The sequence below is a fragment of the Actinoplanes sp. NPDC020271 genome (genome assembly GCF_044388125.1).
Taxonomy (GTDB): Bacteria; Actinomycetota; Actinomycetes; order Mycobacteriales; family Micromonosporaceae; genus Actinoplanes.
Genome location: NZ_JBIRWQ010000025.1, coordinates 57672 through 115342, shown reverse-complemented (window position 1 = coordinate 115342; position 57671 = coordinate 57672). Strand labels below are relative to the sequence as shown.

Below are 57671 nucleotides of genomic sequence, written 5' to 3'. Positions count from 1 at the left end.
AGCAGGGGCCGGATTCGGGGTTGCATCTGATTGTGGCCGGCTGGCCTCCGCCGCCGTTGACCGCGGAGACGACGCAGGCGCCGCTGCCGCGCACCACCGCCGTCTCGGTGCGTAATCCGTTCGCGATCGTCGGTGATCCGCCTGGTGGTTCGTTCGGGTCGACGCCGGAGACGCCGTGGTTGAATGCGCCGGTTTTTCTGGATGAGGAGCCACCGCCGCATCTGGTCGACGCCGTCTGTGCGGAGTTGGTCGCGCACACGGCGGCCGCGTCCCGGGTGACGCTGGCCGATCTGTTGCCGGAGCCGACGGAGGAGTTGTGGTCGGCGGACGCGTCCGGCGGGGTGGAGACGGTGGTCGGCCATCACGGTGACGTGCCCCTGGTGTTGCGTTTCAACGACTTGACCCCGCATTGGATGGTCGGTGGTCGTTCCGGTGGCGGCAAGACCGCTTTCCTGATCAACGTGCTCTACGGGCTCGGCGCGCGGTATTCGCCGGACGAGTTGGCGCTCTACCTCCTCGATTTCAAGGAGGGCGTGTCGTTCGCCGAGTTCGTGCCGACTCAGCGGGACCGCACGTGGCTGCCGCACGCCCGGGCGGTCGGTGTCGAATCCGACCGGGAGTACGGGTTGGCTGTCCTCCGCGAGCTGGACGCCGAGATGGGCCGCCGCTCGATGGCGTACAAGCGGGCCGGGGTGTCCCGCTTCGCCGATCTGCGCGCGGTCGCCGCCGAGGAGGGCAGGGGCCGGCCGCTGCCCCGGGTCCTGTGTGTCATCGACGAGTTCCAGGTGCTGCTGGCCGGCAATGATCCGACCGCGGCCGAGGCGGTGGGGCTTCTCGAGTCGCTGGCGCGCAAGGGCCGGTCGTACGGGATTCATCTGGTCCTCGCCAGTCAGACGGTGCTCGGCGTTGAGGCCCTGTATGCGAAGCGCGATTCGATTTTCGGCCAGTTCCCGGTGCGGATCGCGCTGCCGGGCGGCGGTGACGTGCTGGAGCCGACGAACGACTCGGCGGCCGGGCTTCCCCTGGGCAGCGCGGTGGTGAACACGGCCGGTGGTCTGGGTGGGCCGCGCGGGGCGACGCGGGGCCACGAACGGGTGGTTCGCTTCCCGGATCCGCACGCCGACCAGAGCCTGCTGAGTGACCTGCGGCACAAGCTGTGGGGCGCTCGTGATCCGGAGTCGATCCCGCCGCGCATCTTCGCGGGCTACGCGCACCAGCATCTGGCCGACGACCCCACCTATCGGGCGGCGCTGGCGGGCCGGGCGAGCCGTCCGACCGCGCTGCTCGGGCGCATGATCGACGTGAGTCTGTCGACGGCCGCGTTCCCGCTGGACTCCTCGCCCGGGCGGCACCTGGCGATCCTGGGTTCGCAGCCGACCGGCGCCGAGGTGCTGGACGCGGTGGCCCGCAGTGTGGCGGCCTGTCACGCGCCCCGGACCACCCGGTTCGTGATCGCGTCGCTGGTCGCCGAGGGTGACGTCCTCGCCGCCGAGCTGGCCGAGGAGATCGCGCACCGGCAGGAGGTTCTTGTCGTCGACGCGGCCGGCCTCTCCGCCGAGCTCGCCTCCGACCAGCCGGGTTACCGGGTGGTGTTCGGGATGGACGCGGCCCCGGCGGGCACGCTGACCGGCCTGCGGCAGCTGCTGCGCGAGGGGCCGAGTCGTGGTGCGCATCTGCTCTCCTGGTGGCGCGGTGTGCGCCGGTTCAGCGAGGAGACCGGCGGCAGCATGGGCCGGGAGGACGTGGCCGGCCTGCTCTTCCTGAACGTTCCGCAGTCGGATGTGACGCTGATGCTGGGCCGGGCGGTGGATTGGCAGCCGAGGCCGAACCGGGCTCTGCTCCACGACCGGCACACCGACCGCACGGTCACCGTGGTCCCGTTCGTGCAGCCGGAGGGCGACAACCCGTGACGGACCAGGAGCAGGCAGCGCAGAGCGGCGTCGTGCCGGCCCAGGCGGGCCCGCCGTCCGACGGCCCGTGGGCGGCCTATCTGGCGGCGGCTCGCGAGCTCGACGCGGTGCGCCGCGCGGCCAGCACGGTCGCGGGCGAGCAGGCCGCCACGGTCACCGCCGCGCGGCAGGAGCTGACCGCGGTCCGCGCGAGACTGGCCCCGCAGCGTGCGCGTCTGGTGCGCGATTTCGGCGTACCGGAAAGCGATCTTGTGCCTCTGGAGGGTGAACGGGCGACCGCTGTCGCCGCGGTGACCGGTGGCCCGCCGGCCGTGCTGTCGGCGCTTCAGCAGGCCAGGGTCACGGCCGACGCCGCGGATCACGCGTTCATCGGCCCGCTCCCGGCCGGTTCCGCGCGCCCGTGGGCTCGGAATCTGCTGGTCTACGGCCCGTTCGCGGCGGCGGTCCTGCTCGTCCAGATCATCCTCTACCTGGTGGCGCCGAGCGGCTCACTGCCCACGTACACGCTGCTCTGCGGCCTCAGCATGCCGCTGCTGGCGTTCGGGCTGGGGTGGGCCACCATCGGCTTCGTCTGGGGCGCCGACGGCGAGCAGGGCGGGCCGGCCGTCGATCGCACGCCCGTGCTCGGCATCGTCACGTGCCTGATCCCGGTGCTGCTCACCTGCATGGGCGTCGGCCTGCAGAACCTGCTCAGCTGAGTCACGAGAGGACCAGAGCATTGGCCAGCATCGAAGAAGTCAAGGTCAACATCGCCGCCTCGGTCGCCGGAGCGGACCGCGCCATCGCCGGCATCCAGATGGTCGCCGACCAGCTCGATCAGTCGCTGGCCCTGCTCCGCCTCACCTCGATCGGCTCGTTCCACCCGTCGACTGCCGCCGCGATAGCGCACCTGGAGCAGGCCCGCACCCGCCTCGACGAGGCAACCCAGTTGACCCGAGCCGCCATGGACTCGGCGAACCAGTTCAGCGGCATGATCTGAAACCCCGAAGATCAACTTCACGATCTTCATTTCCCAGCTCCGCTGTGGTCTAGATCGTCGCTCCCGCGGGGACCCTTCCGGGCCTCGCAGGGCCGCGGACGGCCCTGAACGCGAGGCCCGCAAGGGCGATGTCCGTGGGTGGTCCCGCTCAGTGCAACAAACCCGTCCACAGCCCCGCCCCGGCCGGAGGGTCCCGCCCGTCGAAGCCCGCGAGGTGGGCGGTTGGCCGCCGTCGCGGCCGCGCTCCCGGCTCCGGCTGCAACAGAGGGCCTGCCCGGATGTCGCGGGACTGACACGGACATTGCAGGGCTGGCATAGGCGGCGCGGGGCTGCGCGGGCGTCGCGGGGCTGCGCGGGCGTCGCGGGGCTGCGCGGGCGTCGCGGCGCTGCGCGGGCGCCGCACGGCTGCACAGGCGTCGCAGGTCGCGCGGGCGCCGCACGGCTGCACAGGCGTCGCAGGTCGCGCGGGCGCCGCACGGCTGCACAGGCGTCGCACGGCTGCACAGGCGCCGCACGGCTGCACAGGCGCCGCACGGCTGCACAGCACGGGCGTCGCAGGGCTCGTCTGCGCTATCGGCTGGCGGCTGAGGGCTGGACGAAGGCGAGGGCGGCTTGTGGCGGCGGGCGAACAGAACGGCATGAGCACCGGGCGACGGGGTCGGCCGGTGCTCATGGTGGGTGGTTCGGGAGGGTCAGCGGGCGTTTATCAACGCCATCGCCTCGGCCCGCACCTTGCCGTCGGTCTGGAAGGCGCCCCGGACCGCGGAGGTCACCGTCCGAGCGCCGACCTTGCGGATGCCGCGCATCTCCATGCACAGGTGCTCGCACTCGAGGACCACGATCACCCCGCGCGCGCCCAGCTTGGTCATCAGCAGGTCCGCGATCTGCGAGGTGAGCCGTTCCTGCACTTGGGGCCGGCGGCCGAAGACCTCGACGAGCCGGGCCAGTTTCGACAGGCCGGTGATGCGCCCGTCAGTGCCCGGAATGTAACCGATGTGTGCGACGCCCTTGAACGGCAGCAGGTGGTGCTCGCACATGCTCTGCACCTCGATGTCGCGGACGAGCACGAGTTCCTCGTGGTCGGCCTCGAAGGTGGTGGTGAGCACGCTCGCGGGGTCGACCCGCAGGCCGGCGAAGAGTTCCGCGTAGGCACGAGCGACGCGGGCCGGGGTCCGCTCCAAGCCGTCCCGGTCCGGGTCCTCACCGATCGCGATGAGGATCTCCCGGACCGCTTTCTCGATCCGCCCGAGGTCGACGGCCTGCTCCACCGGTGTTCCGGTGACTTTGCCGTCGACCAGCCGGGCGGCGAGATAGTCGAGTTCGTCTGACACGTTGATCAGTTACTGCCTTCGATGGTGCCGTTCGCGTTCGGCCCGACAGCGAGCTGCCCGTCCGACTCGGCCTGCGCCTTCAGCTTCTCCCGCTCGGCGGGGGTGAGCACGGGCGGGGCCTCCGACGGGAGACGCTTGCCGAAGCCGTTGAACGGCGACATGGGCGGACGCTTCTGCACCCGGGCGCAGATCCGGTCCATGTCCTCGCGGGTGATCGTCTCTTTCTCGATCAGCTCGAGGACCATGTCGTCGAGAACGTCCCGGTACTCCACCAGGATCTCCCACGCCTCGTCGTGCGCGAGCTCGATGAGTGCCCGCACCTCGCCGTCGATGTCGGCGGCGACCGCGTCCGAGTAGTCCCGCTCGTGGCCCATGTTGCGGCCCAGGAACGGCTCGTCGCCACTCGTGCCGTACTTCACGGCGCCGAGCTTGGAGCTCATGCCGTACTGCGTGACCATGGCGCGGGCCAGACCGGTCGCCTTCTCGATGTCGTTGCCGGCACCCGTGGTGGGCTCGTGGAAGACGAGCTCCTCGGCGGCCCGGCCACCCAGTGCGTACGCCAAGGTGTCGATCATCTCGGCGCGGGTCTGGGTGTACTTGTCCTCGGTCGGCAGGACCAGCGTGTGACCGAGCGAGCGGCCACGCGGCAGGATCGTCACCTTGTGCACCGGCGCGGAGTGCGGCAACGCGTAGGCGACCAGTGCGTGACCACCCTCGTGGTACGCCGTGATCTTCTTCTCGTTGTCGCTCATCGCCCGGGTGCGGCGCTCGGGGCCGGCGATGACCCGGTCGATCGCCTCTTCGAGGAAGTAGTTCGAGATCGCCCGCTTCTCGTTACGCGCGGTGAGCAGCGCGGCCTCGTTGATCACGTTGGCCAGGTCGGCACCGGAGAAGCCGGGCGTGCGGCGGGCCACCGAGTCGAGGTCGACGTCCGGCGTGAACGGCTTGCCCTTGGCGTGCACCCGGAGGATCGCCTTGCGGCCCTCCATGTCCGGGTTGTCCACCGGGATCTGCCGGTCGAAACGGCCGGGACGCAGCAGCGCCGGGTCGAGGATGTCGGGCCGGTTGGTCGCCGCGATCAGGATCACGCCGCCCTTGGTGTCGAAGCCGTCCATCTCGACGAGCAGCTGGTTGAGCGTCTGCTCGCGCTCGTCGTGACCGCCACCCATGCCGGCGCCACGGTGCCGGCCGACGGCGTCGATCTCGTCGACGAAGACGATCGCCGGCGCGTTCGACTTGGCCTGCTCGAAGAGGTCGCGGACGCGGCTGGCGCCGACACCGACGAACATCTCCACGAAGTCCGAGCCGGAGATCGAGTAGAACGGCACCCCGGCCTCGCCGGCGACCGCGCGGGCCAGCAGCGTCTTACCGGTACCCGGCTGACCGAAGAGCAGCACGCCCTTCGGGATCTTGGCGCCGAGCGCCTGGTACTTCGCCGGGTTCTGCAGGAAGTCCTTGATCTCCTGGAGTTCCTCGACCGCCTCGTCGGCGCCCGCCACGTCGGCGAACGTCGTCTTCGGCGTGTCCTTGGTGATCATCTTCGCTTTGGACTTGCCGAAGTTGAGCACCCGCGAGCCGCCACCCTGCATCTGCGACATGAACAGCAGCAGGAGGACCACCAGAATGGCGATCGGCAGCAGGTTGATCAGCAGACTGAGGAGGATGTTGTCGCCGGAGACAGTGGTGTTGATCGTCCCGGTGATCCGGCCTGCGGACTTGGCCTGCCGAACGTCGTCCCAGATGTCGCCGGTTACCTCGTACGGATATTGGGTTTCGATCTTGTTCGTGCTCTTGCCGTTGAACTGCTCGGGATCCTTGAGGTCGATCTGGAGCGTCTGCTCCTTGTCCTTCTGAACGACCTTCTCGATACCGGGCTGGTTCAGACGCTCAAGAGCGACCGAAGTGTCGACCCGCTGGTAGCTGGGACCACTGGTGAAGATCGAGCTCAGCGCGACTACGCCGATGATCACCAGAATGATCCAGACCACCGGGCGGCGGAAGAAACGCGTACGTTCCATACTGTTGTCGGGCGCCAAGCGCCCGGACCCTCCTGATCGGCGTCCTGGTCACCTCAACGTCACCGCCCACCGGCGGCCGCCGGGATCAATTCCCCGCGTGGGTGGCGGCGAATCACTCCCAGCCCCTCCGGCGCTCGTGACACCACGCCATCGGTCACTCGACCGTACACCGTAGGCACGCATTGCGAACCCGTGAGGCGGTAGGGCGAACTCCACGTAACCCCCCGCAATCCAGCGCGTTTCAGCAATAAAACCGGCCATATCCACCTTTACTGAGAACACGCTGAGAAAGCGGTTCAGCTACGGGCGTAGACCTCGGGCCGCAGAACACCCACGTACGGCAACTCGCGGTAGCGCTCCGCGAAGTCCAATCCGTAACCGACCACGAACTCGTTGGGGATGTCAAAGCCCACGTACTTCACCGGAACCTGCACCTTGACCGCGTCGGGCTTGCGGAACAGCGCGACCACCTCGACGCTGGCCGGCTGCCGCGACTCCAAGTACTTCATCAGCCAGGACAGGGTCAGCCCGGAGTCCACGATGTCCTCGACGACCAGCACGTGCCGGCCGGCGATGTCCCGGTCCAGGTCCTTCAGGATGCGCACCACGCCGGACGAGGTCGTCCCCTGCCCGTAGGAGGAGACCGCCATGAACTCCATCTCGGTGGACGGGCCCTGACGGCCCAGCGAGCGGGCGAAGTCGGCCATGAACATGACCGCGCCCTTGAGCACGCACACGAGAAGGATGCCGTCGGCGGCGTCGGCATGGTCCGCGGAGACCTGTTTCGCCAGCTCGTCGATCTTCTCGCGGATCTGCTCCTCCGAGATGATCACGTGGTCGATGTCGGCGTCGTACCAAGCACCATCAGCCATGTGCCTAGCCTGCCGCATGGAGGTTACCGTCCGCGAAACGGGGCCGAATTACGTTGCGCAGCGCTCACTTGACAACGGTCGGAACCACCCGAACGAGGTCACTCTGCCGCCGCGCGACGGCGATTCCCCCGGGCAGGCATGCCTCGCCCTGCCCGCGCCAGTCGGTGACCAGGGCGTCCAGGGACATCACATGCCCGTACGCCAGCGCGCCGCCGGGTGCGCCCAGCTCCCGGGCCCACCGGTGCAGCACCCGCCCGCGGATCGCCGAGGAGAGCCCGGCCAGCGCCGGAACCGACAGGCCGCCGGCGGAACGGGCCTGCTCCAAGGCCTGCCCGGCCAGCTCGTCGAGTGCCTCGTTGTCGGCCGCGAGCAGCGCCGCCGTCCGCGCGAGGTTGCCGATCACGGCCACGCCCAGCTCGGTGACGAGGGTGGGCAGGGCGGTGGCACGGACGCGCGACCGTGCGTACGCCGGATCGGTGTTGTGTGGATCCTCCCAGGGAGCCAGGCCGAGGGCGGCACACGCCTTCCGGGTGTCGGCCCGGGCGACCTCCAGCAGGGGGCGGCGGAACACCCCGCGGCGCGGTGGCATCCCGGCCAGGCCACGTGGGCCGGCACCCCGGGCCAGCGCCAGCAGCACCGTCTCGGCTTGGTCGTCGCGGGTGTGACCGAGCAGGACGGCGTCCGCCCCGAGCTCGGCGGCGGCCACCTCCAGAGCCTCGTAACGGGCAGTCCGGGCGGCCGCCTCCGGGCCACCGGGCAAACCGGCGACGGTGACGGTTGACACACGTACGGGATCGAAGTTGGCATCTCGGGCCCAGGCGGCGACCGAGCGTGCCCGCCGGTCCGACCCCTCCTGGAGGCCGTGGTCCACGGTGACCAGACCGACCCGGCCGGCCACGAACCGCGCTGCCGCGGCGAGCGACAGCGAATCGGCCCCGCCCGAGCAGGCCACCAGCACGAGCGCACCGGACGGCAGATCCGCCAGACCTCGGCGGACCGCCGTGCGGACCGCGGCGACCGGCGCCGGGATCCGGGCCACGGTCAGTCGATGGCCGGGCGCGCGTCGTGCACCCGCGCCACCCAGGCATCCGGATCGCCGAGCTCCTCCAGCCAGGGCAGGGTCAGCGGGGACTCGAAGATCTTGTTGAAGCCGTCCATCCCGACGCGCTCGACGACGCCGTGCACGAACTTGTGCCCCTCCGCGTACTGCCGCATCTTGACCTCGATGCCGAGCAGGCGGCGCACCGTTTTCTCCAGCGGGTTGCCGCCCTCACGGCGGCGGTTGAACTTGGTGCGGATCGACTCGACGGACGGGATCACCTCGGGGCCGACGCCGTCCATCACGAACTCGGCGTGCCCCTCCAGCAGCGTCATCAGCGCGGTCAGCCGGTCCAGCACGGCTTTCTGCCCGGGAGTCTGCACGATGTCGAGCACCGAGGCGCGGCTCTCCGGGTCGCGCAGGGCGTCCGAGACCGTCGCCACCCCGCGGCGCAGCCGTTCCAGCATGTGCTCGCCGCCCTGGGAGGCGTCGACGAACGCCTGCACCTGACCCAGGAAGTAACCCCGCATCCAGGGGACGGCGGTGAACTGGGTGCGGTGGGTGACCTCGTGCAGGCAGACCCAGAGCCGGAAGTCGCGCGGATCAGCGCCGATCTTGCGCTCGACCTCGACGATGTTCGGCGCGTTCAGCAGCAACTGGCCGGGGTCGCCGGAGAACACCTCGTATTGCCCGAGGACGCGGCCGGAGAGGTAGGCCAGGATCGTCCCGGCCTGCACCCCGGTCACCCGGGAACCGATCGCCTCGGCGAACGCGCTGGGCTGCTTGTCCCCGGAGAGCTTGGTGACCAGCGGGTTGATCACCTGTTGCAGGCCGGCGATGTTCACCTTCGCCCAGTCCCGCCGGTCGACGACCCGGACCGGGGGGACCTCGGTCTGCGAGGTCAGCCCCGTGTACTCCGCCACGTGGCCGGCCGCCTGGTCGGTCAGCTCCCGCAGCTCGGACACCACCTGAGCGGCCTCGTCGTAGGAAACCGCCGGGCCTGATTTGGACAGCGCGCCCGCAGTCGCGGCGGCCAGATCCCAGTCAACGAACTGCGCCATGCAGCCGACAGTACCCGCGCGGCTCCATAGCGCACTCCGGAGAAACCCCTAGGAGCAGCCGCAGGCCACCAGCTTGGCGGCGACCTTGTCCAGCGCGGCCTTCGCGCTGCCGGCGTCCGAGGTGGCGCTCGCCATGATCGCGAACGCGAGAACTCTCCCGTCCCGGGTGATCAGCACGCCGGCCAGCGTGTTCACGCCGCTCAAGGTGCCGGTCTTGGCCCGCACGATGCCCTGCGCGGCCTGGTTCGGGCTGGGGGTGGCGAACCTGGTCCGCAGGGTGCCGGACCAGCCGGCCACCGGCAGGCCGTTGAACATCGCGGAGAGTTCCGGCTTGCTGCCGCCGGCGGCCAGGGCCAGGGTCTGCACCAGCAGGGTAGGGCTGATGCCGTCGAACTTCGAGAGGCCGCTGCCGTCGTAGAGGTCGGCCTCGTCGCCGGGCAGGCCCAGCTCGGTCAGCTTCTTGATCATCGCCTCGGAGGCGCCGTCGAAGCTCGGCTCGGCGCCGGACGCCAGCGCCACCTGCCGGGCCATCGTCTCGGCGATGGTGTTGTCGCTCTGCTGCAGCATCCAGTCGAGGATCTGCACCAGCGGCGGCGACTCGACCTTGCCCAGTTCCTGACCGGGGGTGACACTCCCGGCGGCCGCGGAGGCGGTGCTCCCGGCCGGCGCCGGACCCTTGACCACCTTCGCCGCGGCAGCGCCGAGCTGCTTGGCGAACGTCTTGCCGGCGGCGAGCGCCGGGTCGCTGAACCGCGGGTCGCCACCGCTCTCGTTGTGCACCGGCTTGATCCGGCCGGCGTTGGTCATCAGCGCCTGGATCCGGGCGACCTGCCCGGCCGGCGAGACGTCGTCGGAGGACCAGCCCTTGGCCGTCTCCGGCCCCTTGAACAGCGTGGCGTCGACCGTCACCTTGGTGATCGGGGTGGCGCCCATCGCCGCTTTCACCTGCTTGGCCAGCAGGTCGAGCCGGGCCGCGCCGGGGAACAGCCCCTTCGCGTCGACCGACAGGGTCGGGTCGCCGCCGCCGATGATCACCACCTCGCCCGGATTCTCCCCGGCCACCACGCGGGTCGCCAGGCGGTAGGCCGGACCGCGGGCGGCCAGTGCGGTCACCGCGGTGAGGATCTTGGTGGTCGAGGCCGGGGTGGTCGGAATGTCGGCATTCTGCGAGTAGAGGACCTGCGCGGCGGCCACGTCCAGCACCGAGACGTGCACGGTCGAACCCAGCGCGGACGACTTGACCAGCGGATCCAGTGCCTTCTTGACCGCCTCCGCGGTCGGCGCCTTCCCCTGCGAGTTCGCCGCGGCGAGCACCGGGGTCGGCGTCGGCTCGGGCGTGGTCGCCATCGGGGTGGGTGTGGCCGAGTCGCCGAACCAGCCGGCGATCGGGCCCGGTTTCTCCACCAGGCCGACGACGGCCACGGCGACCAGGACGACCACGGCGAGGACGATCGCGGCAGCCTTCGGGTTGGAGAAGAACCCCGGTGCGGGCTCGGCCGGGCCGCTGCCGGGCGCGCTCTCGGCGCCGGCGGCGGCTTTCGGCGTGGCCGGTGGCCGGGCTCCGCCGACCGGCTGCGGCACCGCCGGGCGCGCGGTGTTCAAAGGCACAGAGGCTTTCCCGTACGCGGGTGAGCCGCCCGCGACCGGCGCCGGCACCGGCTGGGGTGGCGTCGGGGCGCTGGGCGGGTACTCACCGGGCGGCGGGATCGGCACCGTCGTCCGGGAGTCCGGCGACGGGAAGGCCGACGACTGAGGCGGAGATCCGGGCACACCGGGCCAACCGGACTGCCTCATACCGTTATCCGGGTGATTCGTCCCGCTGGACACGCCGTCGTACTCCGGACCGTTCTGTGAATCTTGCCTCGTCACACGCCCCTCCTCGCCCGTGGCGTCAGACTTAGGGGAGACTAGCGACATCCGGCACACCGTTGCGCGCGGATCCTGCGGGCCTGCTTCCATTCCCCCGCTTCCCCGCCCGGCGGCCCGGTCTCATCAAGCGGGCAATCACAAGGGGAGCGGATATGGATTTCGACGTTCTGGTTGAGATCCCCAAGGGGCAGCGCAACAAATACGAGGTGGACCACAAGACCGGCCGCATCCGGCTGGACCGGACCCTCTTCACGGCGACACAGTATCCCGCCGACTACGGCTACATCGAGGGCACCCTGGGCCAGGACGGCGACCCGCTGGACGCGCTCGTGCTGATCCAGGAGCCGACCTTCCCCGGTTGCCTGGTCCGTTCCCGCGCCATCGGGATGTACCGGATGACCGACGAGAAGGGCCGCGACGACAAGGTCCTCTGCGTGCCCTTCGAGGACCCGCGCCAGGAGCACCTGCGCGACATCCACCACCTGGGCGAGTTCGACCGGATGGAGATCCAGCACTTCTTCACGGTCTACAAGGACCTGGAGCCCGGCAAGTCCGTCGAGGGCGCGACCTGGGTCGGCCGGGTCGAGGCCGAGGCGGAGATCCGCGCCTCGTTCAAGCGCGCGCAGGACGCCGAGGCCGAGGAAGGCGAGCACCACTGACGGTTCACCTCCCCTGATACCGCTGACGACCGCACCTGCGGGGCCCGGGCCCCGCAGGTGCGGTCGTATGGCTATCCGGTTCCGAGGCCGCTGACCGCGCCGTAGAGGCCGGCCACCGCACACGCGACCGGGATCACCGACACCGTGGCCAGCACGTCCAGCGCGTCCGCGGCCCGGCTCACCGACGGTGACGGCGGGCGCCGGGACCAGGTCACTCCGCCGGCCACGATCGCCAGGGCGAGCAGCACGCAGCCGGCGGTCACCACCGGCCGGGCGCTCGCCGGCACCTCGGCGAGCAGAGCGGCCCCGAGCGCGACGGCGGCGGCCAGGCCACCCGCGATCAGCGGCAGCCGGTGCCGCCGGGCCCGGAACAGCCTGGCCCGCAGCAGCAACGCGACCGCGGCCGCGGCCAGCAGGAGCCGGGCGGCCAGGGTTCCCGCGGCGGCCAGGGCCACGGCCGCGGCGGCCACCAGCACCGCGTGACCGAGCAGCAGACCGGCCAGGAACTCGTCGGCCCGCCCGGCCGCGGCGAAGACCACCTCCCGCTCCGGCCGCCGGCGCAACACCTCCAGGGCGGTGCCGGCCGGTTCGTCCGGCGGCTCCTCCGGCAGGACGGCCGGGGGCACCGGGGTGCGGCCCAGGCGCAGGGCGAGCGCCGGGAGCAGCGGGATCCCGCAGACCAGGGCGGCCGGCAGAACCGCGGTGCCGGCGGCCGGACCCGCCGCCAGGACGGCGGACGCGGTCAGGGCACCGAGCACGCCGACGGTCGCGCCGGCCGTGAAGACCCGTACGCCGGCCGCGACCCCGGCCCCGCCGAGCACCGCCACCACCAGCACCGCGACCGAGCCCGCCAGCAGCCCGGGACCGCTGATCCAAGCACCGCCGGACGAGGTGACCAGGGCGGTCGCGCCGACGAAGGCGTAGGGCATCGCGAAGGAGCCGAGAAGCACGCCGGCGCTCGCCACGCCGTACGCCCGGGAAGTGGTCGTCGCGGCGAGGGTGAGCAGCGCGGCCAGGCCCAGGCCGGGCCAGCCCGAGGTGTCGCCGCGCAACGCCGGCAGGCCCAGGGCCAGGACGGCACCGGCCGCGGCCAGGGCCACCGTCCGGGTGGCGGCCGGAGTCCAGGTGCCGCCGCGGCGGCGGGCGCCCTCGGCGACGGCTTCGACGACGTCGTCGTACTCCCACTCCGGCCAGTCGTCGCGGGCCGGAGTCAGGTGCAGGACCTCACCGTCACGCACACCCTGTGGATAAAGTCCGCTGTCGATCTCCAGGGCGAGCCCGTCGGCCCGGCGCAGCACCCAGCCGCCGTGCCGTTCACCGGTGTCGGCGAGGTCCTCACCGGCGTGCCGGAGAACCTCCGGCAGCAGCTCGGCCAGGGGAACGTGCTCGGGCAGGGCCACGTCCACCCGGCGCCGCGGAGCGCTGATCGTCACACGAGCCAGACCGGTGTTCACCAGGCCCCTCTCGGTTGTCCACAGGGGAGGATCTCGATGGTGCGGGATCGACCGCACTTTATCTAGCATGGGCGCGTCGTGATGCCCCGTGATCGCCGGGGCACGTTCCGCGACGGAGAGGCGGTGGACCGGTGGGCACCGTGGCGTTCAAGCGGGCCGAGCGGCGACCGGCGCCCGAGATCCCGTTCGGCGAGCTGCCGGTCGAGGCTCCGCCGGAGACGCCGGCCCCGTTCGCCGGGCGCTGGCAGCAGGCACTGATGGTGCTGCCGATGCTCGGCGGGACGATCGCGATGGCGATGATGACCGGCCAGGGGCGGGCGGGGGCGTATTCGTACGTGATCGGTGGTCTTTTCGGGATTTCCTCGCTGGCCATGCTGGCCACCTCGTTCGGCTCGGTGACCGGCCCGCGCCGCGCCGAGACGGCCGCCGCCCGCCGGGACTATCTGCGTCACCTCGCCGTCCTCCGGCGACGGGTCCGGGACACCGTGCGGCGGCAGCGGGCCGGGCTGCTCTATCGCCATCCCGACCCGTCCCGCCTGTGGTCCACCGTGTCCAGCCACCGGCTCTGGGAACGCCGGCCCGACGACCCCGACTTCGGGGTGGTGCGGGTCGGGCTCGGGCCGCAGTCGCTGGCCACGCCGTTGCAGCCACCGGCCACCCGGCCCCTGCACGAGCTGGAGCCGATGACCGCGGGCGCACTGCGCCGCTTCCTGGACGCCTGGTCGGTGGTGCCCGACCTGCCGGTGGCGATGTCGCTGCGCGGGTTCGCCCGGGTCCACGTGCGCGGTGGCGAGCCGGCCCGCGCGCTGATCCGGGCCGTGATCACTCAGCTGTCGGTCTTCCACCCGCCGGACGATCTGCTGGTCGCGGTCTGTGCCGGGCCGCAGCGGCACGCCGAGTGGGAGTGGGTGAAATGGCTGCCGCACGCCCTGCACCCCGAGCGTGGTGACGCGCTCGGCCCGTTGCGGCTGGTGGCCGGCTCCGGCCCCGAGCTGGACCGGCTGCTCGGTGACGTGATCGGCGACCGGCCCCGATTCCGGGCCGGTGCGCCGGGCCGGCCCGGGCCGCACGTGGTGATCGTCCGGGACGGGCCCGGCCCGCTCGCCGCCGACGACGGGCTGGAGGCGGTGACCGTGCTGGACCTGGAGACACCGCCGCCCCGCCTGCTCGACCGGGCCACCCTGGCGTTGGAGGTGGACCGGTCCGGGGCGCTGCGCACCGCGACGATGGACGTCGAGACCGAGGCCGGCCGGGCCGACGGACTTCCGGTGACGGTGGCCGAGGCGGTCGCCCGGCGGCTCGCCCCGCTGCGCCTGGCCCGGGCCGGTGACCCGGACGGGACGCCGGCCCCGGCCGAGACCGGGTTCACCGACCTGCTCGGCCTCGGCGACCCGGAAAGCTTCCGACCGGCGCGGGGCTGGCGGCCGCGGAGCGGCCGGGAACGGCTGCGGGTGCCGATCGGGGTGACCCCCGAGGGCCTGCCGGTCGAGCTGGACCTGAAGGAGTCGGCGCAGGACGGGATGGGCCCGCACGGGCTGCTGATCGGCGCCACCGGGTCGGGCAAGTCCGAGCTGCTGCGCACGCTCGTGCTGGCGCTGGCGGCCACCCACTCGTCCGAGTCGCTGAACTTCGTGCTGATCGACTTCAAGGGCGGCGCGACCTTCGCCTCGATGGACCGGCTGCCGCACACCGCGGCGCTGATCACCAACCTCAGCGACGAGCTGCCGCTGGTCGACCGGATGGCCGAAGCGATCGACGGCGAGCTGATCCGGCGTCAGGAACTGCTGCGCCGAGCGGGGAACTTCGCCGGACTGCCGGAATACGAGCGGGCGCGGGCGGCGGGCGCGACCCTGCCCCCGCTGCCGTCCCTGTTCGTGATCGTCGACGAGTTCGCCGAACTGCTGCTCCACAAGCCCGACTTCATCGAGATGTTCCTGCAGATCGGGCGGGTCGGGCGGTCACTGGGCGTGCATCTGCTGCTGGCCAGCCAGCGGCTGGAGGAAGGGCGGCTGCGAGGGCTCGACACCCACCTGTCGTACCGGATCGGGTTGAAGACCTTCAACGGCATGGAATCGCGCGTCGTCCTGGGCGTGCCGGACGCGGCCGACCTGCCGAGCGCGCCGGGACACGCCTACCTGAAGTTCGGGAACGGGCCGCTGACCCGGTTCCGCGGGTCGTTCGTGTCGGGGCGGGTGCGCCGGGCCCGCGTCCCGGGCCGGGCGACCGAGATGCGGGTGATGGCGTTCACGACGCGGGCGGTCGCGACGCCGGCCGCCCTGCCGATGACCGCCGAGCCCGCCGAGGACGGGCCGACCCTGCTCAGCGTGCTGGTCGACCGGATGGCCGGGCAGGGGCCGCCGGCCCACCAGGTGTGGCTGCCGCCGCTGGACTCCTCGGCCGCGCTCGACGATCTGCTCGGGGCGCCGGTCATCGACGCGGAACGTGGGCTGGCCTGCGCGAACCCGGCACTGCAGGGCGCCTTGCAGGTGCCGGTCGCGCTGGTCGACAAGCCCCGCGAGCAGTTGCGGGACGTGCTGTGGCTGCAACTCGGCGGGGCGGCCGGGCACGTGGCAGTGGTCGGCGGGACGCTCAGCGGCAAGTCGACGGCGTTGCGCACGCTGATCTGTGGCTTGGCGCTGACCCACACGCCGGCCGAGGCACAGGTGTACTGCCTGGACTTCGGGGGCGGGTCGCTCGGCTCGCTGCGCGGGCTGCCGCACGTGGGCGGGGTCTTCGGGCGGCTGGAAGCGGAGGGCGTACGTCGGACCGCCGGGGAGATGGTCACCCTGCTGGCCGAGCGCGAGCGGACGTTCGCCGAGCTCGGCATCGGATCCATGGCCGAGTTCCGGCGATCCCGGGCCGGTGCGGACGTCTTCCTCGTGGTGGACGGCTGGGCCACCGTCCGGGCCGACTTCGAGGAGCTCGAACAGGTGCTGACCGACCTGGCGACGCGCGGGTTGTCGTACGGGATCCACCTGGTGGCCGCCGCTTCCCGGTGGATGGACTTCCGGCCGGCTGTGCGGGACCTCTTCGGATCGCGGGTGGAGCTGCGGCTCGGCGACACCTCCGACTCGCACGTCGGGCGGCGGGCCGCCACCACGGTGCCGGACCGGCAACCCGGTCGCGGTGTGATCGAACACCCGGCGGTCCAGGGTCAGTGGCTGCACTTGCTCACGGCGCGGCCCGAGGTGAGCTCGCTGGGCGACACCGCCGCGCTGGTCAAGGCGGTGGCGGCGAGCTGGTCCGGGGTGGGTGCGCCGCGGGTGCGGTTGTTGCCGGGGACGGTGGCGTACCCGGAGATCGCGGACGCCGGCGAGGGCCTGCGCATCCCGATCGGGCTGGCCGAGGCCGACCTGAAACCGGTGACCGTCGACTTCGCGACCGATCCGCACCTACTGCTCCTCGGGGACGCCGAGTGCGGCAAGTCGTCCTTCCTCCGCGCCCTGGCAACGTCGGTGACCAGCCGATTCGAGCCCGAGCAGGCGCGGGTCATCCTGGTCGACTACCGGCGCAGCCTGATCGACCTCCCGGAGACCGAACACCGCATCGGGTACGGGATGCAGGCCCAGCCCACCCTGGACCTGATGCACTCGGTGGCGGGATACATGGAGAAGCGCCTGCCCGGTCCCGAGGTCACCGCCAAGCAGCTCCGGGAACGGTCCTGGTGGACCGGGCCGGAACTGTTCGTGCTGGTCGACGACTACGACCTGGTGGCCGCCGGGCCGGTCAACCCGCTGGCGCCGCTGCTGGAGTACCTTCCGCAGGCCCGGGACATCGGGCTGCACCTGGTGCTGACCCGGCGGGCCGGCGGGGCCGGGCGGGCCCTCTACGAGCCGGTGATCCAGCGGCTGCGGGAACTGTCCGTCCCGGGTCTGGTGATGTCCGGTGCTCCCGAGGAAGGTGCGTTGATCGGTACCGTACGGCCGGAACGAATGCCCCCGGGGCGTGGCCGACTGGTCACCCGCCGTGAGGGGATTCGCCTGATTCAGCTGGCCCTTCTCGAATCCGGACCGGGGACAGACTCCCAGTGCGATTAGGGACCGCAGACCGCAGCGACACGCAACCGTTTCGGAGTAATCTCCCCCCATCGACTGACCATCATGAGAATGGCGACGCCGACCCGTGACCACAGTGAGCGCAACCTTCCGGCCGCCGCGGCCGCGGTGTCGTGCATCCCGCGACGGTGTCCGTTGGTGACCGGACGGCGACTCAGGGTCGCAGCCTTGGCCGGGTTCCTCGCCTTCGCGCCGGTTGCCGCGCCCGCTTTCGCGACCTCGTCCGCTCACCTGGGCGTCAACGGGCTGCCGCTGGCCGAGCCGGGCGCGGCCGACGACGTGGTCGAGGGCAGCACGTTCAGCCGGCCGCTGACCGACCCCGGTGCCGCGATCGACACGGTCCGGGCCGACGAGTGGCAGTTGCAGACCCTCGACCTGACCGACGCGTGGACCTATGCGGACGGCACCGGCATCACGGTCGCCGTCATCGACTCCGGGGTCGACGCGCACCACGCCGACCTGGAAGGCCAGGTCCTGCCCGGGCTCGACCTGGTCAACACCAAGACCGGCGACGACGGCGACACCGACCCGGTCGGCCACGGCACCACGGTCTCCGCGATCATCGCCGGCCGCAACGACGACAGCACCGGCGTGGTCGGCATCGCCCCGAAAGCCAAGATCCTGCCGGTCCGCGTGCTGGACGAGGACAACCGCTACGACGACGCGCTGATCGTGGCCAAGGGCCTGCGCTGGGCCGTCGACCACGGCGCCCGGGTCGTCAACCTGTCCCTCGGCGGCAGCGCGAACAGTCCCGCGCTCGCCGCCGCCCTCGACTACGCGTTCGCCAAGGACGTGGTGGTCGTCGCCTGCACCGGCAACGTGAGCGCGACCGCGTCGACCAACCGCGGCGTCTGGTATCCGGCGCGCGAACCCGGCGTGATCGCGGTCGCCGGCATGGAGCGCAACGGGACCGATCTCTGGTCCGGCTCGATCACCGGCAAGGAAACCGTGGTCACCGCCCCGGCCACCGACCTGGTCGGCGCGAAACCCGGTGGCTACTGGCGGGTGCAGGGCACCAGCTTCGCCGCTCCGATGGTCGCCGGGACCGCGGCGCTGATCCGCTCCCGCTGGCCCGACATGTCAGCCAGCGATGTGATCAACCGAATCATCCGGACCGCCAAGGACCGGGGCGCTCCCGGCCGCGACGACGTCTTCGGCTTCGGACTGGTCGACCCGACCGGGGCGCTGACCGCCGTCGTGCCGGAAGCCGGGAGCAACCCGCTGGACAACACCCCGCCGGTCGGGGTGGCCCGGTTCGGCAGCGCGCCGGCGCCGGGCGAGGCCCAGTCGGCGCCGAGCAGCGACACCGGCCGCCAGCCGGCGGCGGTGCTGCCCGGGGCGAACAGTGGGGGCTGGGCGGCACCGGCAGCCGCTGAGACGGGCGGGTCGCATCGGGGGCGCTTCCTTGCGATCGCGCTGTTCGTGATCTCGGCGTTGGCGGCTGCGGTGACCATTCGCCGGTTCGCGAGTACCGCCGGTTGACGCACACGGCTGGCCCCCGGAACACCCCCGCCCCAAGACCAGCCGCAACGGCAGCGCCCAGCGAACGTCGCGGCACCGGCCGGCTCCAGAGGAACTGCGCGACGCCCGAAACCACCCCCTCGCGCGGCCAGCCCGCACCCGGCAGCGCGCGGCCTGGCCGGCTCCCAGAGGTCCTACCCGGCCTTTGAGGCACCCCTCAGGACCGGCCGGAGCCCGGCGGCGCGTAAGCAGGTCCGGCGTTCAGCGGACGTTGCGGCTCTGCTCGGCCGGCGCTCGCGGCTGGCGAGGCGCGCTGAGAACAGGCGCGCTGAGAACAGGCGCGCTGGGAACAGGCGCGCTGAGAACAGGCGCTGAGAACAGGTGCGCTGGGAACAGGCGCGCTGGGAACAGGTGCGCTGGGAACAGGCGCGCTGGGAACAGGCGCGCTGGGAACAGGCGCGCTGGGAACAGGCGCGCTGGGAACAGTGCCTGCCGCGCGGTGAACCGATGCTGACACCGTTCGGGGCGGACGCGGCATCGCGCAGGGCGGTTCACGACGTACCGGCGAAGGGGTTGATCTTGAGAGTGGCCCGGGTCAGGCGCACTCGCCGGTCTTGACGGCCTGCGTGCTCGCGCGGCCCAGCTTCGCGATGGGTGCCGCCTCGGCCGCGGTCAGGGCGAACCCCACGTTCTTGTCGTCGGCCGCCGCCGCGAAGATCACGCCGAGGACTTCGCCGTCGGGTGCGATCAGCGGGCCGCCGGAGTTGCCGCTGCGGACCAGCGACTTGATCGTGTAGATCTCCCGGGTCACGTCGCCCGACTCGTAGATGTCCGGCCCGGTGATGTCACCGACGTCACGGACCCGGGCGGACTGCGCGTTGTACGGCCCGTCCTGCGGGTAGCCGAGGACGATCGCGCTGGCCCCGGACGCCGCTTTCTTCGTGACGAACGGCATGACCGGCGCTTTGAGGCCGGGCACCCGGATCACCGCGAGGTCGCGTTTCGGGTCGTAGACCACGACCGTGCCCTCGATCTGCCCCTTCGTGGTCTCGACGACCACGTCACGGGTGCCGGCCACCACGTGCGCGTTGGTCATGACGCGCTCGTCGGCGTAGACGAAACCGGTGCCCTCGATCCGCCGGGAGCAGCTGGGCGCGGCGCCGAGCACCTTGAGGACGGACTGCTTCGAGGTCTGCACGATCTTCGAGTTGCGCAGGGCCGGGTCCGGCTCGGCGACCTCTTTCGCCTGGGTGCGGGCCAGCCCGCCGAAGACGTCGGGGAAGCCGTTGGTGTCGAGGGTCTCGCGGAGCGCCGAGGAGAGGGCCTGCGCCTGCTCCGGCATCAGCCCATTGATGCCGCCGAGGATCGCGCTGCTCCGGACCGCCTTGTTGATGCCGGGGAACGGGGTGGAGCCCATCGGCACGGCGACCAGCCAGGCCGCCAGCAGGACCGCGACGACCGACACGACCGCGCCACCGGCGTCGTCGAGATGCTGCAGGGGCCGGTTGAAGATGGCCTTGCGCAGGCTGGTGCCGAGCCAGCCGGCCAGGGTCTGACCGAGAACGGCCAGGGCGAGAATCACGGCCAGGGCGACGATCATGCGGACCGTGCCGTCGGCGAACTGCTTGGCCAGCAGTGGGCCGAGCTGAAGACCGATCAGGACCCCGCTGAAGAATCCGCCGAGGGACAACGCCCCGATCACGAATCCCTGGCGGTATCCGCTGATCGCGAACAGCAGCATCAGCACGATCAGGATGACATCGACCACGGGCACTCACTCAACATAGAAGTCAGACGCACGTCACGGCACCACCTCGTCGGGGGCACCGCCGCGCGCCGCCGGCACCGGGGCCTCGGCGTCGGGCAGGTCGACGACGCGTCCCGGCTCCCAGGGCCGCGCCCAGCCTGCCATGTCCAGCAGAACCGAGATCACCCCCGCCGTGAAACCCCAGACGAGCAGTCCGCGGACCTGGAAGGCCGGTCCGATCCAGCCGCTCGGGTGTCGCACCCGGATACGGTTCGCAGGGTCGGCGAGTTCACTGATCGGCAATCGGGCCACGTGCGCGACCTCGGTGAGCTGCCGCGGCCGGACCGGGTGCGGGTGCCGCCACCAGGCCAGAACCGGGTTGACGGTGAACCGGCTGACCGGGATCCACAGTTCCGGCAGCAGGGCGAGGGCCTCGGCGCTGGACGGGTCGAGCCCGACCTCCTCGTCGGCCTCGCGCAGCGCGGTGGCGATCGCGTCGGCGTCCTCCGGGTCGGTGGCTCCGCCGGGGAACGCGGGCTGACCGGCGTGGTTCCGCATCGTCGCGGCGCGTTGCAGGATCAGCAGGTCGGGCCCGTCGGCGCTCTCCCCGAGCAGCACGAGCACCGCGCTGGACCGTCCGTTCGTGCCGGCCGGTTTGCGCAGGACGCTGAAATCCTCGCTGCGGCACTCGGCGACGCGGCTGAGCAGTGGCTCGAACCAGGACGGCAGGTCATCGGGCCGTTCCAGCACCACGCCCCGGCTCATGCCACCCGCCTCAACGACAAAGATCCGATTTCCTGCGTACGCGACCAGGCCGCCACCCGCGAGCTCACAACGTCACCGACAGCCCGGCGTGCTCCCGCAGGAGCTGGGTCAGATCGGTGGCGTCCATCGCGTACCGGTGCAGGTAGGACTTCCCGGACGCGTCGACGAAGATCGTGGTGGGCAGGTTGACCACTTTGAGTTCGGTGATCGCCGTGCGGTCGGGGTCGTAGAGCGTCGGCAGGGTGACGCCGTGATCGGATCCGAACGAGGCGGCCGCCGCGCGGCTGTCGCCGGTGTCGAGACCGAGGACGGTCAGTTTCCCGGCGGTGCGGTCGGCGAGTTTCTGGATGAGCGGCAGCTCCTCGCGGCACGGGCCGCAGGACGACGCCCAGACGTTGATCACGGCAGGGCCGCGCAGGGTGCGCAGGTTCACCGGATCGCCCCCAGCGAAGCAGGCGACCGAAATGGCCGGCAGATCGGTCAGGCCGGCGACGGCGGCGGTTCCGGAAGCAGCAGCGGCGGAGGCAGCCGTCCCGGAGGCAGCGACCCCGCCGGGAGCACCGGAGGCTGTGGCCGCGGAGGCACCGGTCCCAGGGGCCGCCGCTGCAGAAGCATCGGCCCCGACGCCGGCGCCCGCGCCCACCGCACCGGACGCGGCGGCGCAGGCCAGGAACGGCGACGGCGTTTCCGGCTCCCCCGACTGAACAGCCGCGGTGCACCCCGCCAGCAGCAGCACGCCCGCGGCGAGCGGCACGAGAGCCCTCACGGCTCCTCCGGCGCGAGGACGGCCGACGCCGGCACCAGCTCCGGATCGACCCCGGCCGCCACGGCCAGCTCACGAGCGCGGGGCCCCTTGAGCAGTTTCGCCGCGGGCGCCGCCTCGGTCGGCCCGGTCCCGAACGACGGGCAGGACGCCGCCAGCGTGCAGGCCCCGCAGGCCGGCTTACGCGCGTGGCACACCCGCCGCCCGTGGAAGATCACCCGGTGCGACAGCATCGTCCAGTCGCGTTTCTCGATCAGGTCGGCGACCAGGAACTCGATCTTGACGGGGTCGTCCTCCGACACCCAGCCGAACCGGTTGGTCAGGCGACGGAAGTGGGTGTCGACGGTGATCCCGGGGACGTCGAACGCGTTGCCCAGGATCACGTTCGCCGTCTTGCGCCCGATGCCCGGCAGCTTGACGAGCGCGTCGAGTTTCCGGGGCAGCTCACCACCGTACGAAGCAATGAGGGTTTGACCTAGATTGATCAGCGAATTGGTCTTGGCGCGGAAGAACCCGGTGGGCCGGAGGATCGCCTCCATCTCGGCGCGGTCGGCGGACGCGTAATCCTCGGCCGACCGGTATTTCCGGAAGAGGACCGGCGTCACCTGGTTGACCCGGACGTCGGTGGTCTGTGCGGAGAGGATCGTCGCCACGGCCAGCTCCAGCGGCGTGGTGAAGTCGAGCTCGCAGTGCGCGTCCGGATGCGTGTCGGCGAGCACGCGGGCCATCTTCCTGGCCCGGCGCTTGCGCCCGATCGGCGTCTCGCCGGCGAAGCGCTTCATCGACCGCTCCAGCACGGCCGGCCCGGGGTCGGCGGGCGAGGTGCGGGGACGGGTCACCGGTAAAGAGTACGTCGGCGCGTGCAAACCTCACGCGGACGGCTTGATCGTCCCGTCGTCGGAGATCGCCGCCCCGGTCGTCGGGAAGTCCGCCTTCGTCAGCGTGGTGACCAGCTCCCGCCCGTGCTCCTCGGAGGTGTCGCGGGTGGGCAGGCCGGAGCTGTTGAGACAGGTGGCGACGAACTTGCCGCCCGCGTACGTCCCGTCGGCCTTCAGCGTCACGCGCAGGATCCCGGCGTACTTGAGGATGCCGTCCTTGGACAGGGTGTGCCCGCCGCCGGCGAAGTTCCCGAGGCTGTACGCGATCAGCTTGCCCTTGTAGAACTCCATGCCCCGCAGCACGTGCGGCCCGTGCCCGATGACCAGGTCGGCGCCCGCGTCGATCACGGTGTGACTGAACTTGATCGGATCGCCACGGTTCTCTCCGAGGTAGTTCTCGGTGCCCGGCTTGACGTGGTTGCGCTCCGAACCCTCGGCGCCCATGTGGGCCTGGACCACGACCAGGTCGGCTTCCTGCTTGGCCTGTCTGACGAGGTCACGGGCGTGGGTCAGGTCGTTCAGGTTGTTGGAGCCCGCGTACGGCGCGAACCCGATCACCGCGACCTTGACGCCCTTGACCTCGACCGTGGTGATCAGGTCCTCGGCGCCGGTGTACTTGAGCCCGGCCCCCTTGAGCGCCGTGATGGTGTTGCGGTTGCCGGCCGCGCCGAAGTCCTTGGCGTGGTTGTTCGCCAGGTTCATCAGCTGGAAGCCGCCGTCGGAGAGGTGCCCGGCATAGGAGGGCGGGGAGCGGAACGCGAAGCAGCCCGAGCGGGCCGGTCGGCCGCACTTGGAGGCACCGGTGTCCTCGGTCAGCGGCTGTTCCAGGTTGCCCATCACCAGATCGGACGCGAGGTCCTTGCGCACGCCGTCGAAGAATCCGTCACCGTTCTTCGGGGGCAGCCCGCTCGGCGCACTGGCCATCATGATGTCGCCGGTCGCCGAAAATGTCAGGGATTCGACTGTTGCCGACTCCTCGCGGGCCGATGCGGTCTTTCCCGGAACGGCTGCGGCGGCGGTTGCGGCACTGGCCGCGGCCGGCGTGGAATGCCAGCTCGCGTCGGCCTCGTCACCCTCGCTGACCAGCATGATTCCACCCACGGCCGCACCCGCGACAACGACGCCGACGAGCGTGATATATAGGGCATAACGCCCAGAAGCGCTTTTGCGGTCGGACCCAGGGTGCGAATTCATCGACCGGGAGGATACCGTCGGCTCGCAAGCGGGAGTGACCGACGAAAGTGCCGTCCCGATATGCCGGAACCGTCGAATTGTCACCGCCGGTTACGGCAAATCTGGTTACCGTCCAGTATCTGGATCAAGGGGTGGGCGCCCGTTTCCCGCCCGCGTGCGCCTAGACTGATCGAGCGCAGACGTTGCGCGTTTCGGAGGTGCGGCGATGGATGAGGTACTGGCGCGCAGCGGAATCTTCCAGGGCGTTGACCCGGAAGCCGCAGAGGCGCTCGCCAAGGAGATGGACACGATCGAAGTCCGCAAGGGCGACGTGGTCTTCAACGAGGGCGAGGCCGGCGACAGCCTGTATATCGTTCTGTCCGGGAAGATCAAGCTCGGTCGCCGGGCGGCGGACGGGCGGCAGAACCTCGTCTCCATCATGGGGCCGTCGGACATGCTCGGTGAGCTCTCGCTCTTCGACCCGGGGCCGCGCACCGCGACGGCCACCGCGGTGACCGACAGCCGGCTCGCCCGGCTGAAGAAGTCGTCGCTGCGCCCGTGGCTGAACAACCGGCCGGAGATCGCCGAGCAGTTGCTGCGCGTACTGGCCCGTCGCCTGCGGCGCACCAACGACGCGCTCGCCGACCTGATCTTCACGGACGTGCCCGGCCGGGTGGCGAAGAACCTGCTGCAGATGGCCGGCCGGTTCGGCACCCGGGACGGTGGTGTGCTGCGCGTCACGCATGACCTGACGCAGGAGGAGCTGGCCCAGCTGGTCGGCGCGTCCCGCGAGACGGTGAACAAGGCGCTCGCCGACTTCGCCTCCCGCGCGTGGCTGCGGCTGGACGGTAAGAGCGTCATCATTCTCGATCCCGAGCGTCTCGCTCGGCGCGCTCGGGTCTGACCCTTCGTCACAAGGGGCTGTCCACACGGGCAGCCCCTTAAACGTGCTTGATCCACTCTTCCTGGTGACCGGGCCCAGAACCCGTGATCCGTGTCGCGCCCGCACAGCCGCTCGTTACGGAGGTGGCCGAGAGGCACCGGCGTGACAGGGAAGGGCGCGGCATTGAACGCAGGTAGGCGCGTAGCGCGCATCGGGGTGTCGACGTGACCGTCCTCGACACCACGCTGGACCCGCGCGACCCCGCATACCTGGAGGGTCGCGGCAGCACCCTGCAGTGGCTCGCCGCGCTGGAGGCCGCCCTCGACGAGGCGCGCGCCGGCGGCGGCGAGAAGTGGGTGACCCGGCACCACGCGCGCGGCAAACTGCTCCCCCGGGAGCGGATCGAGATGCTGCTCGACCAGGACAGCCCGTTCCTCGAGCTGTCCCCGGTGGCGGCCCGCGGCTCGGAGTTCCCGGTCGGCGCGAGCGTCGTCACCGGCATCGGCGCCGTGGAGGGCGTCGAGTGCGTGGTGATCGCGAACGATCCGACCGTGGCCGGGGGCGCGGTCAACCCGTACACCGCGGAGAAGATCCGCCGGGCCGCCCGGATCGCCTCGGAGAACCGGCTACCGCTGGTCAACCTGGTCGAGTCGTCGGGTGAGGCGGCCCCGGCCGGGAGCATCGCGCGGGAGTTGAGCCGGCTCACCGCGGACCGGGTGCCGACCGTGTGCGTGGTTTTCGGGACCACGAGCGGGGACGCGGCGTACCTACCGGCGCTCTCCGACTACACGATCGTGGTGCGCGGTCACGCGAAGGTGCTGACCATCCACCCGCAACGCAGCGGCGTCGAGGTGCGGGCCACCCCGGTGGTGCCGGCCGGTCCGCCCGGGCCCGCCGACCAGCTGGCCGAGGACGAGCGGGACGGGCTGCGGCTGGCCCGTCAGTGCGTACGCCGATTCAACTGGCGCAAACAAGGTCCCTCGCCCCGGACGACGTGCCCGCGCGCCCCCCGCTACGACACCGAGGCGCTGCTGAGCCTGGCCGCGGCCGGCCCCACCGGGTTCGACGCGCGCGAGGTGCTGGCCCGCATCCTGGACGACTCCGACTTCGACGAGTTCAAGCCCGGTCAGGGCAGCGTGCTCGTGGCCGGCTGGGGTGAGCTGCACGGATACCCGATCGGGGTGCTGGCCAGCCCCGGCGTCTGGCTCTCCCCGGCGGAGTCCCGCAAAGCCGTGCACTTCCTGCAGCTGGCCAATGCGACGGCCACCCCGGTCCTGTTCCTGCGCCACCCCGGAGAGATCAAGAAGAGCGACGAGACCGACGTACGCCACGACGCCCCCCTGGTCCACGCGGTCGCCAAGTCGACCGTGCCGCACCTGGTCCTCACCATCGGACCGGAGCACCCCGGCCCGCCGGACCGCGCCGACCGCCCCCGCTTCCAGTTCAGCTGGCCGCGTCCCTCGGCGGAGCCCGCCGCGGCCGACGACGGCGTCATCGACCCCCGCGACACCCGTACGGTCCTCGGCCTCTGCCTCTCCGCAGTGCACAGCGCCGCCGTGGCGGGTGCCGAACACGTCGGCGTGTTCCGACCTTGAAAGGTAGACCAGTGATCCGACGACTCTTGGTGGCCGACCGTGGTGAGATCGCCCGCCGGGTGTTCGCCACCTGCCGTCTGGTCGGCATCGAGACGGTCGCCGTCTACTCGGACGTCGACACCGACGCCCCGCACGTCAACGAGGCCGACTACGCCGTCCACCTGGAGGGCAGCACCCGGGCCACGACGTACCTGGAACAGCACGCGCTGATCGCGGCGGCCAAACGGGCCGGGGCGAACGCCGTGCACCCCGGCAACGGGTCGCTGGCCGAGGACCCGGAGTTCGCCGCCGCGGTCACCGACGCCGGGATGATCTGGGTCGGCCCGCCGGCCGCGACCCTGCGCACCCTGCACCGCAAGTCCGAGACGAAGAAGCTGGTCGCCGAGGCGAAGGTGCCGGTGCTGCCGACCTTCACCGACCCGGCCACCGTGCCCGGGTTCCCGGTGCTGATCAAACCGGACGCCGGCATCGGGGGCGCCGGCATGCGAGTCGTCCGGGACGCGTCGACGCTGGCCGAGGCGGTCGGCGTGGCCCGGCGTGAGGTCGACGGTGACGTGTTCTGCGAGCCGTACGTCCCCAACGTCCGGCACATCGAGGTCCCGATCCTGGCCGACGCGATGGGCGCGGTCGTGCCGTTCGGCGAGCGCGAATGCTCGGTGCAGCGGCGCTACCAGAAGATCGTCGAGGAGACGCCGTCACCGGCGGTCGACGCGGCACTGCGCGAGGACCTGTGCCGGGCGGCGATCGTCGCGGTCCGGGCGCTCGGCTTCGTCGGGGCCGGGGCGGTCGAGTTCCTGCTCGACGCGGACGGGGACTTCTGGTTCCTGGAACTCACCCCGACCCTGCAGACCGATCACGCGGTCACCGAGTGCACCTCCGGCTACGACCTGGTCCGGCTCCAACTACTGATCGCCGAGGGTGGGAGCCTGCCGATGCCCGGGCCGCCGCCGATCCGCGGGCACGCCATCGAGGTGCGGATCTGCGCGGAAGACCCGGCCTACGCGTGGCTGCCGTCGGCCGGCACCCTGCACCGGTTCGCGGTGCCCGACGTGGCCGGCGCGTTCCGCCCGCTGCCGCAGCCCGGCCTGCGCCTGGACTCCGGGGTCGCCGACGGCTCGGTCACCGGGCCGCACCACGACCCGATGCTGGCCAAGCTGGTCGCCTGGGCGCCGTCCCGGCAGGAGGCGGCGCGGATGCTGGCGTCCGCGCTGGCCCGCGCCCAGCTCCACGGCGTGGTGACCAACCGTGACCTGCTGGTCCGCACGCTGCGGCACCACTCGTTCCGGTCCGGCGACATCGACACCGGCTTCCTCGACCGGCACCCCGAGGTGTTCGCGCCGCTGCTCTCCTCGGTCGACGCGGTCCGGCTCTCCTGCCTGGCCTCCGCGCTGGCCGGGGCGGCCGACCGCCGGGCCGGAGCCCCGGTGCTCGGCACGCTGCCGTCCGGCTGGCGCAACGTCCCGTCCGGCTCGCAGACCGCGGTCTACGACGGCCCGACCGGCCCGGTCGAGGTCGGCTACCGGATGAACCGGCACGGCGAGCTCGCCGGCTGGTGGGTCCGCCCGGTCGACCCCGAGGAACTGGACCTGGCCGGTCTCGGTCAGGCGCCGGTCGACGAGCACCCGCCGATCACGGTGGTCTCGGCCAGCCGCGAGCGAGTCGTCCTCAACGTCCAGGGCATCCGCCTGGCCGTCCTGGTGCACCGCGTCGGTGACGTCTCGTACGTGGACAGCCCCGAAGGTTCGGTCACTTTGCGTGAGATCCCGCGCTTTCCGCTGCCCGCTCCCGAGGCGGCCGAGAGTTCGCTGATCGCGCCGCTGCCGGGTGCGGTCCGGCGCGTCCTGGTGGTCCCGGGCCAGCGGGTTCGTGCCGGTGAGCTGCTGCTCACACTGGAGGCGATGAAGCTCGAACACCCGGTGCACGCGCCGTCAGCCGGCGTCGTGGCGTCCCTGCCGGTCCATCCTGGCGCCGAGGTCGACACCGGGGAGTTACTCGCCGTACTCGACCCCGAGTAACTTCACATTCTTCATTGCCTATGTCCGCCGGGGTACAGACCGTCGCTCCCGCGGGGACCCTTCCGGGCCTCGCAGGGCCGCGGGCGGCCCAGAACGCGAGACCCGAAAGGGCGATGTCCGTGGTCGGTCCCAGTCAGAGCAAGACCCCCGCCCACGTGCGCCCGCTGCCCGAGACGTCTCGCGCGTCGAAGACTGCGGCCGCGCCGCTTCCGCCGGCTGGGCTGGGGGCGCGAGCCTCGTGCCCGACCGGCCAGTTGCGCGGCTCACGGTTCCGGGGGCGTGCTGCGGCCGGGACCCGCCGCGGAGGTCGCGGACTACCGGCGGCGGAACTGCGCGGCCTGCTCAAGCGCGTGGGCAGGTCTGCTGCCCTGACCGTGCCCACCCACGGAGGCCGCCCTGGAGGGCGGAGCGCTCTGGGCGCCCCGCGCCCTGCTCGGCCCGGAAGGGTCCCCGCGGGAGCGGCGGAGAAGGACCACAGCGGACCCAGGACCTGAAGATCTTGAAGTTGATCTTCAGATCACCAGCTGAACCACTTCGCGAAGAACCCCTTGCGGTCGGTGCTGACCGTCGGCGTCTCGTCCAGGGTCGGCGTCGTCGGCGGGATCGGCCGTGGCCGCGGCGCCGCATACGTCGAGGTGGAGCGGTAGACGTTGGGCGGCGGCGCGGTCGGGTCCAGGTGCAGGCTGTTCAGTTCCTGCAGCAGGTCCTGCGCGGAGGGCCGCCCACGCGGATCGTTGTGCATGCCGCGGCGCAGGATCTCGATGAACGCGCGCGGCACCCCGGGCAGTTCCGGGATGGGCCGCAGGAACAGGTCCATCAGGGTGATCAGACTCGGACTGCGGTCGGACTCCCAGCGCGGCGGACGGCCACTCATCACGGCGTAGAGCGTCGCGCACAGCGAGTAGACGTCGGCGGCGCCGGACGGCTGCTCATGGCGGAACATCTCGGGCGGCGCGTAGGCCGGCGTCAGCACTTCGAGGGTGACCGACGAGTCGCGCATCTCACCGAGCACGGCGAGACCGAAGTCGGCCAGCACCGCCTGGTTGAACTGCGAGTAGAGGATGTTGGCCGGCTTCACGTCGCGGTGCAGCACCCCGTTGGCGTGGGTGTGCACGAGCGCGTCGGCGATCTTCACGCCGACGTCGCGCGCCTCGGCCGCGGTGAGCGGCTTGACCCGCATGCGGTCCAGGTACGACCCGTCGCAGAGCTCCATGATCAGGTACGGATGCTGGTCGACCGTCACGCCCACGTCGAACAGATCGACGACGTGCGGGTGCGAGGACATCCGCCCCGCGGCCCGGGCCTCGCGCAGGAACCGGGCCTGGTCCCGCGCGTTGTCGAGGGTCCGGTTCTCCATCTTGATCGCGACTTCGCGGCCGACGGAATCCTGGGTGGCCCGGTAAACGGTCGCGTATCCCCCACGGGCCATGACCGACAAGCCGGACATGCCCGGGACATATGGCACGGGCAGGGCGCCAGGCGGTGTCTCCGTCACGGCTTAGAAAATACGCCAGCGGACGCGGAGATCATCCAGGCACGTCAGACGCGTAGGCGACAGTTTCCGCCGGAGCGGCCTCGACCTCGGTCACTGCGAGCGTGTCGCGCAGTTCCTCGGCCGCGGCACGCTCGCTGGCCTGCTCGGTGGAACAGGCCAGACGGACCGCGTCCTCGGCGGCGGCACGCGCCTCCACGTACCGATCGGCGGCGGCCAGCACCCGGGCCCGGACCATCGAGGCCACCACCCCGCTGCGGACATCCTCGGCCGGCACCTCGCGGGCCCGGTCGATCCAGGTCTGCGCCTCGCCGACGCGACCCTCGGCAAGCAGGGCGGACGCGTACGACGCGAGCGCGTGCCGCCGCGAGAACAGCAGCGACGGCGCCGACGTGTCACTCGCGATCGGCGCCAGCAACCCGATCGCGGTCGCCGCATCCCCGGCCCGGGTCCGCGCCTCGGCGAGCAGCACCCGCGGCCCGACCTGGGCCGGCGCCAGCGCGTTGTGCGGCTCGACGGCGGTCATCACCCGGCGCGCGGCTGCCTCGGCCGTGGCCAGGTCGCCGAGCTGCATGGCGACGAACCCGTGCAGCGTGCCGGCCATGCCGATCAGCAGCGGATGACCGGTCCGGTCGGCGAACCAGAGCGCGTCACCGAGCAGGTCGGCCGCGTGGTCGAACTCGCCCAGCCCGCGTGCGATCACCCCGCGCACCACCATCGCCAGCCCGCAGCCCCAGTCGTCGGAGACCTCCTGGAACTCCCGGTACGCCCGGCGGGCCTGACTGTCGGCGGCGCCCAGGTCACCCAGCTCGGCGGCGGCGTAGGCCTCGACGACCCGCAGCGTGCCGACCGCCCAGCCCTCGCCGACCCGGTCACCGAAGGGCAGGAAGATCCGGGCCAGCCGGCGCGCCTCCTGCAGCCGCCCGGCCAGCAGCCGGGCGAACGCCGTCGTCCCGCGCAGCCAGGACCGGCCGACCGGGTCGCCGAGCTCGGCGAAGAGCCGCGCGGCCCGGCCCAGCACCGCGTCGGTGCCGGCGAAGTCGCCCCGGGTGGTGGTCACCCAGGCCAGGTTCTGCAGGGCCCAGGCCTGGCCGTGCCGGTCACCGGCGGCCAGCGTCACCTGGTAGGCCGCGGCGAACCGGCTGCTCGCCTGGCTCAGCCGCCCGTTGAGGAAGTCGGCCATGCCGAGCCGGCGCATCGCGTTGGCGCGTTCCGGCAGCAGTTGCGCCTCGGTCGCCACCTCCAGCGCCTCCTGCCAGGCGGCGACCGCGCGGCCACCCTCGCCCAGCGCCTCGTGCGCGCGACCGACCACGATCAGCGCCTCGGCGCGGGAGACCGGGTCGTCGGCGGCGCTCTTGGTGATCTTCTCCCCGGAGGCCAGCGCTTCCTCGGCCCGGCCCAGGCGCAGCAGCGCGCGGGCCAGCACCAGCTGATCCGGCAGCGGCAGGTCGCCGTGGGCCAGGACGGTCGCGCGCTCCGCGTACTCGATGGCGGCGGCCGGCTCGATGTTGGCCAGCGCCCGGCGGGCCATCCGCCCGAGAGCGGCCACGCCCAGGGCGACGACCTCGCGGGCCGAGGCGTCCGGCCGCAGGCGCACGGCGTCGGCCAGCTCGATCGCGGCCTCGGCGTGGGTGGCCACGAACGCGTCGCGCTCGTTGTCGGTCAGGTTCAGCCGGGACGCGCCGTCGGCGTGCCGCCCGACGGTCTCCGGCGCGGCCCAGGTCGCCAGGTAGGCGTGCCGCTCGGCCAGGTCGGCCTTACCGATTCCCGCGTACGCCGCCTCGCGCATCAGTGGCGTCGTGAACTGGAACCCACCCCGGCTGCGGTGGATCATGCGCCGTTGCAGCAGCTCGTCGACCGCCGGTTCGAGCTCCTCACCGGGCGCGCGTCGTTCCTGCAACGCCTCGAGGACCCCGGTCGGCACGGTCGTCCCGGCCACCGACGCGTCCCGCAGCACCGACCGCGGCTCGGGTGCCAGCGCGTCGATGCGCGCCGCGAGCACCGCCGCCAGGTCCCGCGAGAGCAGCTGACTGCCGAGCGAGCCGGCCGCGAGCTGCCACTTGCCGGCCGCGTTCGCCCCGATGGCCGGGGTCAGCGCGCCGCGCTCCATCAGCAACGTGACCATCTCGGCCAGGTAGAACGGGTTGCCCTGGGCGGTGGCGAGCATCCGGTCGGTGTCCGGCTGCGGCAGTTTCCCACCGCTGAGGTACGACGTGAGCAGCCGCGACGCGTCCGCCCCGCGCAGCGGCGGCAGGTTGTGCACCTCGGCGTCGGCGACCCGGGTCAGCGCGCCGGTGCGGACCAGTTCCGGCCGCCCGAGCAGCAGCACCACGACCGGGCCTTCGAGCAGCGACAGCGTGCTGCCGAGCGCGTCGACGGTGGTGGCGGTGGCGTCGTGCAGGTCGTCCACGATCACCATCAGCGGGGTGGTCGTGGCCATCGCGTTCAACAGGTCGGCAACCGCGACCGAGATGGCCTCGGCGTCGACCCGTTTGGCGCTGCGGGGCCAGTCCGCCGGGGCGGCCGGGCCGCTCGGGTTGACCGGGGCCTCGCCGTACCCGAGCAGGACCAGCAGCCGGTCGATGTCGAGGGTCACGCCGAGCCGCTGGGCGACCTTGCGCAGCCGCTCCTCGACGACCGTGCGGCCGACCGTGGTCACCACGTCCTTGGGCAGACCGGCGGCTTTGCGGACCAGGTCGGCCAGGGGCGCGTAGCGCCGGCGCTCGCCGAACGCGCGGCACCGCACGCGCAGCACGCGGGCGCCGTGCCCGGCATAGGGCCCGGTGCCCACCTCGTAACCCGCGGCGAGCCGTTTCACCTCGCCGGCGAAGCGGGACTTGCCGATGCCGGCCTCGGCCGTCATCACCAGCACCCGGGGCGTGCCCGAGTCGATCGCCTCGGCCAGCCGCCCGGACACCCGGCCCAGCTCCGTCTCCCGGCCCACGAACGGCGCCTCGTCGCCCAGACCCGACCGGGTGCCGGGCGCGTCGTGCAGGCCGAGCAACTCGTACGTCGGGACCGGCTCGCGCTTGCCCTTGAGCCGCAGCGGACGCAACTGCCGCCAAGAGGCGACGTGCCGGGTGCCGTTGCTGGTGCGCTCACCGGCGTAGACCGTGCCGACCGCGGCGGCGTCGGCCAGCCGGGCGGCCGTGTTCACGGTGTCGCCGATGACGGTGTATTCGATGCCGGCCTGCATGCCGGCGACCACCTCGCCGGTGTTCAGCCCGACGCGCAGGCCCAGCGGGGCACCACCACCACGCTCGTCGTCGAGCACCCGGCGGACCGCGCGCTGCATGCTCAGCGCGGCGCGGACCGCCCGCTCGGCGTCGTCCTCGTGGGCGACCGGGGCGCCGAAGACCGCCATGATCCCGTCGCCGGTCAGCTTGTCGACGTGCCCGCCGAACGTCTTCACCGCGCCGGCCAGCGCGGCGAGGACCCGGTCGGTGACCGCGCCGACCCGCTCCGGGTCGAGGTCCTCGGACCAGGAGGTGAAGTCGGAGAGGTCGCCGAAGAGCACGGTGACGATCCGCCGCTCGGCGGCGGGCAGGGTCGCGGCGGTGGGTAACGCGGAACCGCAGTGGTGGCAGAAGCGCGCACCGGGGACGGCGACGGTCCCACACACAGGGCAGGTCACAGCCGGTCCAAACCGTCGGCCCCCGCCGCTGATTCCCGTAACAGGTGATCGATCTGCGCGGCCGCCGACCATTGCGCCGCGAACCGCACCCGCGGGTCGATGTCCGGGTAGACCACGTCGACCACCGCCTCCGGTGTCCGCGCGCCGGCCGCCATAGCGGCTCTGACCTGCGCGAGCCGTTCCCTCCGGTGGGTCAGGTACTCCTCGGCGAGGGCGGCGGTGTCGCTGCGGGCCGGCCCGTGACCGGGCAACATCACAACTTGCCCGTACGTCTTCAGCAGCGCGAGACTCGCCAGATAGTCACTCAAGTTCCCGTCGGGCGCGGCCACCACCGTCGTGCCGCGGCCCAGGATCGTGTCGCCGGTGAACATCACGCGCTCGCCCTCACACTCGACGAGGAAGCACACCGAATCACCGGTGTGTCCGGGAGTGTTCAGGACATGTATTTCGAGTCCGTTTTCCCCCGGGATCGTGCTCGGGTCGAACGGCGCACCGAGAATGGGGACACCGCCGAGCAACTCGGCGAGCCGCGCGGCCCCCTCCACGTGATCATGGTGACCATGCGTGATCAGGATGGACCGGAACGGGCCGTGCTCGGCGATCCGGCGCAGATGCCCCTCGTCCAGCGGGCCGGGGTCGATCACGAAGGCGTGCTCCGCCCCGGGCGCCCGCAGGATCCACGTGTTCGTGCCGTCCAGGGTCATCGGGCCCGGGTTGGGAGCGCGCAACAGCGACACCCAACCCGGCAGCCGGTCGGCAGGATCACGATCCGAAGCCGACGCGGGCTCAGCACCCCCCATGCCGAGAATCGTACGTCGCGATTCCGGCGTGAGCCGAGACACGATGTCCGTTCCGGTCACCTTGGGTCAGCAAACCCGGCCGAACCTGCACAAGATCACGCCACTTCGGCGATGACCTCTACTTCCACCGGCGCACCCAGCGGCAACTCGGCCACGCCGACCGCGCTGCGGGCGTGCCGGCCCTGCTCACCGAGCACCTCGCCGAACAGGTTCGAGGCACCGTTGACCACGGCCGGTTGACCGGTGAAGCCCGGCGCCGACGCGACGAAGCCGCTCACCTTGACGATCTTCACGATCCGGCCCAGGCCGACCAGCGACTCGATCGCGGCCAGGGCGTTCAGCGCGCAGATCTTGGCCAGCTCGGTGGCCTCCTCGACGCTCACCTCGGCGCCGACCTTGCCGGTCGCCGGCAGTTTGCCGTCGACCATCGGCAGCTGGCCGGAGACGTAGACGTAGTTGCCGGACTGGACAGCCGGCACGTAGGACGCCAGCGGCGGAACCACGGTCGGCAGCGTCAGACCCAGCTCGGCCAGCTTCGCGTAGGCGTCGGCGGCGCCCTCACCGGCGATCGGCGTGGTCACTGCTTCGCCCGCTTCATGTAGGCGATCAGGTTGTCCGGGTTCGGCCCCGGCACGACCTGGACCAGCTCCCAGCCGTCCTCGCCCCAGTTGTCGAGGATCTGCTTGGTCGCGTGGACCAGCAGGGGCACGGTCACGTACTCCCACTTCTGCATGGCTGAAGACACTCCTTCGTCGGGTACCGGCACAGCTTAGGACCCGAGGTGTTCGCGGGTTGGCTAGGCTGAGCGGGAAAACGCACGGAGAGCACGTGATCGACCGCGGAGGGTGACGTGACGCAGCCCGGCCATCCGGAACCGCCGGCGCCCGAGCCCGAGCCTCCGGCACCACTTCCCGACCCGCTCCCGTCGCCCGAGCCACCCCACCTGGGCCGTCACGCGCTCCCCGAGCCGACCATGGAGCACCCGGTCGTCCCGGGGTGGCATCAACCGCCGCCGCAGGGCCCGTGGCACGCCCGGCACGAGAAGCCGGGCGAGTGGCAGTACCCGCCACCCGAGCACCTGGCCTGGGAACACTCCCCGCCGGCCGAAGTGCAGCCACCCGAGCCGGAACCCATCTGGGTCGGTCCCGCCGGCGGCCCGTCCGTGCCCGGCCGGGGACCGGTCTCCCGGCGCTCGTCGCTCTTCGTCTCGGCCGCACTGGTGGCCACGATGGCGCTCTGCGGGGGCGGGGCCGTCTCGGCGTACCTGCTGTTCCGGGACGCCGACAACCCCGGCTCGCCGGACCCGGCGACCGCGGTGAACCGTTTTCTCACCGCCGTCTACACCCAGCAGGACGCCGGCGCCGCGCAGGACCTGGTCTGCCGCAAGGCCCGGGACGCGACCAAGCTCAGCGACCGCGTGCAGCAGATCCGCGACTACGCCGACGGCTACGAAGGCGCGACGTTCCGCTGGGACGACCCCGCCGTGACCGCCGGCAACAGCGGTGAGGCGCAGGTGGGCGTACGCGTCGTCATGTCGACCGAGGACGAGAAGACCGCCGCCCAGGACCTGGAGTTCACGGTCGTGCGCAAAAGCGGATGGCTGGTCTGCGAAGTCTCCGGCTGAGCCGGATTTCCCGAACGTCGTAACGTGGACGACATGGGCGAGCATCACGGTAACTGGCCGGAACGACTGCACATCGTGACCGGCAAGGGTGGCACCGGGAAGACCAGCGTCGCCGCCGCACTGGCTCTCGGCCTGGCCGCCGGTGGCCGGCGCACGCTGCTGGCCGAGGTGGAGGGCCGGCAGGGCATCGCCCAGCTCTTCGGGCTGGAGCCGTTGCCCTACTCCGAGCGCCGGATCACCACGACCACCGGTGGCGGCGAGGTGCGCGCACTCCCGGTCGACCCCGAGGAGGCTCTCCTCGAGTACCTGGACATGTTCTACAAGCTGGGCGCGGCCGGGCGGATGCTGCGCAAGGTCGGCGCCATCGACTTCGCCACCACGATCGCCCCGGGCCTGCGTGACGTTCTTCTCACCGGCAAGGTGAAGGAGGCGACCACCCGCTCGCAGGACGGCCGCCGGGTCTACGACGCGGTGGTGCTCGACGCCCCGCCCACCGGCCGGATCGGCCGTTTCCTGAACGTGACCGCGGAAACCGCCCGGCTCGCCAAGATGGGCCCGATCAAGACCCAGAGCGACGGGGTCTCCTCGCTGCTGCGCTCGCCGATCACCGCGGTGCACGTGGTCACGCTGCTGGAGGAGATGCCGGTGCAGGAGACGCTGGACGCGGTCGAGGAACTCACCGCCCTGGGCATCCGGGTCGGCCGGATCATCGTGAACGGCGCCCGGCCGCCACTGCTGGCCGGCGGCAAGGTGACCAAGGCGGAGATCAAGCGGGGGCTGGTCGCCGCGGGTCTGCCGGCCGCCCCGGCCACGGTCGGGCGGCTGGCCACCGAGGCGCAGGCCCATCTGACCCGGCGCGAGCTGGAGGAGTCGCTGCGCCTGGAGCTGGCCGAGCGGGGCCGCCCGATGGTCGAGCTGCCCCAACTGCCCGACGGGGTGGATCGCGCGGGTCTCGATGTCCTCGCCGATCGTCTTCTCTCGGTGTGACCTCGGTTTTCCGCCGCGGGTCAGCTCAGTGCGTTTGATCACGTCGCGTCCGATCAAGACGCCTTACTCTGGGGTGTGTGGTTGATGTGACCGCTCCACGGCTCGACGTCGACGCTCTGCTCGCGGATCCGGGCATCCGGATCGTGGTGTGCTGCGGTTCCGGCGGGGTCGGCAAGACCACCACGGCCGCCGCCCTCGGGCTGCGCGCCGCCGAGGTGCACGGCCGGCGCACGGTGGTGCTGACCATCGATCCGGCCCGCCGGCTGGCCCAGTCGATGGGCCTGACCGAGCTCGACAACACTCCGCGCCAGGTCAAGGGCATCGACGTGTCCGCATCCGGTGGCGAGCTGCACGCCATGATGCTGGACATGAAGCGCACCTTCGACGAGGTGGTGGAGCAGCACACCAAGCCGGAGCGCGCCGCCGAGATCTTCGCGAACCCCTTCTACCAGGCCATGAGCTCGACCTTCGCCGGCACCCAGGAGTACATGGCGATGGAGAAGCTGGGCCAGCTGCGGGCCGGCGACGAGTGGGATCTGATCATCGTGGACACCCCGCCGTCGCGCTCGGCCCTCGACTTCCTGGACGCGCCGGCCCGGCTCTCCCGGTTCCTCGACGGGCGGATGCTGCGGATGCTGCTCGCCCCGGCCCGTGGCGGGCGCAGCATGTTCAGCCTGGTGACCGCGTCGTTCGGGCTGTTCTCGCGGGCGGTGCAGAAGATTCTCGGCGCCCAGCTGCTGACCGACCTGTCGGGCTTCGTCGCCGCGCTGGACTCGATGTTCGGCGGCTTCCGGCAGCGCGCCGACCAGACGTACCGGATCCTGCAGGACCCGCAGACCGCGTTCCTGCTGGTCGCGGCGCCGGAACGGGATGCCATCCGGGAGGCCGCGTACTTCGCGGAGCGGCTGGTGGCGGAACGGATGCCGCTCACCGGCCTGGTGCTGAACCGGATGCATCAGACCGAGGAGGCCGGTCTGCCGGCCTCCGAGAGCGAGGCGGCGGCGGTGCGGCTGGACGAGGCCGGGGATCAGCCGGTCGCCGCGGACGTGCTGCGCATCCACGCCGGGCTGCTGCGGCAGGCCGAGCGGGAGAGCCGGGTCGCGGCCGGGTTCACCGAGGCGTTCCCGCAGGTCCCGACGACCGCGATCGCGGCGCAGCCCGCCGACGTCCACGACGTCGACGGGCTGCGAACGATCGGCACTCTGCTCGCCTGAAAAGCCGGGCTCGCCTGAAAAGCCGGGCTTGCCGGAAGAGCCGGAAGGCTCACCTGGAAAGCCGGAAAGCGGATCAGCGGGTGGAGACCAGCACCTTGTCGGCGCCTTTCTCCTTGAGAGCGGCCTCGAACATCTTCCGCCAGCTCGCCACGTGCGGGTGGCGGCGCAGCAGGGCGCGTCGCTCCCGTTCTGTCATGCCTCCCCAGACGCCGAACTCGATCCGGTTGTCCAGGGCGTCGGCGAGGCATTCGTAGCGCACCGGGCAGCTGCGGCAGATCCTCTTCGCCACGTTCTGCTCGGCGCCCTGCACGAACAGCGCGTCAGGGTCGCCACTCTGACATGCCGCCATGCTGGGCCAGTCGCTGATCATCCCCATTGGTAAACGTCCCCCCTTGCATTTCACCCCCGAACGTCCAGCGCGGCTGCCCATGTCCCCCAAGGCCACGCAGACGTCATGCGAGATGTCTCGCCGGACCATCATGCTCTGTAGTTGGGTGATTACGCAACGTTGTCCCTCAAATACGTATAGCCCGGTAGTTCCGGGCAAAGCGACCCGAGCGCAAGGACCGAACGGGGGTATCTTTGGTGCAGATCGGAGAAAGCGACCCGCCGACCCGGGTGACAGGTCACACTCAAAACGGGCGAAGGCGACCTGCTCGACGGGCGGTCGCGTGCACTCTTCGCGTATCCTGCCTCGGGTGACCTCCTGGATGCGCAGACGCGATCACAACATCTTCACGAACGCGACATCGTTGCTGGTGTGTGGCCTGCTGGCCGGTGTGGTGGTGGCCGCGGCCGCCTTCCCCGCCGCCGCGATGTCCGGTCTCGCCGCCAAGGCCGGCGGAACGTCGTTCGCGAGCCTGCCCAGTGAGCTCAAGGACTTCAGTTCCCCGCAGATCACCCGTGTCTACGCCTCGGACGGCAAAACGCTGCTGTCGCAGTTCTACGACGAGTTCCGCAGTGATGTCCCGCTCAAGGACATCTCGAAGAACATGCAGAACGCGATCATCGCCGCCGAGGACCGGAAGTTCTACGAGCACAACGGCGTCGACCTCAAGGGTGTCGCCCGCGCGTTCGTGAGCAACAACCAGGGTGGCTCCCAGCAGGGCGCCTCGACGCTCACGATGCAGTACGTGCGAATGTCGCTGGCCTATTCGGCGACCAACCCGCAGGAGGTGATCGACGCGACGAAGGACACCCCGAAGCGCAAGATCACCGAGATGAAGTACGCGCTGCAGATCGAGAAGCAGCTCACCAAGGAGCAGATCCTCGAGCGCTATCTCAACATCGCGCCGTTCGGTAACCAGGCCTACGGCATCTACGCCGCCAGCCAGGTCTACTTCAACAAGAAGCCGAAGGACCTGGACGCCGCCGAGGCGGCCATGCTCGCCGGCATGGTGAAGGCCCCGACCAGCTTCAACCCGACCATCAAGACGGGTCACGAGCAGATCCAGGCGCGGCGCGACAACTACATCCTGCCGGGCATGGTGGCGATGGGCGCGATCACGCAGGCCGACGCCGACAAGGCGAAGACCGAGAAGATCCCGACCAAGGTCAAGTCGGTCGGCAACGGCTGTGTCTCGGTCGCCAAGAACAGCTGGGGCTTCTTCTGCGACTACTTCTACCGCTGGTGGATGAGCCAGGAGGCGTTCGGCGCCACGACGTATGACCGCGAGCGCCGGCTGAAGAGCGGTGGCTACAAGGTCGTCACCACGATCGACCTGAAGGGCCAGGCGTCGGCCCGCGCCGAGATCTCCGAGCGGCAGCCCGACAGCAGCAAGAACGCTCTGCTGCTGGCCGGCGTCGAGCCGGGCACCGGCAAGGTCCGGATCCTCGCGACGAACCGGAAGTACGCGCTGGACGACCCGGATCACCCGACCAACGAGATCTCGCCGGACCCGAAGAAGAAGGCGAAGAAGATCCGCGGCTCGTTCCCCAAGACGACGAACCCGCTGATCACCGGTGGTGGCGACATCTCGGGTTACCAGGCCGGCTCGGTGTTCAAGATGTTCACCATGGTCGCCGCGCTGGAGAAGGGCATCCCGCTCAGCTACCCGATCAACGCGCCGGCGGTGTTCCACTCGAAGTACAAGACGTCCCCGAGCGACTCGTCGGCCTGCCCGAACTCCAGTGACTGGTGCCCGCGCAACGCGAGCGCCAAGGAGGCCGGCGTCTTCAACATGTGGACCGGTTTCGGCAAGTCGGTGAACACGTTCTTCGTGCCGCTGGAGCAGAAGGTCGGCGCGGACAACGTGGTCGCGGTGGCCAAGCGGTTCGGCATTCAGTTCCGCAGCGAAACGGACATCCTTCAGGCCAAGAATGCAGCCGGCTGGGGCGCGTTCACCCTGGGCGTCATGGACTCCACCCCGCTGGAGATGGCGAACGCGTACGCGACGCTGGCCGGTGACGGCAAGTACTGCGAGGCCACCCCGGTCGAGCAGATCACCACGAACGACGGCGAGAAGATCGACGTCGGCAAGCCGCACTGCATCCAAGCCACCACCAAGGACGTGGCCCGTGCGGCCATCGACGCGGCCCGCTGCCCGGTCGGCGACTCGGCCCAGCTCGGCAGCTGCGGCGGCGGCGGCACCGCTCCCGACACCCACGGGATCGTCGACCACCCGGTGTTCGGCAAGACCGGTACCACCGACAACAGCAAGACCGCTTCGCTGATCATCGGCACCACGTCGCTGGTCGTCGCCGGTTACATGGCCGTGCCGGACTGGCAGAACCACACCGACCAGATGTCGCACCCGATCATCAACAAGACGGTGCAGTACACGCTGCGGGACTACATGAAGGGCAAGCCGAGCGTCCAGTTCAAGACGCCCGGCAACGACAAGATCACCACCGGCGATCTGCGCAGCATCCCGGATGTGACCTGCGACTCGATCGGCTCGGCCAAGGACAAGATCAGCGGCGCCGGCTTCGACCCGGTGGTCGGCGAAACCGTCGACTCCGACTGCCCGGCCGGCACCGCCGCGGGCACCTCCGAGGAACGCACCATAAAGGGTGGCGCGGTGACGATCGAGGTCAGCAACGGCAAGCAGAACCAGCCGCAGAACCCGCAGGTTCCCCAGCCGGGTAATACCAAGCCCGGTCGGCGATAGGCACCAGGGCATCCGAGAAGGGGCGGGAGACCACGGTCTCCCGCCCCTTCTCGCGTACGCGCAAATCGTCTTTGCGAATCAGCCCAGCTGACGCCGCACCTCGGCGGCGACCCGGCCGCCTTCCGCGCGTCCCGCCACGGCGGCCTGCGCCGCCTTCATCGCCGGGCCCATCTGGGCCTTGCCGGAGAAGCCGCCGGCCGTCAAAGCCCCCGCCACGATCTCCGCGATCTCCGCGTCGGAAAGCTGTTTCGGCAGGTAGCGGTCGAGGATCTCGCCCTCGGCGGTCTCCTTCGCGGCCTGCTCGGCCCGGCCCGCCCCGGCGAACGCCGACGCCGCGTCACGCCGCTTCTTCGCCTCCTTGGTCAGCACCGACAGCACCTCGTCGTCGGAGAAGTCCCGCTCCTCGTCGCCGGTCGTCTCGGCGGTGCGCACCGCGGCCAGGGCCAGGCGCAGCGTGGAGGTGGTCAGGTCGTCCCGGGACTTCATCGCGGCGTGCAGGTCATCGTTCAGGCGGTCTTTCAGCGTTCCCATGGACGGAGAAACTACCCTTGCCGTCATGCGTAAGCGCTCCCTTATTTCCGCCGCCGCCGCGCTGGCCGCCGTGGGCGGCGCCACCTTCGCCTATGCCTCACTCGTCGAACGGAACATGTTCACGCTCCGCCGCTTCGACGTCCCGGTGCTCGACCCGGACGCGGAACCGCTGCGCATCCTGCACCTCTCCGATCTGCACATGATGCCTGACCAGCGGCGCAAGCAGGAGTGGGTGGCCGGGCTGATCGGCACCGACCCGGACCTGGTGATCGTCACCGGCGACAACATGGCCTCGCCGTACGCGGTGCCGGGCGTGCTGCGCGCCCTGGAACCCTTGCTCGACGTGCCGGGCGCGTTCGTGTTCGGCAGCAACGACTACACCGGCCCGGTCCTCAAGAACCCCTTGCAGTACCTGCTCTCCGACCGGGAGTACGTGCACGGCGTCGACCTGCCCTACGACGACCTGCGAGCCGCGTTCACCGACGCCGGCTGGGCGGACCTGAACAACGCGCGCACGGTCCTGAAGGCCGGGGGCCGCTCGCTCGAGCTGGTCGGCGTCGACGACCCGCACGTCGAGCGCGACGACTACCCGTCGGTGGCCGGGCCGATCAGCGCCGGCGTCGACCTGCATCTCGGGGTCACCCACACGCCGGCCTCCCGCGTGCTCGACCCGATGGCGGCCGACGGCTTCGAACTGCTGCTCGCCGGGCACACCCACGGCGGGCAGGTGTGCGTGCCCGGCTACGGCGCGCTGACCACCAACTGCGACCTGCCGACCCGGATGGCGAAGGGGCTGCACCGGTGGCCCGGCTCGGACTCCTGGCTGCACGTCTCGGCCGGACTGGGCACCCACCCGACCGCGCCGATCCGGTTCGCCTGCCGGCCGGAAGCTTCCGTCCTCACCCTCATCCCGCGCTGACCTGCGGGAACACACCAGGGGGGTCCCGGATTTCGAGCCTGCGGGAAGGTCCGCTAGTATTCTTCTCGCAGCAACGGGGTGTGGCGCAGTTTGGTAGCGCGCTACGTTCGGGACGTAGAGGCCGTGGGTTCAAATCCCGCCACCCCGACCAGCTTGCCGAGAGGCCCGGTTTCCGGAAACGGAAATCGGGCCTCTCGCTTTGTGTCGGCAACGGATGGCCCGCCGGTTCTCAGATGGGCCTTGCGGACCGCTGAGCGGCCCCAGGAGGCGCTTACCGGCCTGGGACGCGTCTCTGTTCGCAACAGCGCCGTCAGGGTCTCAAGATCGCCGTGACGGCCCGGCCGCCGCCGTTCCGGCCCCTCGCTGACCGGCCGCTGACGTTCCGGCCGCCGCACTCATCGGCGAGCGATCGATCACACGGCGAACTGGGGCCGGACCGGGACGCCGGCCACCGACGGCCCGACCGGACGCGGCGCCATCTGTTGCGGCACGCAGTACGGGCCGAGCATGGTCTCCACGACGGGCGCGATCGTCTGCCGCTCCCCGAGCTGCATCAATCGGGTCGCGCGGGCCAGCGATCCGGTCTCGCCGTCACGGAAGCCCTCCCGGTAGCCGCGCTCGTAACGCTCGCCCCGACCGAAGGCCCGGCCGAGCGCGAAGCACGACGATCCGGCGAAGGCGAGCAGGAAGAGGATGGCGAAGGGCGTCACAGCGATGTTCCTTCCGGGCACAAGCCGCTAATTAGGCGAAAACTACCCCAAACAGACATAGAATGCCGTATTGCGGAGATCAAGTACGCCAACGGGTGACGACCGGGGTGGTCGTGTGTCGCCACACCCTCGCCTGACAAGCTGGGACCTTGTGACTGACTCCAACGACCTCGCCCGGCAGGTGCGCTCCGTGAGCCGTCTGACCGGCGAATTCACGCTGCGTTCCGGCCGCATCGCCAACGAATACTTCGACAAGTACCAGTTCGAGGCCGACCCCGTGCTCCTCGACAAACTCGCCGAGCAACTCGCCGTCCTGATCCCGGAAGGCACCGAAGTGCTGGCCGGCCTGGAAATGGGCGGCATCGCGGTCGTCACCGCACTGGCCCGGCACGCCGGGCTGCCCACCGCCTTCGTCCGCAAGGAGGCGAAGAAGTACGGCACCGCCCGCCTCGCCGAGGGAGCCGAGGTCGCCGGCCGTCGCGTGCTGGTCGTCGAGGACGTCGTGACCTCCGGCGGCCAGGTCGTCATCTCCACCGGCGAGCTGCGCAAACTCGGCGCGCACGTGGACCACGCCATCTGCGTCATCGACCGCGGCGAGGGCGGCACCCAGGCCCTCGCCGACGCCGGCATCACCCTGCGCGCGCTGCTCACGCGCGCCGACCTGGACGCCGCCGCCTCCTGAAAAGCGTCAGAACAAGGTCAAATTCTTCATTGCCCATCTCCGCCGGGGTACAGATCGTCGCTCCCGCGGGGACCCTTCCGGGCTGAGCAGGGCGCAGGGCGCCCAGAACGCTCAGCCCGAAAGGGCGGCCTCCGTGGGTGGTCCCGCCCAGGGCAACAAACCTGCCCACGGGCCACCCCGGGCCGCCCGGTCCCACGCGCCGGAGCCCGCGAGGTGGGCGGTTGACAGCTCAGGCAGCGCCCTCCCGGCCCCGGCTGGTTCTCACCGTGGCCCGGGCCCAGCCGCGACCCGCGCTCGCCGGCTGGTACTCACCGTGGCCCGGGCCCAGCCGCGACCCGCGCTCGCCGGCTGGTACTCACCGTGGCCCGGGCCCAGCCGCGACCCGCGCTCGCCGGCTGGTACTCACCGTGGCCCGGGCCCAGCCGCAGCCCGCGCTCGCCGGCTGGGCGTCACCGTTGTCATCCGGGCCGGATCACCACCGTGAGAGCCAGCCGGGACGCGGCGTCAGGGACTGCGGCGGTTGGCTTACTTACTGAACTCGGCGGCCAGGAGTTCGGCGGTCTGGACGGTGTTGAGGGCAGCGCCCTTGCGCATGTTGTCGCCCGTCACGAAGAAGTCCAGGGCTCGCGGGTCGTCCATCGCGCGGCGGATCCGGCCGACCCAGGACGGGTCGGTGCCGACCGCGTCGATCGGCATCGGGAACTCGCCGGCATCCGGGTCGTCGACCAGGATCACGCCCGGGGCGTTGCGCAGCACCTGGCGGGCGCCGTCCGCGGTGACCTCGGCGGCGAAGACCGCGTGCACGGCGACCGAGTGGCCGGTCACCACCGGCACCCGGACACACGTCGCGGAGACCTTGAGCGCGGCCACGCCGAGGATCTTCCGGCTCTCGTTGCGGAGTTTCAGCTCCTCCGTGGACCAGCCGAGCGCCGCCGCCTGGCCGGCCCAGGGCACCACGTTCAGCGCCAGCGGGGCCGGGAACGGGCCGAGATCGTCGCCGACCGCCTGCCGCACGTTGCCCGGGCGCGACCCGAGCAGCCGATCCCCCGCGACTTTGGTGAGCTGGTCGTGGAGGGTGTCGACGCCGAGCTGGCCGGCCCCGGAGGCCGATTGGTACGACGCGAGGACGAGCTCACGCAACCCGTACTCGAAATGCAGCGGAGCGACCGCCATGATCATCGCGGCGACCGTGCTGTTGGCACTGGAGACGATGCCGCGCGGCCGGTGACCGAGCACGTCCCGGTTGACCTCGGGCACGACCAGCGGCACGTCCGGTTCCATGCGGAACACGGCGGAGTTGTCGACCACGACGGCACCCCGGGACACCGCGATCGGGGCCCAGTGCGCCGCCACGTCGTCGGGCACGTCGAACATCGCCACGTCCACGCCGTCGAACGACTCGGCGGTCAGCGACCCGACCGGAAGGGACTCTCCCCGGCACATCAGTGACTTGCCCGCCGAGCGGGTGGAGGCGATCAGCCGGATCTCGCCCCAGACGTCGCGCCGGGACGAGAGCAGGTCGAGCATGACGGTCCCGACGGAACCGGTGGCTCCGACGACGGCGAGCGTGGGCCGCGCCATCGTCCGGCTTACCGGCCGGTACCGCCGTAGACGACGGCCTCCTCCGAGCCGCCCAGCTCGAACTGGTCGTGCACGGCGCGGACGGCAGTGTCCAGGTCGGTGTCGCGGCAGACGACCGAGACCCGGATCTCCGAGGTGGAGATCATCTCGATGTTCACGCCGGCCTCACCGATGCAGGCGAAGAACGAGGCGGCGACGCCCGGGTGCGAGCGCATGCCGGCGCCGATCAGCGAGACCTTGCCGACGTGGTCGTCGAAGAGCAGGCTCTTGAACTTGATCTGATCCTTGATCTTGTCGAGCGCGCTCATCGCGGTCGCCCCGTCCGCCTTCGGCAGGGTGAACGAGATGTCGGTGCGGCCGGTGCCCTCGGTCGACACGTTCTGCACGATCATGTCGATGTTGATCTCGGCCTGCGCGACGGTCTCGAAGATCCGGCCGGCCGAGCCCGGCTCGTCGGGGACCCCGACGATCGTGATCTTGGCCTCGCTGCGGTCGTGCGCGACCCCGGTGATCAGTGCTTGCTCCACGTCAGGGTCCTCCATCGAGCCGGTGACGAGCGTGCCTTCTTTGTTCGAGTACGAAGAGCGTACGTGGATCGGCACCTTGAAGCGGCGCGCGTACTCCACGCATCGCAACATCAGCACCTTCGCCCCGCCGGCGGCCAGCTCAAGCATCTCCTCGTAGGTGATCTTCTTGATGTGCTGGGCGTCCGGGACGATCCGCGGGTCGGCGGTGAACACGCCGTCCACGTCGGTGTAGATCTCGCAGACGTCGGCGTGCAGGGCCGCCGCCAGCGCGACCGCGGTGGTGTCCGACCCGCCGCGGCCCAGGGTGGTGATGTCCTTGGTGTCCTGCGACACGCCCTGGAAACCGGCGACGATGGCGATGGCGCCCTCGTCCAGCGCGGTCCGCAGGCGGCCGGGGGTCACGTCGATGATCCGCGCCTTGCCGTGCGTCGAGGTGGTGAGCACGCCGGCCTGGGACCCCGTGTAGGACCGGGCCTCGTAACCGAGGTTGTGGATCGCCATGGCCAGCAGCGCCATCGAGATCCGCTCGCCCGAGGTGAGCAGCATGTCCAGCTCACGGCCGGGTGGCAGCGGGCTGACCTGGTTGGCCAGGTCCATCAGCTCGTCGGTGGTGTCGCCCATCGCGGAGACGACCACGACCACGTCGTCACCGGCCTTGCGAGCGGCCACGATGCGCTCGGCCACGCGCTTGATGCGCTCGGCGTTCGCCACCGACGAGCCACCGTATTTCTGCACCACAAGAGCCACGGCCAACCAATCCTTTCAGCGCAATCGCCACCACACTAGCCGCGCGGGGTGACGACCTCGACAGACGATCCCAGAATCCGGCCGCGACACGCCGACTTCACATTCGGGCGTGTCGCGTACTCCGGGCGGTATGAGGCGAGAATGTCTCGGTGCGCCTTCCCTCCGGTTCCGGTCGTGGCCTGTCCGCACTGACCGCCGTCGCGCTGGCCCTGGGCCTGGCCGGCTGCGGCGGTGACGACGCGCCCGCCGCCACCCCGACCGTGTCCGCCTCGGCGTCGGCGACCGCCGGCGGGAGCCCGGACGCCCGCGTCCAGTTCGCCGGCCTGGCCGCACTCGCGATGGACCGCCGTTACGCCGCGCTCTACTCGTTCACCGGCGGCGACGGCGTGGCCCGCAACGTGGTGGCCACGGTCGCCAACGACGGCACCTGGCGGGTCGACATCGCGAACGGCGCGCTCGGCGGGGCCGCCGACGTCTCGATCGTGCACAACGCGAACGGCGTCTACCAGTGCATGCTGTCGATGACCGGCGCCCCGGTCACGCCCGCCTGCGTGCACGTGACGGCCAAGGGCGAGAAGGTGCCGAGCCAGTTCGACCCGAAGGTGCAGCGACTGTTCCGGCAGTGGCTGCCGGTCTTCACCGACCGGAACTCGGCGCTGGCGGTCTCCGCGGTCCAGCCGCTGGCCGGCGCCTCCGGCAGCTGTTACTCGGTGGACTCGATCACCGCGTCGCTGGACGCCCCGGTCGACGTCGGCGTCTACTGCTACTCCACGGACGGCCTGCTGACCGCGGCCCGGGTCGGGTTCGGCGTGCTCAAGCTGGTCCGGCAGGTCGCCGCCCCGGCCACCGTGCAGTTCCCCGGCCCGGAGGTGGGCGGCGAGGCGATGGGCATGGGCGGGGCTGATCCGGCCGCGGTGCCGTCCGTCGCCACCAGCGGGGGGTGAATCCCACCATCCGGTCGTTCGGATGGCCGCCCCGAAGTGGATCACGTAACGTGGGTTCCGACATGTGGCAGGTGAACCTCCTCCTTCTCTGCCGCGACGGGGCCTCATTCCAGGCCGGCACCTCGTCGCGGTGGTGACGCGCGCCGCCTGCTCGTCTTCTTCCTGACTGGAGCAGTCACATGTCCACGTTCGAGAACACCCAGCGCAGCAGCTCGATGCCCTTCCAGCGCTACGAGGCGTACCAGAAGCAATTCTCGATCTCCCTGCCCGAGCGCCAGTGGCCCGGCCGCGTCGTCGAGACCGCTCCCCGCTGGTGCGCGGTCGACCTGCGCGACGGCAACCAGGCCCTGATCGACCCGATGTCCCCGGAACGCAAGCGGCGGATGTTCATGCTGCTGGTGAAGATGGGCTACAAGGAGATCGAGGTCGGGTTCCCGGCGGCCAGCCAGACCGACTTCGACTTCGTCCGCCAGCTGATCGAGCAGGACCTGATCCCGGACGACGTCACCATCCAGGTGCTGGTGCAGTGCCGCGAGCACCTGATCGACCGGACCTTCGAGTCGATCCGCGGCGCCAAGCGCGCCATCGTGCACTTCTACAACTCGACCTCGGTGCTGCAGCGCCGGGTGGTCTTCGGCCTGGACAAGGACGGGATCACCGACATCGCGACCCAGGGTGCGCGGCTCTGCCAGAAGTATGCGGAGATCCACACCCCGGACACCGAGATCTTCTACGAGTACTCGCCGGAGTCCTACACCGGAACCGAGCTGGAGTACGCACTGGAGATCTGCTCCGCCGTGATCGACGTCATCGACCCGACGCCGGCCCGGCCGCTGATCATCAACCTGCCGGCCACCGTCGAAATGGCCACCCCGAACGTGTACGCCGACTCGATCGAGTGGATGCACCGGAACCTGCCCCGCCGCGACAGCGTCATCCTGAGCCTGCACCCGCACAACGACCGCGGCACCGCGGTGGCCGCCGCCGAGCTGGGCCTGCTGGCCGGGGCCGACCGGATCGAGGGCTGCCTGTTCGGCAACGGCGAGCGCACCGGCAACGTCGACCTGGTCACGCTGGGGCTGAACCTGTTCTCCCAGGGCATCGACCCGCAGGTCGACTTCTCCCAGATCGACGAGATCAAGCGCACCGTGGAGTACTGCAACCAGCTGCCGGTGCACGAGCGCCACCCCTACGCGGGCGATCTGGTCTACACCGCGTTCTCCGGCTCCCACCAGGACGCGATCAAGAAGGGCTTCGCCGCGCTGCAGGCCGACGCGGACGCGGCCGGCACCGACATCGACTCCTTCACCTGGGGCGTGCCCTACCTGCCGGTTGATCCGAAGGATCTGGGCCGGACGTACGAGGCGGTCATCCGGGTCAACTCGCAGTCCGGCAAGGGCGGCGTGGCGTACATCATGAAGGAGGAGCACAAGCTCGACATGCCGCGGCGGCTGCAGATCGAGTTCTCCGGCGTGGTGCAGCACCACACCGACGAGGAGGGCGGCGAGGTCTCCCCGCAGCAGATGTGGGACATCTTCGCCCAGGAGTACCTGGTCGAGCACCAGCTGGGCAGCGCCTTCAAGATCGAGGCGTACAGCACCGCCACCGTGGACGGCAAGGTCGAGATCGACGTCGAGGTGATCCACCGCGGGCAGCGGCGGCCGCTGGTCGGCGTCGGCAACGGCCCGATCGACGCGTTCACGCAGGCCGTCGAGCCGCTGGGGATCAAGGCCCGGGTCCTGGACTACCAGGAGCACGCGCTGACCTCCGGCGGTGACGCGCAGGCCGCGGCGTACGTGGAGGTCGAGGTCGGGGACCGCTCGTTCTGGGGCGTGGGCATCGACGCCAACATCGTCAGCGCGTCGATCAAGGCTGTCACCAGCGCGATCAACCGCGCCCGCTGAGAGGTAACAAACTCACTCCCCCGCGTGCTGCCAGGAGGCGACACGCGGGGGACGGCTTTACGCTGAGCGGGTGCCTCCACGTAACGCTGCTCGCTGGTTCCTTCCGTTTCTGATCACCGTCTCCCTCACCGCCGGCTGCGAGACCGTCGACGCCGGCGACCCCGGTACCGGGTCGACGAACGGCTCCGGCTCCACGTCCGGCTCGTCCTCCGGCTCCTCGAAGGACGCCGAGGCGTCGCTCGGCAAGCTGACCGTGGTCGCCAAGACCGGGTCGATGTCCGGCTACAGCCGGGAGAAGTTCCCGCATTGGAAAAGCACCGGCAAGAACTGCGACGTCCGTGACTCGGTGCTGGAGCGCGACGGCACCAAGGTGAAGAAGTCCGGCTGCAACGTGGTCGCCGGGACCTGGAAGAGCATCTACGACGACAAGACGCTGACCGCGCCCTCCCAGGTGGACATCGACCACATGGTGCCGCTGGCCAACGCGTGGCGCTCGGGCGCCGACAAATGGACCACCGACCAGCGCGAGGGCTTCGCCAACGACCTGGACCGCCCGCAGCTGGTGGCGGTCTCGGCCGGCTCGAACCGGTCGAAGGGCGACCAGGACCCGTCGACGTGGAAGCCGCCGGCCAAGGACGAGTGGTGCGCCTACGCCACGGACTGGGTAACGGTGAAGAGCTACTACAAGCTGACCGTGACCCAGAAGGAGAAAGACGCCTTGAAGGAGATGCTGGGGACCTGCTGATGACCGATTCTGAACAGAGCGCGCCCGCGGCCCCGAAAGCCGAAGCCCCGAAAGCCGAAGCTCCGAAAGCCGAGCCGGCCCCGAAAGCCGAGCCGGCCCCGAAAGCCGAGCCGGCCCCGAAAGCCGAGGCTCCGAAAGCCGAGCCGGCTCCGGCAGCGGCGCCCGCCCCGAAGGCTGAGCCGGCCGGCCAGAGCACCGACATCGTGCCCGGTCCGGGCGGCGTGATGACCGACGAGGTCGGCGTCGTCACGGGCGATCTGACCCTGCGCAGCGAACTCGCCGGGAAGGACCTCACCCTGAGGGTGCAGTACAAGGACGCCGAGGAGTGGTACACCGTCACCGGCGGCAAGACCACCCTCGCCGACCCCGCCGACCTGGACGCGGTGCACGCCATCGCGGTAGGACTGCTGAACCGCCCCGAAGGTTGATCGACACTCGTAGTCTGCCGAGGCGTGCAGACTCGAAGGCTGTTCCGGTTGGTCGTCGCGGCGGCGGTGGTGCTGGCCGCGACGACCGGATCGGCGGCTCATCGGCCTCCACCGGAGATGACGCCGGGTAGTGTCATCCCGGCGCCGGCCGAGGTCGTACCGTCGCATGCGGAGCCTTTCCGGCTCACCGTGATCACGGCGTCCGGCGCCGCGGTCCCCGTCGCGGATCAAGTCGCCGCCGCGCTTCGCCCCGCCACCGGTTTCCTGCTCCCGGTGCAGCTGAGCGGCGCGGGCGCCGTCGACCTGCGGATCAACGAAGTCGCCGACCCGTGGCTGGGCGACGAGGGCTATCGCCTGGAGATCCGGACCGAGGGCGTGGCGCTGCGCGCCAACGAGGCCGCCGGTCTCTTCGCCGGCTTCCAGACCCTGCGGCAGCTGCTTCCCCGGCCGTCGAGGCGAGCACGGTACGTCATGAGGACTGGACCATCCCGACCGGCGTGATCCGCGACCGGCCGCGGTTCGCCTGCCGCGGGGCAGCGAAAGTGATCATGTCACCGGCCGATCGGACGTACCTGGACATGCAGTACGACCTGCTGACCCCGGGCGGGCTGCACCGGGCGCGGCCCATCGACCTGCCGACCGCGTACGACTGGGACCCGGCGACCTGGGCGCACGGCGTCCCGCCGGAGGCGGTGCTGGCAGTGGAGGCGCCGCTCTGGTCGGAGACGCTGCGCGACTACGGGGAGGTGGAGTTCAGCGCGTTCCCGCGGATGGCGGCGATCGCCGAGCTGGGCTGGTCACCACGATCGGCCCACGACTGGATCTCGTTCCGGGACCGGCTGGGCCTCTACGGCCGGCAGTGGGCTCGGCGAGGCGTGCACTTCTACCGGGCGCCCGAGGTCAGGTGGTCCTGACTCCGGGCGCGCGGCTCAGAGGCGTGTCCTGAGGGCCGGCCGACTCTCACCAGCGCGACACAAAAAGCGTGTCCTGAAGGCCGGCCGACTCCCCCCAGCCCGACACAAAAAGCGTGTCCTGAAGGCCGGCCGACTCTCACGAGCGCGGCTCAGGGCCCTGCTTCGAGAGTCGGCCGGCTTCCCGAGCGCGGCTCATGACGTACCGAATAATCGGTTCTGGATCTTTAAGCCGGAGTGGCGGCCGGGGTGCGGCCCGCGACGGCCTCGTCGTTGACCACCGGGAAGTGGCAGGCGGTCAGGTGCGACGCCGGGTCGTCGAGCCGCGTGACCAGCGGCGGCTCCTCGGTCGCGCAGATGTCCTGCGCCTTCCAGCAGCGGGTGCGGAAGCGGCAGCCGGACGGCGGGTTGATCGGGCTCGGCACGTCGCCGGTGAGCAGCACGCGGTTGCGCTGCGCACGGTCGCGACGGACCGGGTCCGGCACCGGGACGGCCGACATCAGCGCCACCGTGTACGGGTGCCGCGGATTCTTGTAGAGGTCGTCGCGGTTGGCGATCTCCATGACCTTGCCCAGGTACATCACGGCGACGCGGTCGGAGATGTGCCTGACCACCGACAGGTCGTGCGCGATGAAGACGTAGGTGAGGTCGAACTCCTTCTGCAGGTCCTCCAGCAGGTTGACGACCTGCGCCTGGATCGACACGTCGAGCGCGGAGACCGGCTCGTCGGCGATGATCAGTTTCGGCCGCAGGGCGAGCGCCCGGGCGATGCCGATGCGCTGCCGCTGGCCGCCGGAGAACTCGTGCGGGTACCGGTTGTAGTGCTCCGGGTTGAGGCCCACCAGCTCCAGCAGCTCCTGCACGGCCTTCTTCAGGCCTTGCGGGGTGGGGATGTCCTGGATCTGCAGCGGCGCGGAGATGATCGTGCCGATGGTGTGCCGCGGGTTCAGCGACGAGTACGGGTCCTGGAAGATCATCTGGACGTCGCGCCGCATCGGCCGCATCTGGGCGACCGTCTTGTGGCTGATGTCCTCACCCTCGAAGACGATCTTGCCGCCGGTCGGCTCCAGGATCCGGGTGAAGAGCCGCCCGGCCGTCGACTTGCCGCAGCCGGACTCGCCGACCAGGCCCAGCGTCTCGCCGGCCTGCACGGTCAAGTCGATGCCGTCCACCGCGCGGACCGCGCCGACCTGGCGCTTGAACAGCCCCTTCGTGATCGGGAAGTGCTTCTGCAGCCCGGTCACCTCGAGCAGGTTCTCGCTCATCGTTCTCTCTCTTCCCCGCTCAGAGGTTCGGTGCTACTTCTTCCTTGAACAACCTGTCCCGCTCCTCGGCCGGCAGGTGACAGGCGACCGAGTGGACACCACCGGTCAGCACCGGCGTCTCGGTGAACGACCGGTTGCCGTTGCGGCCCGCGTACGGGCAGCGCGGGTGGAAGGCGCAGCCGGAGGGCAGGTTGATCAGGCTGGGCGGCGAGCCCTTGACCGGGATGAGCCGGTCGCGCACCTCCCGGTCCAGGCGTGGCATCGATCCGAGCAGACCCCAGGTGTACGGGTGCTGCGGCCGCTGGAACAGGTCGATCGTCGGGCCCTTCTCGATCACCTTGCCGCCGTACATCACCAGGACGTCGTCGGCGAGCTCGGCCACCACGCCGAGGTCGTGGGTGATCATGATGACCGCGGAGCCGAACTCCTCCTGCAGGTCCCGGATCAGGTCCAGGATCTGCGCCTGCACGGTCACGTCCAGAGCCGTGGTCGGCTCGTCCGCGATCAGCAGTTTCGGGTCGTTGACCAGCGCCATCGCGATCATCGCGCGCTGGCGCATACCGCCCGAGAACTGGTGGGCGTAGTCGTTGAAGCGGCGCGCCGGCTGCGGGATGCCGACCCGGGCGAGCATGTCGATCGCCCGCTCACGGGCCACCTTCTTGTTCACCCCGGGGTGGTGCACCCGGTACGCCTCGACGATCTGCGACCCGACCGTGAAGTACGGGTGCATCGCGCTCAGCGGGTCCTGGAAGATCATCGACATCTTGCCGCCGCGCAGCCCGCGCACGTCGGCGTCGGACGCGCTGACCAGTTCCTGGTCGTCGAGCCAGATCTCGCCGGTGACCTTGGCGTTGCTGCGGGTCCGGTGCAGGCCGAGCAACGCCAGCGAGGTGACGCTCTTGCCCGAGCCGGACTCGCCGACGATGCCGAGCGTCTTGCCGGCCTCCAGGGAGAACGTCGAGCCGGTGACCGCCTGCACGATGCCGTCGTCGGTCTCGAACCGGACGTTGAGATCCTTGACCTCGAGGAATGGGCGTGACATTCGCTCTCCCCTCAGCCCAGCCGCACGCGCGGGTCGATGGCGCTGTAAACCAGATCGACGATCAGGTTCGCGATGACGATGAAGAACGCGGCGAGCAGCGTGACGCCCAGGATCACCGGCAGGTCGTTGCCCTTGATCGCGGCGTACGCCTGGTAGCCGAGGCCGCGCAGGTTGAAGACGTTCTCGGTGAGCAGGGCACCGCCGAGCAGCACACCCAGGTCGAGACCGAAGACGGTGACGATCGGGGTGAGGCCGGAGCGCAGCGCGTGCTTGCCGATCACCGTCCGCTCCCGCAGGCCCTTGGCCCGGGCGGTACGGATGTAGTCCTCACCCAGCGTCTCCAGCATGTTCGCCCGGGTCAGCCGGGCATAGGTGGCCGCGAAGAGGAACGCCAGGGTGATCCAGGGCAGCAGCAACTGGATGAACCACTCGCCCGGGTTTTCCACGAACGGCACGTAACTACCCTCAGGGATCCAGCCCAGCCAGTACACGAAGATCTGTTTGGACAACAGACCGGTGAAGTAGATCGGCAGCGAGACGCCCAGCAGGGCGAGCGTCATCACGAATCGATCGGATAACGTCCCCTTTCTCAGCGCCGAGATGACACCGGCGAGAACGCCGCCGAGCAACCAGAGAATGGCGGCGCCGATCGCCAGGTTCAACGTCACCGGTAGCGAGTCGAACAGGAGCGGGGTGACTTCCTGCTCGGTCTTGAAGGAGTATCCGAGGCAGGGAGCGTCGCAATGCTGGACGTCCGGGCCGTTCGCGTAGTCGCGGCCGGCCACGATGCCCTTCAGGAATTTGCCGTACTGCACCAGGATCGGGTCGTTGAGGCCCATCTTCGTGCGGATGCCCTCGAGCGCGACGGAGTCGGCCTGCTTGCCGATGTAGAGCAACGCCGGGTCGCTGCCGGTGAGCTTCGGAACCATGAAGAAGATGCCGAAGGTCACGAGCGTGACCACGAGCAGCGTGAGGACGGCGTTGATCAGCCGCCGGATGAGATAAGCCACCACGTCGTTCGGCCGAACGACGGGCGGACGCCGGAGTCAACCGGCGCCCGCCCGCCGCGGGCGGCCTTCACCAACCCTTCGAATTACCCGATGCGATCAGGACTGGTTACTTGCCGTCGCTGACGCCGAGGGCCTGGAAGTCGACCATGCCGAAAGCGTCGTGGATGTAGACGTTCGTCAGCCGCGGGTTGCGGTAGTTGAGCGCCTTGTCGACCACGAACGGCAGGTAGTACGCGCCCTCCATGGTCTTGTGGTTGATCTGCGAGTAGAGGTCCGCCGCCTTGGTGGCGTCGGTCTCGGCCGCGGCCTGGTCGAACAGGGCGTCGATCGCCGGGTCCTTGATCAGCGGCAGGTTGTAGTTGCCGTTCTTCAGGATGAAGCGGCTGTCGACCAGCGGCTGCAGGTAACCCGAACCGGTCGGGTAGTCGGCGCCCCAGCCGGCGATCTCGATGCCGTAGCCCTTGGCCTTGACGTTGTCCGGCGAACCGATGACGGATGCGATGTTGCCACCGTCGTACTGCTCGATCGCGGCGTTGATGCCGACGGCCTTCAGAGCGGCCTGCAGCGCCTCGGCGCTCTTGACCTCGGCCGGCTTGTTGTTACGAACGGCGATCTTGGTGTCGAAGCCGTTCGGCTTGCCACACGCGGTCAGGGCCTCCTTGGCCTTGTCCACCTGCGGCTTGCCCTGGAGCCGGTTGAACGGGTCGTACTTGGTGTCCGAGCCCGCGATGTTCGGCGGCAGCATGCTGGTGCCGATGTCGCCACCGGCGATCGGGCCGCCACGCGCGGTCTGCAGCGAGGTCGGGTCGGAGGCGTAGATGACCGCCTTGCGGCAGTCGACGTTGTCGAACGGCGCGACGTTGGTGCTCAGCGCGGCGTACCGGATGAAGCCGGTGGTCGGGGTGTCCGCGTTCGCCTTCAGGGTCGGGTCCTGGAGGATCTTGGTCCGCGCGGCGGCCTGCACACCGGTCTGGCCGACGTCGAGGTCCGCGGTGCCCGCGATGAGCTGCGAGTCCATGTCCTCGGCGTTGGTGGTGACGGTCAGCTTGATCTGATCCGGCAGCGCCTTGCGGATGGTGTCCGTGGAGGCGTCCCAGTTCGGGTTGCGCACCCAAGCTGCGCCCTTACCGGGCTGGATGCTGCCTTCCTTGAACATGTACGGGCCGGAGGAGGCCGGCGCCGCGTTGTACTTCGCGCCGGTGTCCCGCTTCTGCGGCACCGGGCCCGCGCCCGGCATCGCCAGCAGGTACATGAAGTCCGACTGCGCCTTCTTCAGCTTGAAGATGATCGTCGAGTCGTCCGGCGTCTCGACCGACTTCAAGCCCAGCTTGTTCGGGTCGGTGTCCTTGTACGGACCCTTGTAACCCTGGCCCTGGTCGAGAATGTCGATCAGGTAGACCGGACCGCCGGAGAGCACGTCCTGCGCGAAGATGCGCTCGATGCCGTACTTGATGTCCTTCGACGTGATCGGCGTGCCGTCGTCGAACTTGACGCCGCTCTTCAGCTTGAAGGTGTAGGTCAGCTTGTCCGCGCTGATCTCCGGCATGGCCGAGGCCAGGTCGGGCTGGAGCTCCAGACCCGGCTTCTCCGGCGCTGACGCGTAGTCGACGAGCTTGCGGGTGTAGAGCCGGTTCAGGTTCCAGACGAACGCGTAGTAGCCACGCGCCGGGTCCCAGTAGTCCGCATCCTGCGCGGACATCAGGTTCAGCGTGCCGCCCTTGGTCGTCGACGGGTTGACGACGCTGGTGATAGCGGCGTTGTAGGCGGACTTGCCGTTGCCCGAGCCACTGGTCTTGTTGTCGTTGCCCTTGGAACCGCCACAAGCGGCGGTCGTGAGGCCGAGCGCGAGCGCGACGCCGGCCGCCGCTATCGCCCTAGTCTTCCTTGACACCTGTACTCCTACCTCCTCGAACAGCGGAACCGAGCCGGTCCGCGAAACATGCGATGTTCCAGTCACCGCTGAAGATCAGCGGGCCTTCGGGTCAAGCGCGTCACGCAGGCCGTCACCGAAGAGGTTGAAGGCCAGCACGGTAATGAAGATCATTACGCCCGGAACGATCATGTACATCGGATCGATCTGGTAGAACCGCACGGCATCCGAGAGCATGCCGCCCCACGACGGGTTGGGTGGCGGGATACCGACGCCGAGGAAGCTCAACGCCGCCTCGTTCAGGATGTTCGTCGGGATGATCAACGTGGTGTAAACCAGGATCGGCGCAGCCAGGTTGGGCAACAGTTCCCGGGTCAGGATCCGGGGCGAGCGTGCACCCATGCTCCGGGCCGCTTCGACGAACTCACGCTCACGCAGCGACAGCGTCTGCCCGCGCACGATCCGGC

At 70.6% G+C, this 57671-nt stretch carries 49 protein-coding genes and 1 tRNA gene (2 of these 50 cut by a window edge); 23 read left to right on the top strand and 27 right to left on the bottom strand.

The window, feature by feature from the left end:
* The 3 genes in view from ACH442_RS37875 to ACH442_RS37865 are tightly spaced (at most 20 nt apart) and all read left to right on the top strand, a layout consistent with a single transcriptional unit that may run on beyond the window.
* Positions 1-1910 carry the 3' portion of an FtsK/SpoIIIE domain-containing protein gene (locus ACH442_RS37875; RefSeq protein ID WP_396342916.1) on the top strand. The gene continues 679 nt to the left of window position 1, outside the view, so 1910 of the gene's 2589 nt are visible here — the last part of the coding sequence; its start codon lies off the left edge, out of view; the stop codon is at positions 1908-1910.
* Positions 1907-2608 (top strand): hypothetical protein, encoded by a 702-nt coding sequence (locus ACH442_RS37870; RefSeq protein WP_396342915.1) that lies wholly within the window; start codon positions 1907-1909, stop codon positions 2606-2608. Before ACH442_RS37875 ends, ACH442_RS37870 begins: the two co-directional genes overlap by 4 nt.
* Before the next feature lie 20 nt (positions 2609-2628).
* Entirely contained in the window at positions 2629-2889 is a 261-nt protein-coding gene (locus ACH442_RS37865; protein WP_396342914.1) for a hypothetical protein, read from the top strand.
* 692 nt (positions 2890-3581) lie between these two features.
* On the opposite strand, the gene folE is transcribed toward ACH442_RS37865, so the two are convergent.
* From folE to dacB, 6 genes are all read right to left on the bottom strand, one after another.
* Positions 3582-4220, bottom strand: a complete 639-nt coding sequence (folE, locus tag ACH442_RS37860) for a GTP cyclohydrolase I FolE (RefSeq protein ID WP_396342913.1) — start codon at positions 4218-4220, stop codon at positions 3582-3584.
* Positions 4221-4225: 5 nt separating this feature from the next.
* Positions 4226-6238, bottom strand: a complete 2013-nt coding sequence (gene ftsH, locus ACH442_RS37855; RefSeq protein WP_396342912.1) for an ATP-dependent zinc metalloprotease FtsH — start codon at positions 6236-6238, stop codon at positions 4226-4228.
* Between the two features lie 296 nt (positions 6239-6534).
* The gene (hpt, locus tag ACH442_RS37850; protein WP_396342911.1) at positions 6535-7110 is read right to left on the bottom strand and encodes a hypoxanthine phosphoribosyltransferase; all 576 of its coding nucleotides are present in this window, start codon (positions 7108-7110) and stop codon (positions 6535-6537) included.
* Positions 7111-7174: 64 nt separating this feature from the next.
* The gene (gene tilS / locus ACH442_RS37845) at positions 7175-8149 is read right to left on the bottom strand and encodes a tRNA lysidine(34) synthetase TilS (RefSeq protein WP_396342910.1); all 975 of its coding nucleotides are present in this window, start codon (positions 8147-8149) and stop codon (positions 7175-7177) included.
* 2 nt (positions 8150-8151) lie between these two features.
* Positions 8152-9210 carry a zinc-dependent metalloprotease gene (locus ACH442_RS37840; protein ID WP_396342909.1) on the bottom strand — a complete coding sequence of 353 codons (1059 nt, stop codon included), beginning with the start codon at positions 9208-9210 and terminating at the stop codon, positions 8152-8154.
* A 48-nt stretch (positions 9211-9258) separates the two neighbouring features.
* Positions 9259-10818, bottom strand: coding sequence for a D-alanyl-D-alanine carboxypeptidase/D-alanyl-D-alanine-endopeptidase (dacB, locus tag ACH442_RS37835; RefSeq protein WP_396342908.1), 1560 nt, complete (start codon positions 10816-10818; stop codon positions 9259-9261).
* Here dacB and ACH442_RS37830 point away from each other — a divergent pair.
* Both ACH442_RS37830 and ACH442_RS37825 read left to right on the top strand, forming a co-directional pair.
* Positions 10805-10963, top strand: coding sequence for a hypothetical protein (locus tag ACH442_RS37830; protein WP_396342907.1), 159 nt, complete (start codon positions 10805-10807; stop codon positions 10961-10963). The two genes, dacB and ACH442_RS37830, sit on opposite strands and share 14 nt — an antisense overlap.
* Before the next feature lie 268 nt (positions 10964-11231).
* Positions 11232-11738 (top strand): inorganic diphosphatase, encoded by a 507-nt coding sequence (locus ACH442_RS37825; RefSeq protein ID WP_396342906.1) that lies wholly within the window; start codon positions 11232-11234, stop codon positions 11736-11738.
* Between the two features lie 71 nt (positions 11739-11809).
* Here the strand turns inward: ACH442_RS37825 and eccD are convergent, their stop codons facing one another.
* Positions 11810-13192: a type VII secretion integral membrane protein EccD gene (eccD, locus tag ACH442_RS37820; protein ID WP_396342905.1), complete on the bottom strand. Its 1383-nt coding sequence runs from the start codon at positions 13190-13192 to the stop codon at positions 11810-11812.
* Between the two features lie 131 nt (positions 13193-13323).
* Here eccD and eccCa point away from each other — a divergent pair, with 131 nt between their 5' ends.
* Both eccCa and mycP read left to right on the top strand, forming a co-directional pair.
* Positions 13324-17229 (top strand): type VII secretion protein EccCa, encoded by a 3906-nt coding sequence (eccCa, locus tag ACH442_RS37815; RefSeq protein WP_396342904.1) that lies wholly within the window; start codon positions 13324-13326, stop codon positions 17227-17229.
* Positions 17230-17298: 69 nt separating this feature from the next.
* Complete coding sequence (mycP, locus tag ACH442_RS37810; RefSeq protein ID WP_396342903.1) at positions 17299-18729, top strand: type VII secretion-associated serine protease mycosin; 1431 nt, start codon at positions 17299-17301, stop codon at positions 18727-18729.
* A 574-nt stretch (positions 18730-19303) separates the two neighbouring features.
* Here the strand turns inward: mycP and ACH442_RS37805 are convergent.
* The 5 genes from ACH442_RS37805 to ACH442_RS37785 all read right to left on the bottom strand — a co-directional run bounded on the left by ACH442_RS37805 (position 19304) and on the right by ACH442_RS37785 (position 23950).
* On the bottom strand, positions 19304-20482 hold the full coding sequence (locus ACH442_RS37805; protein WP_396342902.1) for a MarP family serine protease: 1179 nt from the start codon (positions 20480-20482) through the stop codon (positions 19304-19306).
* Positions 20483-20509: 27 nt separating this feature from the next.
* Positions 20510-21220, bottom strand: coding sequence for an NUDIX hydrolase (locus ACH442_RS37800; protein WP_396342901.1), 711 nt, complete (start codon positions 21218-21220; stop codon positions 20510-20512).
* A gap of 64 nt (positions 21221-21284) precedes the next feature.
* A complete protein-coding gene (locus tag ACH442_RS37795) occupies positions 21285-21986 on the bottom strand; it encodes a TlpA family protein disulfide reductase (protein WP_396342900.1) in 702 nt (233 codons plus the stop codon).
* Complete coding sequence (nth, locus tag ACH442_RS37790) at positions 21983-22765, bottom strand: endonuclease III (protein WP_396342955.1); 783 nt, start codon at positions 22763-22765, stop codon at positions 21983-21985. The genes ACH442_RS37795 and nth overlap by 4 nt, the downstream gene beginning before the upstream one ends.
* An 87-nt stretch (positions 22766-22852) precedes the next feature.
* Positions 22853-23950, bottom strand: coding sequence for a CapA family protein (locus ACH442_RS37785; protein ID WP_396342899.1), 1098 nt, complete (start codon positions 23948-23950; stop codon positions 22853-22855).
* Positions 23951-24260: 310 nt separating this feature from the next.
* Here ACH442_RS37785 and ACH442_RS37780 point away from each other — a divergent pair, with 310 nt between their 5' ends.
* From ACH442_RS37780 to ACH442_RS37770, 3 genes are all read left to right on the top strand, one after another.
* Entirely contained in the window at positions 24261-24938 is a 678-nt protein-coding gene (locus ACH442_RS37780) for a Crp/Fnr family transcriptional regulator (protein WP_014447921.1), read from the top strand.
* A gap of 203 nt (positions 24939-25141) precedes the next feature.
* Positions 25142-26512, top strand: a complete 1371-nt coding sequence (locus ACH442_RS37775; RefSeq protein WP_396342898.1) for a carboxyl transferase domain-containing protein — start codon at positions 25142-25144, stop codon at positions 26510-26512.
* An 11-nt stretch (positions 26513-26523) separates the two neighbouring features.
* On the top strand, positions 26524-28527 hold the full coding sequence (locus tag ACH442_RS37770) for a biotin carboxylase N-terminal domain-containing protein (protein ID WP_396342897.1): 2004 nt from the start codon (positions 26524-26526) through the stop codon (positions 28525-28527).
* Positions 28528-29044: 517 nt separating this feature from the next.
* Here the strand turns inward: ACH442_RS37770 and ACH442_RS37765 are convergent.
* The 5 genes from ACH442_RS37765 to ACH442_RS37745 all read right to left on the bottom strand — a co-directional run bounded on the left by ACH442_RS37765 (position 29045) and on the right by ACH442_RS37745 (position 35186).
* Positions 29045-30022, bottom strand: coding sequence for a serine/threonine-protein kinase (locus ACH442_RS37765; RefSeq protein WP_396342896.1), 978 nt, complete (start codon positions 30020-30022; stop codon positions 29045-29047).
* Between the two features lie 31 nt (positions 30023-30053).
* Positions 30054-33653, bottom strand: coding sequence for an adenylate/guanylate cyclase domain-containing protein (locus ACH442_RS37760; RefSeq protein WP_396342895.1), 3600 nt, complete (start codon positions 33651-33653; stop codon positions 30054-30056).
* Positions 33650-34453 (bottom strand): MBL fold metallo-hydrolase, encoded by an 804-nt coding sequence (locus tag ACH442_RS37755; protein ID WP_396342894.1) that lies wholly within the window; start codon positions 34451-34453, stop codon positions 33650-33652. Before ACH442_RS37755 ends, ACH442_RS37760 begins: the two co-directional genes overlap by 4 nt.
* Positions 34454-34548: 95 nt before the next feature.
* Positions 34549-35034, bottom strand: a complete 486-nt coding sequence (locus ACH442_RS37750; protein ID WP_396342893.1) for a RidA family protein — start codon at positions 35032-35034, stop codon at positions 34549-34551.
* The gene (locus tag ACH442_RS37745; protein ID WP_396342892.1) at positions 35031-35186 is read right to left on the bottom strand and encodes a DUF4177 domain-containing protein; all 156 of its coding nucleotides are present in this window, start codon (positions 35184-35186) and stop codon (positions 35031-35033) included. Before ACH442_RS37745 ends, ACH442_RS37750 begins: the two co-directional genes overlap by 4 nt.
* Positions 35187-35303: 117 nt before the next feature.
* On the opposite strand from ACH442_RS37745, the gene ACH442_RS37740 reads away from it, so the two are divergent.
* The 3 genes from ACH442_RS37740 (at position 35304) to ACH442_RS37730 (ending at position 38278) form a co-directional block, all read left to right on the top strand.
* Positions 35304-36077, top strand: a complete 774-nt coding sequence (locus tag ACH442_RS37740; RefSeq protein ID WP_396342891.1) for a hypothetical protein — start codon at positions 35304-35306, stop codon at positions 36075-36077.
* Positions 36078-36110: 33 nt separating this feature from the next.
* On the top strand, positions 36111-37064 hold the full coding sequence (locus ACH442_RS37735) for an ArsA-related P-loop ATPase (RefSeq protein WP_396342890.1): 954 nt from the start codon (positions 36111-36113) through the stop codon (positions 37062-37064).
* 86 nt (positions 37065-37150) lie between these two features.
* Complete coding sequence (locus ACH442_RS37730) at positions 37151-38278, top strand: ArsA family ATPase (RefSeq protein WP_396342954.1); 1128 nt, start codon at positions 37151-37153, stop codon at positions 38276-38278.
* A 73-nt stretch (positions 38279-38351) separates the two neighbouring features.
* On the opposite strand, the gene ACH442_RS37725 is transcribed toward ACH442_RS37730, so the two are convergent.
* Entirely contained in the window at positions 38352-38654 is a 303-nt protein-coding gene (locus ACH442_RS37725) for a WhiB family transcriptional regulator (RefSeq protein ID WP_014695048.1), read from the bottom strand.
* A gap of 334 nt (positions 38655-38988) precedes the next feature.
* On the opposite strand from ACH442_RS37725, the gene ACH442_RS37720 reads away from it, so the two are divergent.
* Complete coding sequence (locus ACH442_RS37720) at positions 38989-41388, top strand: transglycosylase domain-containing protein (protein WP_396342953.1); 2400 nt, start codon at positions 38989-38991, stop codon at positions 41386-41388.
* A gap of 78 nt (positions 41389-41466) precedes the next feature.
* Here ACH442_RS37720 and ACH442_RS37715 read toward each other — a convergent pair whose 3' ends face one another.
* Positions 41467-41919, bottom strand: coding sequence for a GatB/YqeY domain-containing protein (locus ACH442_RS37715; protein ID WP_396342889.1), 453 nt, complete (start codon positions 41917-41919; stop codon positions 41467-41469).
* Between the two features lie 25 nt (positions 41920-41944).
* Here ACH442_RS37715 and ACH442_RS37710 point away from each other — a divergent pair, with 25 nt between their 5' ends.
* Positions 41945-42838 carry a metallophosphoesterase gene (locus ACH442_RS37710; RefSeq protein WP_396342888.1) on the top strand — a complete coding sequence of 298 codons (894 nt, stop codon included), beginning with the start codon at positions 41945-41947 and terminating at the stop codon, positions 42836-42838.
* A gap of 74 nt (positions 42839-42912) precedes the next feature.
* Positions 42913-42989 (top strand) — tRNA-Pro (locus ACH442_RS37705).
* 262 nt (positions 42990-43251) lie between these two features.
* Here ACH442_RS37705 and ACH442_RS37700 read toward each other — a convergent pair.
* Positions 43252-43548 (bottom strand): hypothetical protein, encoded by a 297-nt coding sequence (locus ACH442_RS37700; protein WP_396342887.1) that lies wholly within the window; start codon positions 43546-43548, stop codon positions 43252-43254.
* A 151-nt stretch (positions 43549-43699) separates the two neighbouring features.
* Between ACH442_RS37700 and pyrE the strand changes: the two genes are divergently transcribed.
* Positions 43700-44230, top strand: a complete 531-nt coding sequence (gene pyrE, locus ACH442_RS37695; protein ID WP_396342886.1) for an orotate phosphoribosyltransferase — start codon at positions 43700-43702, stop codon at positions 44228-44230.
* Positions 44231-44755: 525 nt separating this feature from the next.
* Here the strand turns inward: pyrE and ACH442_RS37690 are convergent.
* Together ACH442_RS37690 and ACH442_RS37685 are read right to left on the bottom strand one after the other, a co-directional pair.
* The gene (locus tag ACH442_RS37690; protein WP_396342885.1) at positions 44756-45811 is read right to left on the bottom strand and encodes an aspartate-semialdehyde dehydrogenase; all 1056 of its coding nucleotides are present in this window, start codon (positions 45809-45811) and stop codon (positions 44756-44758) included.
* Between the two features lie 8 nt (positions 45812-45819).
* A complete protein-coding gene (locus ACH442_RS37685) occupies positions 45820-47085 on the bottom strand; it encodes an aspartate kinase (RefSeq protein WP_396342884.1) in 1266 nt (421 codons plus the stop codon).
* A gap of 149 nt (positions 47086-47234) precedes the next feature.
* On the opposite strand from ACH442_RS37685, the gene ACH442_RS37680 reads away from it, so the two are divergent.
* From ACH442_RS37680 to ACH442_RS37655, 6 genes are all read left to right on the top strand, one after another.
* Entirely contained in the window at positions 47235-48029 is a 795-nt protein-coding gene (locus ACH442_RS37680) for a hypothetical protein (protein WP_396342883.1), read from the top strand.
* Positions 48030-48208: 179 nt separating this feature from the next.
* Positions 48209-49933: a 2-isopropylmalate synthase gene (gene leuA, locus ACH442_RS37675; protein ID WP_396342882.1), complete on the top strand. Its 1725-nt coding sequence runs from the start codon at positions 48209-48211 to the stop codon at positions 49931-49933.
* A 109-nt stretch (positions 49934-50042) separates the two neighbouring features.
* Complete coding sequence (locus ACH442_RS37670) at positions 50043-50678, top strand: HNH endonuclease family protein (RefSeq protein ID WP_396342952.1); 636 nt, start codon at positions 50043-50045, stop codon at positions 50676-50678.
* On the top strand, positions 50678-51106 hold the full coding sequence (locus tag ACH442_RS37665; protein WP_396342881.1) for a hypothetical protein: 429 nt from the start codon (positions 50678-50680) through the stop codon (positions 51104-51106). The genes ACH442_RS37670 and ACH442_RS37665 overlap by 1 nt, the downstream gene beginning before the upstream one ends.
* A gap of 24 nt (positions 51107-51130) precedes the next feature.
* Entirely contained in the window at positions 51131-51607 is a 477-nt protein-coding gene (locus tag ACH442_RS37660; protein WP_396342880.1) for a glycoside hydrolase family 20 zincin-like fold domain-containing protein, read from the top strand.
* Positions 51608-51654: 47 nt separating this feature from the next.
* Positions 51655-52020 (top strand): family 20 glycosylhydrolase, encoded by a 366-nt coding sequence (locus tag ACH442_RS37655; RefSeq protein WP_396342879.1) that lies wholly within the window; start codon positions 51655-51657, stop codon positions 52018-52020.
* Between the two features lie 224 nt (positions 52021-52244).
* Here ACH442_RS37655 and ACH442_RS37650 read toward each other — a convergent pair whose 3' ends face one another.
* The 5 genes from ACH442_RS37650 to ACH442_RS37630 all read right to left on the bottom strand — a co-directional run.
* Positions 52245-53282: an ABC transporter ATP-binding protein gene (locus ACH442_RS37650; RefSeq protein ID WP_396342878.1), complete on the bottom strand. Its 1038-nt coding sequence runs from the start codon at positions 53280-53282 to the stop codon at positions 52245-52247.
* Positions 53283-53301: 19 nt separating this feature from the next.
* Complete coding sequence (locus ACH442_RS37645) at positions 53302-54324, bottom strand: ABC transporter ATP-binding protein (RefSeq protein WP_396342877.1); 1023 nt, start codon at positions 54322-54324, stop codon at positions 53302-53304.
* Positions 54325-54335: 11 nt separating this feature from the next.
* Complete coding sequence (locus ACH442_RS37640) at positions 54336-55337, bottom strand: ABC transporter permease (RefSeq protein WP_396342876.1); 1002 nt, start codon at positions 55335-55337, stop codon at positions 54336-54338.
* Between the two features lie 103 nt (positions 55338-55440).
* On the bottom strand, positions 55441-57225 hold the full coding sequence (locus ACH442_RS37635) for an ABC transporter substrate-binding protein (protein ID WP_396342875.1): 1785 nt from the start codon (positions 57223-57225) through the stop codon (positions 55441-55443).
* 75 nt (positions 57226-57300) lie between these two features.
* A protein-coding gene (locus ACH442_RS37630) for an ABC transporter permease (protein WP_396342874.1) crosses the window boundary here: on the bottom strand, positions 57301-57671 show its end. 637 nt of this gene lie beyond the right edge of the window; the window shows 371 of its 1008 coding nt (coding positions 638-1008); its start codon lies off the right edge, out of view; the stop codon is at positions 57301-57303.

Excerpts from the sequence above, each read along its gene's own strand:
- ftsH (WP_396342912.1), bottom strand. The coding sequence starts at position 6,238 with ATGGAACGTACGCGTTTCTTCCGCCGCCCGGTGGTCTGGATCATTCTG.
- hpt (WP_396342911.1), bottom strand. The coding sequence starts at position 7,110 with ATGGCTGATGGTGCTTGGTACGACGCCGACATCGACCACGTGATCATC.
- ACH442_RS37840 (WP_396342909.1), bottom strand. The coding sequence starts at position 9,210 with ATGGCGCAGTTCGTTGACTGGGATCTGGCCGCCGCGACTGCGGGCGCG.
- ACH442_RS37825 (WP_396342906.1), top strand. The coding sequence starts at position 11,232 with ATGGATTTCGACGTTCTGGTTGAGATCCCCAAGGGGCAGCGCAACAAA.
- mycP (WP_396342903.1), top strand. The coding sequence starts at position 17,299 with ATGGCGACGCCGACCCGTGACCACAGTGAGCGCAACCTTCCGGCCGCC.
- ACH442_RS37800 (WP_396342901.1), bottom strand. The coding sequence starts at position 21,220 with ATGAGCCGGGGCGTGGTGCTGGAACGGCCCGATGACCTGCCGTCCTGG.
- nth (WP_396342955.1), bottom strand. The coding sequence starts at position 22,765 with ATGAAGCGCTTCGCCGGCGAGACGCCGATCGGGCGCAAGCGCCGGGCC.
- ACH442_RS37785 (WP_396342899.1), bottom strand. The coding sequence starts at position 23,950 with ATGCTGGTCAGCGAGGGTGACGAGGCCGACGCGAGCTGGCATTCCACG.
- ACH442_RS37780 (WP_014447921.1), top strand. The coding sequence starts at position 24,261 with ATGGATGAGGTACTGGCGCGCAGCGGAATCTTCCAGGGCGTTGACCCG.
- ACH442_RS37755 (WP_396342894.1), bottom strand. The coding sequence starts at position 34,453 with ATGGGGGGTGCTGAGCCCGCGTCGGCTTCGGATCGTGATCCTGCCGAC.
- ACH442_RS37745 (WP_396342892.1), bottom strand. The coding sequence starts at position 35,186 with ATGCAGAAGTGGGAGTACGTGACCGTGCCCCTGCTGGTCCACGCGACC.
- ACH442_RS37735 (WP_396342890.1), top strand. The coding sequence starts at position 36,111 with ATGGGCGAGCATCACGGTAACTGGCCGGAACGACTGCACATCGTGACC.
- ACH442_RS37725 (WP_014695048.1), bottom strand. The coding sequence starts at position 38,654 with ATGGGGATGATCAGCGACTGGCCCAGCATGGCGGCATGTCAGAGTGGC.
- ACH442_RS37720 (WP_396342953.1), top strand. The coding sequence starts at position 38,989 with ATGCGCAGACGCGATCACAACATCTTCACGAACGCGACATCGTTGCTG.
- ACH442_RS37715 (WP_396342889.1), bottom strand. The coding sequence starts at position 41,919 with ATGGGAACGCTGAAAGACCGCCTGAACGATGACCTGCACGCCGCGATG.
- ACH442_RS37710 (WP_396342888.1), top strand. The coding sequence starts at position 41,945 with ATGCGTAAGCGCTCCCTTATTTCCGCCGCCGCCGCGCTGGCCGCCGTG.
- ACH442_RS37690 (WP_396342885.1), bottom strand. The coding sequence starts at position 45,811 with ATGGCGCGGCCCACGCTCGCCGTCGTCGGAGCCACCGGTTCCGTCGGG.
- leuA (WP_396342882.1), top strand. The coding sequence starts at position 48,209 with ATGTCCACGTTCGAGAACACCCAGCGCAGCAGCTCGATGCCCTTCCAG.
- ACH442_RS37665 (WP_396342881.1), top strand. The coding sequence starts at position 50,678 with ATGACCGATTCTGAACAGAGCGCGCCCGCGGCCCCGAAAGCCGAAGCC.
- ACH442_RS37655 (WP_396342879.1), top strand. The coding sequence starts at position 51,655 with ATGTCACCGGCCGATCGGACGTACCTGGACATGCAGTACGACCTGCTG.
- ACH442_RS37650 (WP_396342878.1), bottom strand. The coding sequence starts at position 53,282 with ATGAGCGAGAACCTGCTCGAGGTGACCGGGCTGCAGAAGCACTTCCCG.
- ACH442_RS37645 (WP_396342877.1), bottom strand. The coding sequence starts at position 54,324 with ATGTCACGCCCATTCCTCGAGGTCAAGGATCTCAACGTCCGGTTCGAG.